General features: G+C 69.7%; 50 protein-coding genes. 33 read left to right on the top strand and 17 right to left on the bottom strand.

Annotated elements, in window-relative coordinates; translation table 11 throughout:
- Positions 1-5 precede the first annotated feature (5 nt).
- The gene (locus AC0685_RS25855) at positions 6-1,043 is read right to left on the bottom strand and encodes an LLM class flavin-dependent oxidoreductase (protein WP_478227870.1); all 1,038 of its coding nucleotides are present in this window, start codon (positions 1,041-1,043) and stop codon (positions 6-8) included.
- A 7-nt stretch (positions 1,044-1,050) separates the two neighbouring features.
- Complete coding sequence (locus AC0685_RS25850; protein WP_465452081.1) at positions 1,051-1,443, bottom strand: DUF6221 family protein; 393 nt, start codon at positions 1,441-1,443, stop codon at positions 1,051-1,053.
- Between the two features lie 242 nt (positions 1,444-1,685).
- On the opposite strand from AC0685_RS25850, the gene AC0685_RS25845 reads away from it, so the two are divergent.
- On the top strand, positions 1,686-2,108 hold the full coding sequence (locus tag AC0685_RS25845; RefSeq protein WP_478227869.1) for a hypothetical protein: 423 nt from the start codon (positions 1,686-1,688) through the stop codon (positions 2,106-2,108).
- Here the strand turns inward: AC0685_RS25845 and AC0685_RS25840 are convergent.
- Positions 2,105-3,124: a DNA polymerase domain-containing protein gene (locus tag AC0685_RS25840; RefSeq protein ID WP_478227868.1), complete on the bottom strand. Its 1,020-nt coding sequence runs from the start codon at positions 3,122-3,124 to the stop codon at positions 2,105-2,107. The two genes, AC0685_RS25845 and AC0685_RS25840, sit on opposite strands and share 4 nt — an antisense overlap.
- Before the next feature lie 19 nt (positions 3,125-3,143).
- Positions 3,144-3,701, bottom strand: a complete 558-nt coding sequence (locus AC0685_RS25835; RefSeq protein WP_478227867.1) for a GNAT family N-acetyltransferase — start codon at positions 3,699-3,701, stop codon at positions 3,144-3,146.
- Between the two features lie 24 nt (positions 3,702-3,725).
- Between AC0685_RS25835 and AC0685_RS25830 the strand changes: the two genes are divergently transcribed.
- The 9 genes from AC0685_RS25830 to AC0685_RS25790 all read left to right on the top strand — a co-directional run bounded on the left by AC0685_RS25830 (position 3,726) and on the right by AC0685_RS25790 (position 10,765).
- Positions 3,726-4,412, top strand: coding sequence for a TVP38/TMEM64 family protein (locus AC0685_RS25830; protein ID WP_478227866.1), 687 nt, complete (start codon positions 3,726-3,728; stop codon positions 4,410-4,412).
- Between the two features lie 166 nt (positions 4,413-4,578).
- Positions 4,579-6,186 (top strand): serine/threonine-protein kinase, encoded by a 1,608-nt coding sequence (locus AC0685_RS25825; protein ID WP_478227928.1) that lies wholly within the window; start codon positions 4,579-4,581, stop codon positions 6,184-6,186.
- A 77-nt stretch (positions 6,187-6,263) separates the two neighbouring features.
- Positions 6,264-6,569: a hypothetical protein gene (locus tag AC0685_RS25820; protein WP_410649339.1), complete on the top strand. Its 306-nt coding sequence runs from the start codon at positions 6,264-6,266 to the stop codon at positions 6,567-6,569.
- 19 nt (positions 6,570-6,588) lie between these two features.
- Positions 6,589-7,011 carry a peptide-methionine (R)-S-oxide reductase MsrB gene (gene msrB / locus AC0685_RS25815; RefSeq protein ID WP_007033524.1) on the top strand — a complete coding sequence of 141 codons (423 nt, stop codon included), beginning with the start codon at positions 6,589-6,591 and terminating at the stop codon, positions 7,009-7,011.
- 76 nt (positions 7,012-7,087) lie between these two features.
- On the top strand, positions 7,088-7,822 hold the full coding sequence (locus tag AC0685_RS25810; RefSeq protein ID WP_478227865.1) for a TIGR04222 domain-containing membrane protein: 735 nt from the start codon (positions 7,088-7,090) through the stop codon (positions 7,820-7,822).
- Positions 7,815-8,606, top strand: coding sequence for a TIGR04222 domain-containing membrane protein (locus AC0685_RS25805; protein WP_478227864.1), 792 nt, complete (start codon positions 7,815-7,817; stop codon positions 8,604-8,606). Before AC0685_RS25810 ends, AC0685_RS25805 begins: the two co-directional genes overlap by 8 nt.
- An 80-nt stretch (positions 8,607-8,686) precedes the next feature.
- Positions 8,687-9,613, top strand: a complete 927-nt coding sequence (locus AC0685_RS25800) for a TIGR04222 domain-containing membrane protein (RefSeq protein ID WP_478227863.1) — start codon at positions 8,687-8,689, stop codon at positions 9,611-9,613.
- Positions 9,603-10,418, top strand: coding sequence for an MbnB/TglH/ChrH family RiPP precursor modification enzyme (locus tag AC0685_RS25795; RefSeq protein ID WP_478227862.1), 816 nt, complete (start codon positions 9,603-9,605; stop codon positions 10,416-10,418). Before AC0685_RS25800 ends, AC0685_RS25795 begins: the two co-directional genes overlap by 11 nt.
- Positions 10,415-10,765: an SCO6045 C-terminal-like domain-containing protein gene (locus AC0685_RS25790; protein WP_478227861.1), complete on the top strand. Its 351-nt coding sequence runs from the start codon at positions 10,415-10,417 to the stop codon at positions 10,763-10,765. Before AC0685_RS25795 ends, AC0685_RS25790 begins: the two co-directional genes overlap by 4 nt.
- A 17-nt stretch (positions 10,766-10,782) precedes the next feature.
- On the opposite strand, the gene AC0685_RS25785 is transcribed toward AC0685_RS25790, so the two are convergent.
- The 4 genes from AC0685_RS25785 to hemE are packed head-to-tail and all read right to left on the bottom strand — an operon-like array spanning position 10,783 to position 15,293.
- Complete coding sequence (locus AC0685_RS25785) at positions 10,783-12,129, bottom strand: CoA transferase (RefSeq protein WP_478227860.1); 1,347 nt, start codon at positions 12,127-12,129, stop codon at positions 10,783-10,785.
- Complete coding sequence (gene hemQ / locus AC0685_RS25780) at positions 12,129-12,821, bottom strand: hydrogen peroxide-dependent heme synthase (RefSeq protein WP_016332997.1); 693 nt, start codon at positions 12,819-12,821, stop codon at positions 12,129-12,131. The genes AC0685_RS25785 and hemQ overlap by 1 nt, the downstream gene beginning before the upstream one ends.
- A 25-nt stretch (positions 12,822-12,846) precedes the next feature.
- Complete coding sequence (gene hemG, locus AC0685_RS25775) at positions 12,847-14,226, bottom strand: protoporphyrinogen oxidase (protein ID WP_478227859.1); 1,380 nt, start codon at positions 14,224-14,226, stop codon at positions 12,847-12,849.
- Complete coding sequence (gene hemE, locus AC0685_RS25770) at positions 14,223-15,293, bottom strand: uroporphyrinogen decarboxylase (RefSeq protein WP_478227858.1); 1,071 nt, start codon at positions 15,291-15,293, stop codon at positions 14,223-14,225. The genes hemG and hemE overlap by 4 nt, the downstream gene beginning before the upstream one ends.
- Before the next feature lie 88 nt (positions 15,294-15,381).
- Here hemE and AC0685_RS25765 point away from each other — a divergent pair, with 88 nt between their 5' ends.
- The 3 genes from AC0685_RS25765 (at position 15,382) to AC0685_RS25755 (ending at position 19,214) form a co-directional block, all read left to right on the top strand.
- Positions 15,382-15,945 carry a DUF3000 domain-containing protein gene (locus AC0685_RS25765; RefSeq protein ID WP_478227857.1) on the top strand — a complete coding sequence of 188 codons (564 nt, stop codon included), beginning with the start codon at positions 15,382-15,384 and terminating at the stop codon, positions 15,943-15,945.
- Between the two features lie 1,218 nt (positions 15,946-17,163).
- On the top strand, positions 17,164-17,880 hold the full coding sequence (locus AC0685_RS25760) for a response regulator transcription factor (RefSeq protein ID WP_034318331.1): 717 nt from the start codon (positions 17,164-17,166) through the stop codon (positions 17,878-17,880).
- A gap of 68 nt (positions 17,881-17,948) precedes the next feature.
- Entirely contained in the window at positions 17,949-19,214 is a 1,266-nt protein-coding gene (locus tag AC0685_RS25755) for an HRDC domain-containing protein (protein ID WP_478227856.1), read from the top strand.
- A gap of 7 nt (positions 19,215-19,221) precedes the next feature.
- Here the strand turns inward: AC0685_RS25755 and AC0685_RS25750 are convergent, their stop codons facing one another.
- Complete coding sequence (locus AC0685_RS25750; protein ID WP_478227855.1) at positions 19,222-19,878, bottom strand: TetR/AcrR family transcriptional regulator; 657 nt, start codon at positions 19,876-19,878, stop codon at positions 19,222-19,224.
- A 177-nt stretch (positions 19,879-20,055) separates the two neighbouring features.
- Here AC0685_RS25750 and AC0685_RS25745 point away from each other — a divergent pair, with 177 nt between their 5' ends.
- From AC0685_RS25745 to AC0685_RS25720, 6 genes are all read left to right on the top strand, one after another.
- Positions 20,056-21,522 (top strand): amino acid permease, encoded by a 1,467-nt coding sequence (locus AC0685_RS25745; RefSeq protein ID WP_478227854.1) that lies wholly within the window; start codon positions 20,056-20,058, stop codon positions 21,520-21,522.
- 11 nt (positions 21,523-21,533) lie between these two features.
- Positions 21,534-22,367 (top strand): urea amidolyase associated protein UAAP1, encoded by an 834-nt coding sequence (locus AC0685_RS25740; protein ID WP_478227853.1) that lies wholly within the window; start codon positions 21,534-21,536, stop codon positions 22,365-22,367.
- Complete coding sequence (locus tag AC0685_RS25735; RefSeq protein WP_478227852.1) at positions 22,364-22,975, top strand: urea amidolyase associated protein UAAP2; 612 nt, start codon at positions 22,364-22,366, stop codon at positions 22,973-22,975. The genes AC0685_RS25740 and AC0685_RS25735 overlap by 4 nt, the downstream gene beginning before the upstream one ends.
- Entirely contained in the window at positions 22,972-26,538 is a 3,567-nt protein-coding gene (gene uca, locus AC0685_RS25730; RefSeq protein ID WP_478227851.1) for an urea carboxylase, read from the top strand. The genes AC0685_RS25735 and uca overlap by 4 nt, the downstream gene beginning before the upstream one ends.
- Positions 26,535-28,148 (top strand): allophanate hydrolase, encoded by a 1,614-nt coding sequence (locus tag AC0685_RS25725; RefSeq protein WP_478227850.1) that lies wholly within the window; start codon positions 26,535-26,537, stop codon positions 28,146-28,148. The genes uca and AC0685_RS25725 overlap by 4 nt, the downstream gene beginning before the upstream one ends.
- A 172-nt stretch (positions 28,149-28,320) precedes the next feature.
- Entirely contained in the window at positions 28,321-28,908 is a 588-nt protein-coding gene (locus tag AC0685_RS25720) for a D-alanyl-D-alanine carboxypeptidase family protein (RefSeq protein WP_478227849.1), read from the top strand.
- Positions 28,909-29,008: 100 nt separating this feature from the next.
- On the opposite strand, the gene bla is transcribed toward AC0685_RS25720, so the two are convergent.
- Entirely contained in the window at positions 29,009-29,923 is a 915-nt protein-coding gene (bla, locus tag AC0685_RS25715; RefSeq protein WP_478227848.1) for a class A beta-lactamase, read from the bottom strand.
- Positions 29,924-30,108: 185 nt separating this feature from the next.
- On the opposite strand from bla, the gene AC0685_RS25710 reads away from it, so the two are divergent.
- Together AC0685_RS25710 and AC0685_RS25705 are read left to right on the top strand one after the other, a co-directional pair.
- Complete coding sequence (locus AC0685_RS25710) at positions 30,109-31,395, top strand: thiolase family protein (protein WP_478227847.1); 1,287 nt, start codon at positions 30,109-30,111, stop codon at positions 31,393-31,395.
- Positions 31,395-33,506 carry a 3-hydroxyacyl-CoA dehydrogenase NAD-binding domain-containing protein gene (locus tag AC0685_RS25705; RefSeq protein WP_478227846.1) on the top strand — a complete coding sequence of 704 codons (2,112 nt, stop codon included), beginning with the start codon at positions 31,395-31,397 and terminating at the stop codon, positions 33,504-33,506. Before AC0685_RS25710 ends, AC0685_RS25705 begins: the two co-directional genes overlap by 1 nt.
- A gap of 157 nt (positions 33,507-33,663) precedes the next feature.
- On the opposite strand, the gene AC0685_RS25700 is transcribed toward AC0685_RS25705, so the two are convergent.
- The gene (locus tag AC0685_RS25700) at positions 33,664-34,047 is read right to left on the bottom strand and encodes a hypothetical protein (protein WP_478227845.1); all 384 of its coding nucleotides are present in this window, start codon (positions 34,045-34,047) and stop codon (positions 33,664-33,666) included.
- A 78-nt stretch (positions 34,048-34,125) separates the two neighbouring features.
- Between AC0685_RS25700 and AC0685_RS25695 the strand changes: the two genes are divergently transcribed.
- Positions 34,126-35,733, top strand: coding sequence for a CehA/McbA family metallohydrolase domain-containing protein (locus tag AC0685_RS25695; RefSeq protein WP_478227844.1), 1,608 nt, complete (start codon positions 34,126-34,128; stop codon positions 35,731-35,733).
- A 255-nt stretch (positions 35,734-35,988) separates the two neighbouring features.
- Here AC0685_RS25695 and AC0685_RS25690 read toward each other — a convergent pair whose 3' ends face one another.
- From AC0685_RS25690 to AC0685_RS25675, 4 genes are all read right to left on the bottom strand, one after another.
- Positions 35,989-36,813, bottom strand: coding sequence for an aldo/keto reductase (locus AC0685_RS25690; protein WP_478227843.1), 825 nt, complete (start codon positions 36,811-36,813; stop codon positions 35,989-35,991).
- A gap of 26 nt (positions 36,814-36,839) precedes the next feature.
- Entirely contained in the window at positions 36,840-37,967 is a 1,128-nt protein-coding gene (locus tag AC0685_RS25685; protein ID WP_478227842.1) for a sensor histidine kinase, read from the bottom strand.
- Positions 37,964-38,641 (bottom strand): response regulator transcription factor, encoded by a 678-nt coding sequence (locus AC0685_RS25680; protein WP_007033550.1) that lies wholly within the window; start codon positions 38,639-38,641, stop codon positions 37,964-37,966. The genes AC0685_RS25685 and AC0685_RS25680 overlap by 4 nt, the downstream gene beginning before the upstream one ends.
- A gap of 109 nt (positions 38,642-38,750) precedes the next feature.
- The gene (locus AC0685_RS25675; RefSeq protein WP_478227841.1) at positions 38,751-40,232 is read right to left on the bottom strand and encodes a PucR family transcriptional regulator; all 1,482 of its coding nucleotides are present in this window, start codon (positions 40,230-40,232) and stop codon (positions 38,751-38,753) included.
- A gap of 111 nt (positions 40,233-40,343) precedes the next feature.
- Here AC0685_RS25675 and AC0685_RS25670 point away from each other — a divergent pair, with 111 nt between their 5' ends.
- The 5 genes from AC0685_RS25670 (at position 40,344) to AC0685_RS25650 (ending at position 47,348) form a co-directional block, all read left to right on the top strand.
- Positions 40,344-41,795, top strand: a complete 1,452-nt coding sequence (locus tag AC0685_RS25670; protein ID WP_478227840.1) for a sodium:solute symporter family protein — start codon at positions 40,344-40,346, stop codon at positions 41,793-41,795.
- A gap of 21 nt (positions 41,796-41,816) precedes the next feature.
- Positions 41,817-42,770, top strand: coding sequence for an agmatinase (speB, locus tag AC0685_RS25665; RefSeq protein ID WP_478227839.1), 954 nt, complete (start codon positions 41,817-41,819; stop codon positions 42,768-42,770).
- Positions 42,767-44,422, top strand: coding sequence for a thiamine pyrophosphate-binding protein (locus AC0685_RS25660; RefSeq protein ID WP_478227838.1), 1,656 nt, complete (start codon positions 42,767-42,769; stop codon positions 44,420-44,422). Before speB ends, AC0685_RS25660 begins: the two co-directional genes overlap by 4 nt.
- Positions 44,419-45,825, top strand: a complete 1,407-nt coding sequence (locus tag AC0685_RS25655) for an aminobutyraldehyde dehydrogenase (protein ID WP_478227837.1) — start codon at positions 44,419-44,421, stop codon at positions 45,823-45,825. The genes AC0685_RS25660 and AC0685_RS25655 overlap by 4 nt, the downstream gene beginning before the upstream one ends.
- Positions 45,826-45,905: 80 nt before the next feature.
- Positions 45,906-47,348, top strand: a complete 1,443-nt coding sequence (locus AC0685_RS25650) for a purine-cytosine permease family protein (protein ID WP_478227836.1) — start codon at positions 45,906-45,908, stop codon at positions 47,346-47,348.
- 140 nt (positions 47,349-47,488) lie between these two features.
- Here AC0685_RS25650 and AC0685_RS25645 read toward each other — a convergent pair whose 3' ends face one another.
- Positions 47,489-48,304 carry an oxidoreductase gene (locus AC0685_RS25645; protein WP_478227835.1) on the bottom strand — a complete coding sequence of 272 codons (816 nt, stop codon included), beginning with the start codon at positions 48,302-48,304 and terminating at the stop codon, positions 47,489-47,491.
- 91 nt (positions 48,305-48,395) lie between these two features.
- On the opposite strand from AC0685_RS25645, the gene AC0685_RS25640 reads away from it, so the two are divergent.
- Complete coding sequence (locus AC0685_RS25640) at positions 48,396-48,923, top strand: TetR/AcrR family transcriptional regulator (protein WP_478227834.1); 528 nt, start codon at positions 48,396-48,398, stop codon at positions 48,921-48,923.
- Positions 48,924-48,996: 73 nt separating this feature from the next.
- Complete coding sequence (locus tag AC0685_RS25635; protein WP_478227833.1) at positions 48,997-49,449, top strand: DJ-1/PfpI family protein; 453 nt, start codon at positions 48,997-48,999, stop codon at positions 49,447-49,449.
- A 464-nt stretch (positions 49,450-49,913) separates the two neighbouring features.
- Here the strand turns inward: AC0685_RS25635 and dxs are convergent, their stop codons facing one another.
- Positions 49,914-51,818, bottom strand: coding sequence for a 1-deoxy-D-xylulose-5-phosphate synthase (gene dxs / locus AC0685_RS25630; protein ID WP_478227832.1), 1,905 nt, complete (start codon positions 51,816-51,818; stop codon positions 49,914-49,916).
- 216 nt (positions 51,819-52,034) lie between these two features.
- Here dxs and AC0685_RS25625 point away from each other — a divergent pair, with 216 nt between their 5' ends.
- From AC0685_RS25625 to AC0685_RS25610, 4 genes are all read left to right on the top strand, one after another.
- On the top strand, positions 52,035-53,519 hold the full coding sequence (locus AC0685_RS25625) for an aldehyde dehydrogenase family protein (protein ID WP_478227831.1): 1,485 nt from the start codon (positions 52,035-52,037) through the stop codon (positions 53,517-53,519).
- Positions 53,520-53,536: 17 nt separating this feature from the next.
- Complete coding sequence (locus tag AC0685_RS25620; RefSeq protein ID WP_478227830.1) at positions 53,537-55,048, top strand: APC family permease; 1,512 nt, start codon at positions 53,537-53,539, stop codon at positions 55,046-55,048.
- Positions 55,045-56,598, top strand: a complete 1,554-nt coding sequence (locus AC0685_RS25615) for a GMC family oxidoreductase (protein WP_478227829.1) — start codon at positions 55,045-55,047, stop codon at positions 56,596-56,598. The genes AC0685_RS25620 and AC0685_RS25615 overlap by 4 nt, the downstream gene beginning before the upstream one ends.
- 230 nt (positions 56,599-56,828) lie before the next feature.
- Positions 56,829-57,371, top strand: a complete 543-nt coding sequence (locus tag AC0685_RS25610) for a DUF1062 domain-containing protein (RefSeq protein ID WP_478227828.1) — start codon at positions 56,829-56,831, stop codon at positions 57,369-57,371.
- Positions 57,372-57,671: the final 300 nt, after the last annotated feature.

Raw genomic sequence — 57,671 nt, 5'->3', positions numbered from 1 at the left:
AGTCTTTACACGGCGGTGAGGCTGCGAAGTCCGGCGACCTCGGCCAGCGCGCGATAGGAATCCAGCCGCTCCGTCTGGTCGAAAGTACTGGTGGTCACCAGGATCTCGTCGGCTCCGGTCTTGGCGACGAGGTCGGCCAGCCGGTCGCCCACCTCGTCCGGGGTGCCGGCGAGCTGACCGTCGAGCGCTCGGTCCAGCCGTTCCCGGTCGCGGTCCGGCAGCGGCCCGGAGAGGATCTCTTCCACCGGCGACAACGGCGGGAAGACGCCGTGCGTCCGCGAGTAGACCGTCGACCACGCTTCGGGGATCAGCAGCCGCCGGGCCCGTTCGGCCGTCTCGGCGACCGCGATGGCCGTCGACACCACGACGTACGGCCGCGACGCCTGTGCGGACGGGCGGAATCCGGAGCGATAGCCGTCGATGGCTTCGAGCAGCGGACCCTCGCCCCGGACCGGCGCGATCACCAGCGGCAGCCCCAGTTCCGCGGCCAGCCGCGCCCCGGCACCGGTGGCCAGCAGGAACGCGGGCACGCGCAGGCCTTCCGCGGGAATGGCGTGCACACCCGGATAGGTCGTCTGGTCACCCGCGAGGAAGCCCAGCAGCTCGCGAACCTGGTCACCGAAGCGATCGGCATCGTCCTTCTCGTGCCCGAGCGCCTGCCGCACCCCGCCGGTGAACCCGACGGAACGCCCCAGCCCCATGTCGATCCGGCCGGGGAAGAGCGATTCGAGCACGCCGAACTGTTCCGCGACCACGAGGGGCCGGTGGTTCGGCAGCATCACGCCGCCGGTGCCGACCCGGATCCGTTCGGTCGCCGAGGCGACGGCGGCCGCCAGCACCGTGGGCGCCGAACCCGCGACACCGGGCACGCTGTGATGTTCGGACACCCAGAACCGGTGGTAGCCGAGCGCTTCGATGTCCCGCGCGAAGGCGACCGTGTCCCGCAGGGCGCGGGGCGCGCCGCCGCCGCGGCGGGTCGGGGACCGGTCCAGTACCGAAAGCGTGATCACCTTCGGATCAACGCGTCCGGACCCGGCGGGCATTCCCCGTTCAGGGGCGCCAGCGCTCGCTGTAGTCCGGGTGGTCGGCGTGCGGAAGGGCCAGCAGCCGCAGGGTCAGGCACCAGTTCGTCCCGGCCTCGTCGGCGGGCACATGGCATGTCTCGCACCAGTACTCGTTGCCGTACAAGGGGAATCCGGGGACCTTCTCCGAGACCGTGGTGCGGTGTGCCTGCAGGAGCCGCCGGGTCGCTTCGATCTCGTTGATCATCTGATTGACCGTGTCGAGTTCGATGTCGTTGAGCGAACGGATCTTCTTTTCGATGACGACCTTGGTCTCACCACGATTGAGCGATTCGTTGATCTCGGTTTTCTTGACCGCCTGCATGATCAACGCCTGGCGTTGCCCCACACGCGCGGCGAGGAAGGCGATCAGGTCGTCCACGGGTACTCCTTCGTCTCCCCCAGCCTAGTGTTCGGAGGGAAATGTCGCTGGCAGGAAGCCCTGCGTTACGGCTGAGTCCCACGCGTCACACAGTCTCGTATCGGTCACGGTCGGAGCGGTAACAGGTTTCTAGATCGACACGAAAGCGCAATCACTCCGCGAGCAAAACGAAGAAGAGGCCGATGCCGGGCGCGAATTTGTCACTAGTACCGCACACCTCGTCACGAAATGCGTTCCCCGTCGTGGCGGGCCTCGCCGTCGCGCTCACTTTGGGCGCGGGCGTCGGCGTGGTGGCGGCCATCCGGCCGGGTGAGCCCGGCGTCGCACCCGCCGCCCCGGCGACGGTGACCGTCACGGCGGAGGCCGCACCCGCGCCGACCGTGACCGTCCCGGCACCGCCGGTCACCTCGGGGCGGACGGCCATCGCTTCCCTCGCGGACCGGTTCGCCGACGGGACCTATCTGGTCGGCACGGACATCCGAGCGGGCTCGTACCGCTCCCCCGGACCGGCGGCGGGCGGAAACGGGCACTGCTACTGGGCGCGGCTCCGGCCCGAAGGCGCGTCGAAGATCGTGGCCGACCAACTGACCACGGGCGCCGCCCGGTTCACCGCCCGCAAAGGCGAGTACGTCCAGGTCGCCGGGTGTGAGTTCACCCTGTCCTAAGTGTCGTCGCGCGCCTTGCTCGGCTGGACGCGCTTCGGCTCACCGGGCATTTTCGGGTAATCCGGCGGATACGGCATCTCGCCGACGCCGTGGTCGCGTTCGTCCCGCGCGTACCAGTCCAGCAGCGTCTCGATGCCGAACGCCTGCTCGTCCATCGGCGCGTGCAGGTCGCCGCGCTCGTTGTAGAAGGCGCCCGCCGTGAGGACGTCGAAGTCGTCCGGGTCGACCTCGGTCAGCAAATCCCAGGTCAGCGGCGTCGACACCGTCGCACGAGGGGTGCCGCGGACCGACCACGACGACGCCACCGTGCGGTCGCGGGCCGCTTGGTTGTAGTCGATGAAGACCCGGCCACCACGCTCTTCCTTCCACCACGCGATGGTCGCCTTGTCCGGGATCCGGCGTTCGACCTCGCGGCCCAGCGCGATCACCGCGTGCCGGACGTCGATGAAGTCCCACTCCGGCCGGATCCGCACCAGGACGTGCACGCCGCGGCCGCCCGAGGTCTTCGGGTAACCGACCAGGCCCGCCGAGTCGAGGACCTCGTGCACCACGCCCGCGACCTCGACCGCGTCGGCGAAGCCCGCCTCGTCCGGCGGGTCCACGTCGATGCGGAGTTCGTCGGGATGGTCGACGTCGGGCCGCCGCACCGGCCACGGGTGGAAGTCGAAGGTGCCCAGGTTCGCCGCCCAGGCGAACACGGCGGGCTCGGTCGGGCAGACCTCCTCGGCCGTCCGGCCGGACGGGAAGGTGATCTTCGCGGTCTCCACCCACTCCGGGGCGCCCTTCGGCACGCGCTTGGCGTAGAACCACTCGCCCTCGACGCCGTCGACGTACCGCTTCAGCGTCGTCGGCCGCTCCCCGATCGCGCGCAGCAACGGCTCCCCGACCGCGACGTAATGCTCCACGACCTGGCGCTTCGTGATCCCCCGGGCCGGGAAGTACACCTTGTCCGGGCTGGACACCCGGACCTTGCGCTCGCCTGCCTCGACCTCGATCGGCTCACCGTTCTTGGGCATGCGCACACCGTATCGCCGATCAGGGCCGGGGATCGGTCTTCAGGATTGCCATCGTGACGACGTCGTACCACTCGCCGTCCCACCGCAGCGCTTCCCGCTGGAGCCCCTCACGGACGAACCCTGCCTTCTCGTAGACGCGCTGGGCCCGCGGGTTGTGGTCGAAGACCTCCAGCGAGACACGATGCAGGCCGACGACGTCGAACGCGTAGCCCAGCAGCAGCTCGGTCGCTTCGGTGCCATAGCCCTTGCCGAAGAACTCCGGGCCGTTCAGCGCGATGCGGAACGACGCGGAACGGTTGTCCTTGTCGACGTCGGTGAGCGCGAGGTCGCCGACGTGCGCGCGATCCTCCTTGCGGACGATCGCGTAGTCCGCGCGGTCGTCGAGCCCCGTCCGCCCGGCCAGCCAGGTCCGGATCTGCCCGGGGGTGAATCGGGTGTGCGTACCGGTCAGCCTCGTGGTTTCGGGCTCCTGCAAGGCCTTCCACGCGGTCTCGAAGTAGGTCTCGTCGAGCTGGGTGAGCACGACGTTCTCGCCGGTGAGTTCGGGCTGGACGCGCAGCGCCTCGGTGTCGATCACAGCGGACACGGTACGGTTGACGTGGTGTCCGGCCGTACCAAATTAATCCTCGCGCTCACCGTGTTCGCCGTGTTCGTGGCGGCGGCGGTGCTGTTGCCGATCCCGAGTCCGGCCGGGCTGCGGGCTTGGGCGGCCGAGACCGGTCCGGCCACCCCGTTGGTGTTCTTCCTGGCTTATTCGGTGCTGACCGTGGCGCCGATCCCGCGCACCGTGTTCAACCTGGCGGGCGGGCTGCTGCTCGGCGCCACGACGGGCATCCTCGTCGGCATCCTGGCGACCACGGTCGCGTCCGCGCTCTCGTTCGCTCTTTCGAGGGCACTCGGCCGCGATCTCGTCACCCGGCACCTGCACCGGGCGAAGGTCCGCGCGGTCAACGAGCGGCTTTCGGACGGCGGGGTCCTGGCGATCACCTCCTTACGGCTGATCCCGATGGTGCCGTTCGCTCCGTTCAGTTACCTGTGCGGAGTGTCATCGGTCCGTTTCGCCCCGTATCTGATCGGGACCGCGCTCGGCAGCCTGCCGGGGACGGTCGCGGTCGTCGTCCTCGGCGACGCGCTGACCGGGGAAACACCACCCGCCCTGCTGATCTGTTACGCCGTGTTCGCCGCGGCGGGGGCCATCGGGCTCGTCAAGGTCTTCCGGCGCGAAGCCCGGCCGGTGCCCGATCCGAGCGAGGAAGAAGAATTGCCCGCCTCCGCACCGGCGAGCTGACGGGGAGCCGAAACCGCCGCCCGCTACACTCGATCGAGTGCGCGGGACCTGTCAGGCCGCGTAGCGCCACCATCACCCGGAGAACGTGTCAGGAGCAGTCGCCATCGACACCGGTCAGCTGATCGCTGGGCACTATCGCCTGGTCGAGCAAATTGGTAGCGGTGCCATGGGGGTGGTCTGGCGTGCCATCGATGTCCGCCTCGAGCGCTCGGTGGCGGTCAAGCAGATCCTCCCGCAGCCGGGTGTCTCCGAGGCCGAACGCGACAACATGCGCCAGCGCGCCATGCGCGAGGCGAAGAACGCGGCCCGCTTCCAGCACCCGAACGCGATCGTGGTGTTCGACATCGCCGAGCACGGCGGCGATCCCTGCCTGGTGATGGAGTACCTGAACGGCCCGAGCCTCTCGGCGATCATCTCCGAGGAAGGCACGCTGCCGCTCGGGCGCGTCGCGAAGATCGGCGAGCAGGTCGCGTCGGCGCTGGTCGCCGCGCACCGCGCCGGGATCGTGCACCGCGACGTCAAACCCGGGAACATCCTGATCGACGAGTCCGGTACCGCGAAGATCACCGACTTCGGCATCTCCCGTGCCGCCGGCGACATGACGCTCACCCAGACCGGCCTGATCGGCGGCACCCCGGCGTATCTCGCGCCCGAGCTGGCGCGCGGCTCGGACCCGGTGCCCAGCTCCGACGTCTTCGCGCTCGGCGCGACGCTGTACCAGGCGATCGAGGGCCAGACCCCGTACGGGAACAGCTCGAACCAGCTGGCGCTGCTGTACGCGGCCGCGAACGGCCAGATCAACCCGCCGCAGCAGGCGGGTCCCGCGACGGCGCTGCTGATGAGCCTCCTGCGCACCGAGCCGACCGAGCGCCCGACCATGGCCGAGGCCCGTGAGCGCCTCGCCGCGCTGGCGGCGAACGAATCCGACGCGGGCACGGCGGCGTCGCCCCGGCTCTTCGGAGCGGGCGGCGGCAGACAGCCGGCCGTGCCCGACACCCCGGGACACGGCCTTCCGGGCGGAGACCGGCCGCCGTGGCAGCGGACCGACAAACCGGCCCAGTCCACCGCGGCGGCTCCGCCGCAGCCCACCAAGACCCACCCGCCGACGGCCGCCTTCATCCCGATGCGCTCGCCGTCCGCACCGCCGAACACGCCGCCGCGCCCGGTCGCCGCGATGAGCCCGCCGCCGTCCGCGGCCGCCCCGATGCGGCCGTCGCCGGCCAAGCAGCCCGACGCCAAACGCAAGGCCGTCCTGTTCGCGGGCGCCGGTGCCGCCGTCGTGGTGATCGCCGTGATCGTGTTCCTGATCCTGAACTCGAGCAACGGGGGCGATACCCCGGGTGGGAACAACGCCGGGGCGAACCCGCAGCCCGGCACCTCGGCGCCCAAGTCGAGCGGCTCCAAGAGCAGCGCACCCTCGTCTTCCGCGTCGTCGAGCGGCGGCAAGATCGAGTACCGGCCTGCGGGGGAACGCGTTGTTGACTTTTACAGCAAGGCAGGCACGCCGGAAGGCTGGGCGATGCTCACTCCGGACGCCCAGGCCGTCTATGGCGACCAGGGGAAGTACCAGGAGTACTGGGCGACGAAGCAGCTGAGCAGCTACAAGGGTGCCAATGCCAACAAAGGCAACAACGCCGACGGCTCGGTCGACATCACCATCAACCTCACGTTCAAATCCGGCGGCTCCGAGGCGAAGACCGTCCGCGTCATCGACGATGGTGGCGGTCAGCTGCTGATCGCCGGGGATACCCGCAGCGCGCAGGGCAACTACTAGCAATCGGTGCGTGGCGGTGGTGAGACCCGCCTCGCTGGTGGTAGGCCAATCGCCGCTCGTGGCTTACTGTTGCCGGTATGGCCGATAGCGGACCTTTCGGGCCTGGCCAGAATCCTCGCTTCCAGGAGGATCTGGTAGGCCTCGACCCGTACGATCCCGAAGCCCGTGCCTTCGCCGAGCATCTGGACCGCATCGAACGCTGCGGCCCGAACTTCACCGTGGAAGCCTGCCTCGACGGCGTCTCCGACTTCGCCGACTCCAGCAACCGGCTCGGCGGTCTGCGCTGGTGGATTTCGGCGCTGGTCGTGATCCTCATCGTGCTCGGCGTGATGGTCACCGCATGGGACATCATCGGCCGGGCCATCGCGTGGCTCGCGGGGTAACGTGGAACCGGTGAAAGGCATGAAACCCGTTGTCGGAGCCACGCCGCGCGTGGTCAAGTCCGAGCAGGAATGGCGGGAGCAGCTCAGCCCCGACGAGTACGCCGTGCTCCGCCAGGCGGGCACCGAGCGCCCCTTCACCGGGGAGTACACCGACACCAAGACCACCGGTGTCTACCAGTGCCGAGCCTGTGGTGCCGAACTGTTCCGCAGCGACACGAAATTCGAAAGCCATTGCGGCTGGCCGTCCTTCTACGACCCGGCCGACACCGACGCCGTCCTCCTCCGTGAGGACACCACGATGGGGATGCGCCGGATCGAGGTGCTGTGCAAGTCGTGTCACAGCCACCTCGGGCACGTCTTCGAAGGCGAGGGCTACGCCACCCCGACGGATCAGCGGTACTGCATCAACTCGATCTCGTTGAAGCTCGTTCCCGAGTCGTAACCGACCGAAGCGAACCACCGCCCTCTTCGACGCGTTCACGAGGAACAGGAACAGCGTCGGGGAAGGCGGTGTTTTCATGAACGAACCCTGGGGAATCTCCGGACCGGCTTCCGCGTGGCTCTACGGAGTCTGTGCCGTACTGCCGGTCGTGCTCGCCGTGGCGCACGAACGGTGGCTGCGTCGTGACACCGGGGCCAGGGCGGTGCCCGGCCTCTATCCGCTGGCCGCGCTGGCGGACGGCGCGGATCGGGTCACCGACCCCGCCGTCGCCAGGATGGCCCGGCACGAGGCCGTCCGGGAACTGCGTGCCGATCTGGAGCGGCGGGGCCTGCTCGTTCCCGAAACCCGTCGCCGGAGGGGCTGGCAGTACGCGATCGCCGCGTACGTGGCCGTCTTCGCGCTGGGGATCGCGAGGCCGGCGAACGCCGTACCGCCGAAGCGGCCGGCCGGCGCCCTCGTCGTCCTGGTCATCGTCGTGGCAGGTGCGATCGGCCTGGTCGTGTGGCGGCAACGGCCGGACCGCACGGGCCGGGCGACGGCCGAGGGTGGCCTGGCACTCCACCACGGCGACTGGGACCGCGGCCTGGGGCGCACCACGGCCGGGCAGGTGGCCCTCCACGGGTTGCGGGCCTTCCCCGACCAGGTCGTCGCGGCCACGTTGACCAAGACCGGCGGCACGAAGGCCGGCGTGTTCGCCCGCACGGCGAGCACCTGCGGCGGTGGCGCACCGTACGCCGTAGGTTCGTCGTGCGGCGGTGGAGCGTCGTCCTGCTGCGGAGGTTCTTCCTGTGGTGGTGGTTGCGGTGGCTGAACAGATCGTGGTCGTGCTCGGGGTGCTTCCACTCCTCGTGGCGCTGGCGGGTACCCGATGGCTGCGGAATCGACCTCACGGCGGGGAACCGTTACGGACGATCCATCAGGTCGCCTACCTCGCCGGCGGCCCCGACCGGGTCACGGACACGGCCGTCGCGGCCGCTCTCGAACGGCAGGTGGTCCGCCTCGACAAGGCCGGCGTCCTGCGCCGGTCTTCCGCCCGGCCCGCCGATCCGTTCGCGTTCGCGGTGTCCGAGGCGCTGCCGAAGGCGGGGATCGGGAGGGTGCGCGGTCCGCTGCGCGCGTCGGAACCGATGCGCTCGCTGCGGGCGGAACTGCTCGCCGACGGACTGGCCTTGCCGGAAGGCCGCCTGCACCTCGTCTGGCGTGCGGCCCTTCTCACGCAACTCGTGCTCGTCGTGCTGGGAATGGCGATGCTTCTCCGGGCCGTCGTGGTCACCGGGCAGGCCGCGCTGCTCGCCGGGATCTCGCTGATCGTCGCGACGACGGCTTTCGCCGTCACCCTCCGCCTCGGTCGGGCACACCGCGAGACGTGGACGACGAAAGCGGGCGAGCTGGCGCTTTCCCTGGCGCGCGAGGACCCAGGGCTCGTCACCGGAGTGACGGGCGCGGTGGCGCTGGGCGGCCTCGCCGCGCATCCGGATCGACGGCTCACGCGGAACCTGCTCCTTACGCCATCTCGCGCCCGCGACCGAACCGCGGTCACCGCCTGCGGCTCCTCTGACGGTCCAACAACCGTCGTGGACGATTCGCCCGGCTGATCGACTGGTTCGCGGAACCACGACCGAACGGAAAAGCGTCCGACTACGGTAAGCCCACCTGCTCGTGAAAGGCCCGTGCGATGGAAGACACCTGGGGTATCCCCGGACCCACGTTCCTGGCGATCTATGGCGCCCTGCTGGTGTTCCCGCTGGCCGTCGGTCTCGTGTGGACGATCGCGGTCAAACTCGGTGCCAAGGCACCGCGCGCCACCGTGACCGGACCTGAGCCGACGGTGTACGAACTCGCCTATCTCGCCGGCGGCCCGGACCGGGTGGTCGACACGGCCATCGCGACGCTGGTCGACCGCGGGACCTTGCGGGTCAGCAGTTCGAAGCAGCTCCAGCTCACCGGTCCCGAGCCCGCCGACCCGATCGAAAAGGCCGTCGCCAAGGGCGCGCGGCCGGGTCACAACGCCACGACCCGCGGCATCCGTGACCGGTTGCGGCTGTCGGGTCCGATGCAGGCGCTCGCCAAGGGGCTGGAGGAGCGAGGACTGGTGGTCGTGGACCGGTCGCCCCGGATCCGCCAGGTCGTGTTCTTCCTGTACCTCGCCGTCCTGGTCCTCGGCGTGGTGCGCCTGATCGCCGGGATCGCCGGCGACCGCCCGGTCGGATTCCTGATCCCGCTGCTGATCTCGGCAGTGTTCGCGACGGTGATCTCCCGTGCGCTCAAGAACAAGCGGCCGGGCCCGCGTCCGACCAGCGAGGGCGCCCGGGTCCTCCACAAGGCCAGGTCCGCTCACGGACGGGAGCGCAAACGCGGCATCCCGAACGGACCGGGATACGTCGGCGGCGCGGTGCTGGGCGGCGCCGCGGCGGCGGTCGCGTTCGGTGGTCTCGCCTCCTACCCCGACGAGGAGCTGAGCGCGGCCCTGATCCCGCCGCCGGTCTCCGGTGGTTTCGGCGGCGGTTCGTCCGGCGGCGGCTCCTCGTGCAGCAGCAGTGGCGGAAGCTCGTGCAGCGGCGGCGGCAGTTCCTGCGGAGGAGGCGGCGGCTGTGGTGGTTGACGGGCCGGGCAAGCTCGGGATCGGCATCGGCTGGCGGCACGAGCTCGACCTTTCGATCGCGCGGCTGCCCGGCGTCGACTGGGTCGAGGTCGTCGCCGAGAACCTGCACCCCGGGCATCTGCCGGAGACCCTGGTCGCTTTGCGCGACAAGGGAATGCCGGTTCTGCCGCACGCGGTGTCGCTGTCGCTGGGCGGGGCCGAGCCGCTGGACACCGCGCGCGTCGAGCATCTCGCGGAGGTCACTCGCGAGCTCGGCGCGCCGATGGCCAGCGACCACGTGTGCTTCGTGCGCGCGGGCGGCCTCGACTCGGGCCATCTGATGCCGCTTCCCCGCACCCGGGAAGCGCTCGACGTGCTGGTGGACAACGTCAAACTCGCCCAGTCCATCGTGGAGGCCCCGTTCGCGCTGGAGAACATCGCGGCGGTGCTGGAATGGCCGGACGCGGAGTTCACCGAGTCGGAGTTCCTGCGGGAGCTCACCGACCGGACCGGCTGCCTGCTGATCATCGACGTCGCCAACCTGTACGCCAACGCCCGCAACCTCGGCACCGATCCCGAGCGGTTCCTCGACGAGATCCCGTGGGAGCGGCTGGCGTACACGCATATGGCGGGCGGTGTCGAACGCGACGGCGTCTACCACGACACGCACGCTCATCCGGTGGTCCCGGAGGTGCTGGATCTGCTGCGCGAACTGCGGCGCCGCACCGAGCCGCCGGGTGTCCTGCTGGAGCGCGACGACGACTACCCGTCCGACACGGAACTGGCGGCCGAGCTGGCCGCGCTGCGGGAAGCGGTCTCGCCGTGACGTCGCCCCGGGAGCGGCTCGCCTCCCAGCAGGCCGAGCTGCTCAAGGCGCTCCTCGCGGGAGGCGACGCACCGGCGGGCTTCGACGCGGACAGGCTCCGTATCGAGGCGAACGTCTTGCGGAACAAGCAGAGCAGGCTGGTCACCTACTTGCGCCCGGATCTCGCCGAGGCCCTCGGCGACCGGTTCGCCGCGCTGTTCCGCGAGTACGTGACGAGCCATCCGAAGACCGACGCGATCCGCGCGCGGGCCTACGCGGACGCTTTCGGCGCTTGGCTCGTTGACCGCGGCGAGGTACCCAAGCCCCGGGGCCGGTTCACGAGCTGGCTACGCCTACGCCGCGTTTAGTCCTCTGAATGCGGTTTTCACCAGACCGGGCGGTCGCTTCCGGGCGCGTGCGTCGCTTCCGTCCACTGTGGATTCGAGCCCGGCAGCGTGCCCGCCATCTTGACCCTGGTGACCCGGCCGAGCTGGCTGTCGACCTCTTCGAGCCATTCGCCGCCGTCGAAGCCGGTGGGCCCGGATTCCTTGCGCCCCAAAGAGTTCAGCCACTCCCCGGTCCCGGCGAGCGAGGTCCGGACATGCCGGCTGCCGCCCTCGGTGGCCGCACGGCGGACGGCGGTCATGATCGCCGCCGCGGTGAGCCAGCCGGTCGCGTGGTCGAGCGCCTGCACCGGAAGCGGTCCCGGGCCGTCGAGCCCGGCCGTCTTGCCGCCCTCGTCGGCGATCCCCGACGCCATCTGCACCAGGCTGTCGAACCCGCGCCTGCGCGCCCAAGGCCCTTCCCAGCCGTAGGCCGACAGGTCCGCGACGACGATGCCCGGCCGGAGCTCGGCGATCGCTTCCGGCGAGAAACCCTTGGCCACCAGCGATCCCGGTCGGAAACCCTGCAGAACGACGTCCGCGCGGGCGATCAGCTTGCGCAGCCGCGAGCGCCCGGCTTCGGTCTCCAGGTCGACGTACGCCGAGAGCTTGCCCATCCCGGTGTCGACGGCCAGCGGCGGCACGGTCGGCAGCTGGGCCGACCCGATGTGCATGACGGTGGCGCCGTGCGCGGCGAGCACGCGGCCCGCGACCGGTCCGGCGATGACGTGGGTCAGGTCCAGGATCCGCACCCCGCCCAGCGGCCGGTCGGACTCGAACAGCCGCACCGGTTCCGACGGTCCGAGCGGCCGGATCTCGGCGACCGGCAACGCCGACGCCGCCTGCCCTTGCTTGTGCGCCAGCCACTCGTCGCGAGAGCGCAGCACAGCGGCCGCGCCGCCGGCGCCGATCACCGCCGACTCGACCTCGTACTTCGACTTGGCCGCGACGACCTTCTCGAACGCCGCCCGGGTCGCGGGCACGCCCAGGCCCCAGCACACGGCGGAGACGTGACGCGGGTAGTTGCAGTGCAGCCGCACCCAGCCGTCGTTCGCCCGGTAGTCGCCGGACAGCGGCGCGCTGAACGGCACCGGTTCCCCGTCGACGCGGATGTACTGCTCGCTGTGGAACGACGCGGCGGCGTGCCGGGTGTCGACCGAGACCTTGCCCGGCTCGATTCCCCGCAGCCGCAACAGTTCCCCGGCGGCCAGCGTCGCCGCGGCGATACTCGTCGCCGCCGCCTCCTCGACCCGGAAGGTGCCGGGCAGCACCGACTCGGGGCCGGTGATCTCGACGGCGTCTTCGGCGAGGGTGTCGCCGGTGAGCGTGGTCCAGACGCGGGTGTCCACTAGGGCAGCAGGGCGATCAGCTCGGCGGGGGCCACCTTCGTCCCGGTGTAGAACGGGATCTCCTCGCGCACGTGGAGCCGCGCCTCGGTGCCGCGCAGATGCCGCATCAGGTCGACGATGCGGTGCAGCTCGTCGGCCTCGAAGGCCAGGATCCACTCGTAGTCGCCCAGTGCGAACGACGCGACCGTGTTGGCGCGGACGTCCGGGTAGTCGCGGGCCTCCTTGCCGTGGTCGGCGAGCATCTTGCGGCGCTCGTCGTCCGGCAGCAGGTACCACTCGTAGGAGCGCACGAACGGGTAGACGCAGATGAACTTGCGGGCCTCTTCGCCGGCGAGGAACGCCGGGATGTGGCTCTTGTTGAACTCCGCCGGGCGGTGCAGCGCGACCTGGCTCCACACCGGCGCCGACGCGCGGCCGAGCGGCGTGTGCCGGAAGCCGCTGTACGCCGCCTGGACCTGCTCGATCTCCTCGGCGTGCCACCAGATCATGTAGTCGGCGTCGGCGCGCAGCCCCGAAAGGTCGTAGACACCGCGGACGACGACGCCCTTCGCCTCCAGCGCGTCGAGGTACTCGGTGGTCTCCGCGGTCGCCTTCGCGCGGTCTTCGCCGAGCTTGCCCTGCTCGGCCCGGAAGACCGACCAGGCGGTGTAGCGGATGGTGTCATTGAGCTCGTTGTAGTTCAGCCGCGCCATACCGCCATCTTGGCACTGCCGGTGCTCAAGAGCCCTCGTGGGTCGGTGTGATCCCGGCGATGCGGCGGGCGGCCGCGTCGGCGGTGGCGATGCAGGCCGGGATCCCGACGCCGTGCAGCGTCGCGCCCGCCACGGCGAGGCCAGGGACGCCGGCGACGGCACGTTCGATCCGCTCGACGCGTACGAGGTGCCCGGTGCCGTACTGCGGGAGCCCGCCGCCCCATCGGGTCACGAGGGTGTCGATCGGCTCGGCGGTGACACCGGTCAGCCGGGCCAGGTCATCGCGGACCACGCGCACGAGTTCGTCGTCGTCGGCGTGCAGCGCGCCCGGTTCGCCGAAGCGGCCGACCGAGCCACGCACCAGCACCGGGCCTTCGCCGTACTGCGCCCACTTGCGGGAGGAGAAGGTGAACGCCTTGGCGGCGAACGGCTTCCCGGCAGCGTCCCGCTCCCCGGCGCCGATCAGGACCCCGGACGACTCCGGCAGCGCGGTCCCCGGCGGGAGCGCGAGCGCGACCACCGCCATCGACGCGAGTTCGACCTTGGCGAACACCGACGAGGCCACTCCTGCGACACCGTCGAGCAGCCGTCGTGCCGAAGGCGCCGGGACGGCGAGAAGGACGGCGTCGGCGTCGAGGTCGTCGACCCTCCAGCCGTCGGCGGTGCGCTCGAGCGCCGTCACGGTGGTTCCGGTGCGGACCTCGGCGCGGGCCAGCTCCGCGAGCCGCACGATCAGCGTTCCGAGGCCGCCCAGCAGGGTGCCGAAGACCGGCGCCGTACTCGGTGAGGCGGGCATGAGCGAGGCGGCGCCTTCGGTGAGCGAGCGCGCGCCACGATCGATCGCGGACGCGAGACCGGGCATGGTCGCGCGCAGGCCGAGCCCGTCCGCTCCCCCGGCGTAGACACCGCCGAGCAGCGGGTCGACGAGCCGGTCCACGAGTTCGTCGCCGAACCGCTCGCGCAGCAACGGGCCGAGCGGCACGTCACCGGCGGGCAGTTCCAGCGGAGACAGCGACGCCTCGGCCTCGACCAGGGCGCGTCCCTTCTCCGACAGCACCCCCGCGACCGCGTCGGCCGTGACCGGAACACCCATGACCGTGCCCGGCGGCAGACCGAGCACGGAGCCGCCGGCGTGGATCTTCGCGCGGGCCGTGGTGGGATGGACCAGGCGCTCGCCCAGCCCCACCTCTCGGACCAGGGCGAGCGCCTCGGGACGGCGAGCGAGGAAGGCCTCCGCGCCGACGTCGTAACGCTCACCGGCGAGTTCCACCGTGCGGAGCTTCCCGCCGAGCGACTCCGTCGCCTCGAAGACGACGATCCGGGCGTCTTCACCGAGCAGCGTCCGCAGCCGGTACGCCGCGGTCAGTCCCGAGATACCGCCACCGACGACGGCGATGGTGCTCATTGAAGCTCGTGCACCAGCCCGACCACGCGCGTCAGCACGTCCGGGTCGACGCCGGGCAGCACGCCGTGGCCGAGGTTGAAGATGTGGCCATCGGCCGCGCGGCCCTCGGCGTGGATGCGCCGGACCTCGGCTTCGAGCACCGGCCACGACGCGTGCAGCAGCGCCGGGTCGAGGTTGCCCTGGACCACACCGCCGCCGAGCCGCCGGACCGCTTCGTCGAGCGGGATCCGCCAGTCGACGCCGACCACGTCGGCACCCGCGTCGCGCATGGCCACCAGCAGCTCGCCGGTGCCGACGCCGAAGTGGATCCGGGGCACGCCGTAGCCCGCGACCGCGGACAGGACCTTCGCCGAATGCGGCAGGACGAACTCGCGGTAGTCCCGCTCCGAGAGCGCGCCCGCCCACGAGTCGAACAGCTGGATCGCGTCGGCCCCGGCGTCGAGCTGCGCGGAGAGGAAGGTGATCGCCATGTCCGCGAGACGCCCGGCCAGCTCGTGCCACAGCTCCGGCTCGGAGTGCATGAGTGCCTTGGTGTGCTCGTGGTTGCGGCTCGGCCCGCCCTCGATGAGGTACGAGGCCAGGGTGAACGGCGCGCCCGCGAACCCGATCAGCGGCGTCTCGCCCAGCGACCCGACCAGCAGCCGGACCCCTTCGGCGACCCGCTCCACCTGCTCCGGTTCCAGCACCGGCAGCGCCCGCACGCCCGCGGCGTAGCGGATCGGCTCGGCGACGACCGGGCCGGTGCCCGCGACGATGTCGATGTCGAGGCCCGCCGCCTTGAGCGGGACGACGATGTCGCTGAAGAGGATGGCCGCGTCGACGCCGTGGCGGCGGATCGGCTGGAGCGTGATCTCGGCGAGCATCTCGGGGTCGAAGCAGGCGTCGAACATCGAGGTGCCCTCACGCAGCGCCCGGTACTCGGGCAGCGACCGGCCTGCCTGGCGCATGAACCACACGGGGGTATGGGCCGGGCGTTCGCCGCGCGCGGCGGCCAGGAACGGCGCACCGGGCAGGGCGCGACGGGCCACTGGGACGGTCTGCGCGGGAGAAGCGACTGAAGGAGACATCACGGTTCATGGTGCCATGGGCGCTCGGAGGCCTTACTCTCGGCGCGCCTGCGCCCCGAACCGGACGATCGCGTCTTACAGTCGGTTGGTGACCGCGATGACGTCAGCACCCGATCTCTTCCGTGAAGCCGTCGCGGCGTTGCAATCGGTCCGGCCCCGCCCCGAAGTGCAGCTGGAGACGATGCGCCCGCCGCAGCGGCTGGCGCCGTGGTCCTACGCGGTGAGCTGCGAAGTGGAAGGGCCGGCGGACGTGCTGGCGTCGGGACGGCTGGTGCTGCTGCACGATCCGGAGGGCCAGGAAGGCTGGGACGGGGTCCTGCGGCTGGTCATGTACGTGCGCGCGGAACTCGACCGGGAACTGGCGACCGATCCCTTCCTGCCCGCGGTGGGCTGGTCGTGGCTGACCGACGCGCTGGAGACCTCCGGCGCGGAGTGGACGGCGCTGGGCGGCACCGTCACCGAGACGTCGTCGGCCCGCTTCGGCGACATTTCCGGGCCCGCGCGCACCGACGATCTGGAACTCCGGGCGTCCTGGACGCCGACGGACGCGGCACTGCGGCCGCACGGGCAGGCGTTCTGCCAGGTGATGGCGAGCGTCGTGGGGCTGCCGCCGGTCGGCGTGACCCTCTTCGAGCAGCGTCAGTCCTCCTGAGCCGCTTCGCGCGGGCGCCGCGCTCGGATCGTTAGAGGCCGGGGCTTAGTAGCACCACCAGCCACAACGACAGCGCGTGAAGGCCCCCTTCCCTCGGCTCAGCCGAGGAAACTCGGCCTTCACCCCTTCCTCAGTACTAGACGGACCTCTTCCTTGCGCCTAAGTACAGGAAGGGGCCTTCATGCACTGGGACCTCCTGATATCAGGCAAGACACGCCGCAGGTCACGCAGTACCCGCGAGAGGGCTCTCCAGAACGCCCCGGATCACCCAGGAGCCCCCGTCGCGCCGGTGCTCCCGAACCCGGCGGCAAGTCCGTGAAGGCCTCCTTGAGGGATCCAGAGTCCCTCAAGGAGGCCTTCACGGACTTGCGACACCCCTCGGCACCGGTCCCGACACGCCGGATCCCAGCAATCGAGACATAGCATTTGGGTTATTTTGCAATTTCCGGCCACCTAGCGGCGCTAGGAAAGCTAGCGGTACTAAAGGTCCCTTGCTTCCACCCGCGGATCCGTGAAGGCCTCCTTCCCTACCCTCAAGGTAGGCAAGGAGGCCTTCACGGACAGCCGCGACGCCCGCCGAGCCGCACGAAGCGCCCGAGGACACCTCGACTGCTCCACCTGCGGACCCCTCAGAGCGTCTGTACGCCACTAAGCCGCGCTTCGGGGCCATCCGGACCGGACCAGCTCCGACCAGCGCGGAGCCGGTCGCTCAGAGGTCTAGACCACCCCGTTCGTGCTAACCCGGCCGTCACCGTCCGCAACAAGATCAAAACCGATCGCGAGCACCCCGAGACGCTTCCGGAGCGTTACCATCATCGTCACCGAGCGAAGCGATCATGGCGCTCCGCGAAGTTGATCAAGCCCCATGCCGGAGGCGGTTTCCGGCCCCCGCCGCACCGCCCGCCGAGGCGCCCTGGCAGAGGCACCGGCAAGTGCACGGCCCATCTGCACAGTCGGTCGAGCCCCGGTAACTCAAGTCCATCGTGTTCTTTCGGCGATGTGTTAGCCACCGGCTGTGTACTAGCCCGATCGTGTTACGACGAACTCCCTGAGTGACTACTCGTTTGAGATAGATACCCATTCGATCCCCCCGCGAAGGCCTCAGGGCGGCTACAGTGCCATCGACGACACCACTTTCGGTCTAAAGCTGGCGCGGCTAAACGGCCGAAAGTCCCGGTGCCGGTCGGGGGGCACGACCGACTCCAGGGAGGTAGTGACGTGGCTACCGTCGGCATTTCTCAGGCCGTCCGATCCACGCCAGCCGGTTCATTGCCGGCGAGCATGGTTCCGCACCCGCGGGAAGAGCTTTTTTCCGTGTTGGTGGTCGATGACCACCCGCTGTTGAGGGAGGCAATCTCAGCAAGACTCGCACAGATGGGTGCGGGCACCGTCCACGAGGCCGCCACGGTGGCCGAGGCGAGGGCGCGAGCACAGGCCACCGGGCCTTGTGACCTGGCGATCCTCGATCTCGGACTGCCGGATGGCAGCGGCATCGAGCTGGTTACGGAACTCCGTAGCCACGGCTGGCCTCGAGTAGTGGTGCTCGCTTCATCAGACGACCCGTACGCGGTCAGGTCGGCGTTCCAGGCCGGCGCCCAGGCATACCTGCTCAAGTCGGCATCGCCGGTCGTAGTGACCGACGGCGTCCGCAGGGTGCTCGAGGGCGGCGTCTACGCGGACCCGAGCGTCGCACCGGTCCTGGCCACCGGCACCCGGGTCGCCGGCACCGACAACACCCCGCGCGAGCTTTCGGCGCGCGAGGTCGAGGTGCTGCAGCTCGTGGCCGACGGCCAGAGCAACAAGGAGATCGGCGAGGAACTCAGCCTCTCCGCTCTCACGGTGAAGTCTCACCTCTCCCGCATCGGGCGCAAGCTCGGCACGGGTGACCGGGCTCAGATGGTGGCGCTGGCCATGCGTGCCGGCGTGATCCGCTGACAAAGGCGAACAGCCCTGCGGGGCGGGCGGACCAGGCGCGGCCCGCTCGTCCCGTAGGGTCTTCACCTATGGAAGGCGACCGACCCGGAGAACCGCAGACGGACCCGAAGACCGGCACCGACGACACCGGTGGACCGGTCCTCCTGCGCGAGCCCGCCGAGGGCACTCCACCGGTGATCGCCGACGCGACCGCCCTCGCCGAAGCCTGCGCGAAGATCGCGGGCGGCAGCGGGGCCATCGCCGTGGACACCGAACGCGCGTCCGGCTACCGATACTGGCCGAAGGCCTACCTCGTGCAGCTGCGCCGCGAAGGTGCCGGTTCCTTCCTCATCGACCCCATTCCGCTCGAAGGGCAGCTCGGACCCCTCGCGGAAGTGCTCAACAACGCCGAATGGGTGCTGCACGCGGCCTCTCAGGACCTGCCGTGCCTCGCCGAACTCGACCTGCACCCGAAGAGCCTCTTCGACACCGAACTCGCCGGACGGCTCGCCGGGTACGAACGCGTCGCCCTCGGCACCCTCGTCGAACTCCTCCTCGGCTACCAGCTGGAGAAGGGCCACAGCGCCGCCGACTGGTCGAAGCGCCCGCTTCCCGTCGATTGGCTGAACTACGCCGCACTCGACGTCGAGCTGCTCCTCGAGCTGAGAGAGAAGCTCGAAGCCGACTTGGCCGACCAGGGCAAGCTCGAATGGGCCCAGCAGGAATTCGAGGCCGTCCGCACCGCGCCGCCGCCGGCCCCTCGGGCCGAGCCGTGGCGCCGGACGTCCGGCGTGCACAAGATCCGCAACGCCCGCGGTCTCGCCGCCGTGCGCGAACTGTGGCAGGCGCGGGACGAACTCGCCCGCAAACGCGACCGCGCGCCGAGCCGGATCCTGCCCGACAGCGCGATCATCAACGCCGTCACAGCGGACCCGAAGACCGTCGACCAGCTGCAGGCGCTGCCGGTGTTCAGCGGCCGGGTCCAGCGCAAGTACACCGCGAGCTGGCTGCGGCATCTGCAGGCCGCCCGCGCGCTCCCCGCCGACGAGCTGCCGACCCCCGCGCAGCAGACCGACGGACCGCCGCCGGTGAACCGGTGGTCGGACAAGGATCCCGACGCCGCCGCCCGGCTTTCGGCGGCCCGCGCGGCGCTGTCCGCGATCGCGGAGGACCGGCGGCTCCCGGTGGAGAACCTGCTGCTGCCGGAGCTGGTGCGGCGCACCTGCTGGCGTCCGCCCGCGGACCTGAGCGAGGACTCGGTCGCCCAGGTCCTCCGCGACGGCGGTGCCCGGCCTTGGCAGGTCGAGCTGACGGTGGCGGTGCTGAGCAAGGCGCTCCACGCCACCCCCGCCTGACCCGGCTTCAGCCCTCCAGCAGCGCCCGCGCGGCTCCGCGCAGCGCGGCGTCCGGTTCCCCGAGACCGGCGAGCCTCAGCACGCCGTCGGCCCCTTCGACGGCGTGCGCCTCGACGTCCACGTCCGGCTGGTCACGCCGGACGATCGCGATGCTCTCGACGAGCCCGAACACGAGATCGGTCCGGATGCCGCGAAGGTCTCCGGCGACGCCGGCCGCCGCGACGAGCGAGCCGTAAACGCGTTTGAGCTCCGCCCGCTCGGCCCGGAATCGCGCCAGCCGCGGCGACGAGATCTCCGGCAGCAAGTACAGGGCGCCCAGGTTGTGCCGCGCGCTGCCGAGCAAGTGGATGTCCGCGTAGGCCAGCGCCCACAGCCGCGCGCCGATCGGCGCGAGCTTGGCCGAAAGACCGCCCGCGACGTCCAGTGACGGCCGGACGGTGTCCTCCAGCAGCGCCGCGAGAATGTCCTCTTTGGACGGAAAGTGGTAGTAGAGCGACGCCTGGCGCAGTCCGGCGCGTTCGGCGATGGCCCGCGTGGTCGTCGCCGCGTACCCGGCGCCGGTGAACAGCTCTCCCGCCGCGTCCAAGACGGCGAACCGCGCCTCCCGTTTGCTCGCGGCGGCGCCGCTGGCTCTCGGCCTGCCCACCCCGGTCGTTTTCGTCATCTATCCGATCCTGCCATTTCTCCGCGAAGATCTTTGTTACGTCCGGCGGTCGGCCCAGGTTACCGAATCCGGTATCTGTTAACACCGCGCTTACCCGGCGGAGATCGGAAGGATCCCGCACGCGCTTAATTTCGGTCAGCCGATCGAAATCCGGCCCTTGAGACAGGAGCCTCCGCAATGCCTTCCGAGGACCTTTCCGCCTTCGGGTACCGCCAAGAACTTCGCCGGACACTGGGCGGTTTCTCCGCCTTCGCCGCGGGTTTCTCCTTCGTTTCCATCCTGACCACGGTGTTCCAGCTGTTCGCCTTCGGTTATTCCTTCGGCGACACGCTCTTCTTCTGGACATGGCCGCTGGTGATCGCCGGGCAATTGCTCGTCGCGCTCAACTTCGCCGAACTCGCCGCCCGATTTCCGCTGGCCGGATCGGTTTACCAGTGGGCGAAACACCTCTCCCCCGGATTCGCGGGGTGGCTCGCCGGCTGGATGATGCTGGTGGGCTGCGTCGTGGCCCTCGCCGGCGCCGCGATCGCGCTGCAGGTCGTCCTCCCGTCGGTCTGGAGCGGGTTCCAGCTCGTCGGCGGGGACCCGGCGATCACCTCCCCGACCGGCGCCAGCAACGCGGTCCTGCTCGGCACCCTGCTGATCGTCCTCACCACCGCGATCAACGCGGGCGGCGTGCGGCTGATGGCGCGGATCAACGACATCGGGGTCGGGGCCGAACTCGTCGGGGTCCTCGTGCTGATCATCGGTCTCGCGCTGTTCGCCGTCCGCGGCCCGCAGGTCGTGCTCCAGCCTGCCGGCGAAAGCCCGGGAGCAGGTGGCGTTCTCGCTTCGGCACTGATGGCCGCGTACGTTCTGTACGGTTTCGACACCGCCGCCTCCGTCGCCGAAGAGACCAAGGACGCCCGCCACATCGCCCCGCGCGCCGTACTTCGCGCACTGTTGATCTCCGGGGTCGGTGGCCTCGCCGTCGTCGTCACCGCGCTGATGGCGGCACCGAGCCTGACCGACGGGCAGCTGGCCGGGAAAGGCCTGCCGTACGTGATCACGGCCGTCTTCGGCGACACACTCGGCCGGGTCTTCCTCGCCGACGTCGCGATCGCGGTCGTCGTCTGCACCCTGACCATCCAGACCGGCACCGTCAGGCTGATCTACTCGATGGCCCGCGACGGCGCGCTCCCCGGTGCCAGGAGGCTTTCCGCGGTCAACGCCCGCACCGGTACGCCGATCGCGCCCGCCGTGCTGTCCGGGGTGCTCGCCATCGGGCTTCTGCTGCTGAACCTGGGGAATCCGACCATCTTCAGCACCATCACCGGCACTTCGGTGGTCGTCGTCTACCTGGCCTATCTCCTGGTGACCGGACCGCTGCTGATCCGGCGCCGTCAAGGGCGTTTCACCGCCGAACCCGGCCATTTCTCCCTGGGACGATGGGCTATTCCGGTCAACATCGCGGCAGTAGGGTACGGCGCGATGATGATCGTCAACATCGCTTGGCCACGAGCCGAGATCTACGACCTGGCGGGCACCGGTTCCGTCTGGGTCCTGTTGTTCCCGATCGAGTTCGTCGGCGCCGCGCTGCTCACCGGCTACCTCTGCTGGCGCCGCCGCTCCGCGCTCACCACGGTTCCCGTCCCCGCGACCTGAAGGAAGGTTCCATGAGCACGACATCGACCACGTACGGCGCTCGCGACCACGCCCGCGCCCAAGCGGGCACGGTGGCCGAAGCGATGCCCGCCATCCCCGCGTCCACCTGGCCGGATCCGCCGCCCGGGATCGACCCGGCGAAGCTGGTCTGGGCCGAGACAGTCGCCGGCGGCGGCTACACCCACAAGGTCCTCGCCCGCGGCACCGAGCTGCGGCTGACCGACGTCGAGGGCGACGCCTGCGCGCATCTGCTGTTGTTCAACGCGGACCAGCCTTGGGAGCGGCTGAACGTCGCGGACACGGTGAAGGTCCAGTGGAACGCCTATCTCGGCGAGGCGATCGCCCTGCTGTCGGACCAGGCTCGGGTGCTCGCGACCGTCGTCACCGACGAGAGCGGCAAGCACGACGCCCTCTGCGGCACATCCACTGTGGACGGCAACGCCGAGCGCTACGGGGACGGGAGCCCGCAGGGCGATTCGCCGTCGGGGAACGCGCTGTTCACCCTCGCCGCCGCCAAACACGGCCTCACTCCGCGCGATCTGCCGCCGAGCCTCTCCTTCTTCCAAGGCGTGCGCGTGGAGGCCGACGGAGGGCTGACCTTCACCGGTTCGGCGGGCGCCGGCAAATCCGTGGTCCTGCGCACGGAACTCCCGGTGGTCGTCCTGATCGCCAACGTGCCGCATCCGCTCGACCCGCGCCCGGACTACACGGTCACCCCGCTGCGCGTCCTCGCCCAGCGCTCGGCGCCGTCCACTCCGGACAGTCCTGAATGGACGGCGTCACCCGAGGCACAGCGCGCCTTCGAGAACACCGCCGACTACCTCACCGCAAGGGGCCTGGCATGACGATCATCTCCGACACCGAGGTCGCCGCGCGGGCGCCGTACTCCACCGTGCTCCGCGAGGGCGAGACGCTCGCGATCATCGATCTCGGCGGTAACCAGGCCGTCGACTTCCTCTGCTACGACGCCGCCGACACGGCGAAGAGATACAGCGCGGCCACCACGATCGCCGCGCAGCGCAACATCTTCCTCACCACCGGCAGCGTGCTGCGCACCGGTGAGGGCGCGCCGCTGCTCACCGTCGTCGAGGACACTTGCGGACGGCACGACACGATCGGCGGCGCCTGCAGCAAGGAATCGAACAGCCTCCGCTACGGCCAGCACACGCGGTACCAGCACGCCTGCGTCGAGAACTTCCTGACCGAAGGCGCCAAATGGGGTCTCGGCAAACGCGATCTGGTCAGCAACGTCAACTGGTACATGAACGTGCCGGTGGAACAGGACGGCACGCTCGGCATCGTCGACGGCATCTCCGCGCCGGGTCTCGAAGTCAAGCTGCGCGCCGAAACCGACGTCCTGGTGCTGGTGTCGAACTGCCCGCAGATCAACAACCCGTGCAACGGCTTCGATCCGACGCCGGTCCGGATGATCGTCACCGGCGGTGGCGTGTGAAACTGCTCGTCGCCAACCGGGGGGAAATCGCGGTCCGGATCATCCGGACCGCCAGGGAGATGGGCATTCCGACGGTCGCCGTCTACTCCGACGCCGACCGCACGGCCGCGCACGTACGGCTTTCCGACGAAGCCGTCCGGCTCGGCCCGGCGCCGGCGAGGGAGAGTTACCTCCTCGGCGACGCCATCATCGAAGCCGCGCTGAAGACCGGGGCGGACACTATCCATCCCGGCTACGGCTTCCTGTCCGAGGACGCCGCTTTCGCCAGGGCGGTGGAAGCGGCCGGGATGCGGTTCGCCGGTCCTACCGCGGACCATCTCGAGATCTTCGGCAGCAAGCACACCGCGCGGGCGAAGGCCGCCGAGGCCGGTGTCCCGATGCTGCCCGGCACCGGGTTGCTGGACACCCTGGCCGACGCCGAAGCCGCGGCGGCCGAGGTCGGCTATCCGGTGATGCTCAAGGCCACCGGCGGGGGCGGCGGGATCGGCATGCGTGCCTGCGCGTCCGCCGTCGAACTGCGGGACGCCTGGGAAGCGGTACGGAGCATCGCGGCCAAGAGCTTTTCGACCCCGGGAGTGTTCCTCGAACGGCTCGTGACGCACGCGCGGCACGTCGAGGTCCAGGTGTTCGGCGACGGCGCGGGCACGGTGCTGGCGCTCGGCACGCGGGACTGCACCTTGCAGCGGCGCAACCAGAAGGTGCTCGAAGAGTGCCCCGCGCCGGGCTTGCCCGATGCGGTGCGGGAGAAACTGGTCTCGACGGCCGTCGCCCTCTGCGCTTCAGTGCGCTACCGGTCGGCCGGGACGGTGGAGTTCATCTACGACCCGGACCGCGAAGAGGCCGCGTTCCTCGAAGTCAACACGAGGCTGCAGGTCGAGCATCCGGTCACCGAGGCGGTGTACGGGATCGACCTCGTCGAGTGGATGCTCCGGCTCGCCGACGGCGACACCGGGATGTTCACCACCACGCCAGCGCCCCGCGGGCACGCCGTCGAAGCGCGGCTCTACGCCGAGGATCCGGCCGCCGGGCACCGGCCGAGCGCGGGCCTGCTGACCCGCGCCGACTTCCCCGAAGGCGTCCGGGTCGACACCTGGGTCGAGGCCGGGGCGAACGTGACGACGCATTACGACCCGTTGCTCGCCAAGGTGATCACCGTCGGCGCGGACCGGGCCGAGGCGCTGTCCGCGCTGGGCGAGGCGCTCGGCGAAAGCCGGGTGGACGGCGTCCGCACGAACCTCGGCCAACTGCGCGCGGTCGCCGCTGATCAGCGGCTGCGCGACGTCACCCACGACACCGCGACGCTGGACACGATCGCCGACCCCGAGCCGCGGATCGAGGTCCTGCGGGGCGGCACGATGACCACCGTCCAGGACTGGCCGGGACGGCTGGGCTTCTGGCACGTGGGTGTCCCGCCGAACGGGCCGATGGACGATTTGTCCCTGCGCCTGGGCAACCGCGCGCTGGGCAATCCCGAAGGCGCGGCGGGCCTGGAGTGCACTGTGGACGGTGTCTCCCTGCGGTTCACCGAAGACGCAATCGTTTGCGTCACCGGATCGCCGTCACCGGTGACCCTCGACGGCACCGCTGTTCCACAGTGGACGCCCGTCGAGGTCCCCGCCGGCGGCGTGCTCGACGTCGGCACGGGGACAGCCGGGCTCCGCGCGTACGTCCTCGTCCGCGGCGGGATCGACGTGCCGGACTTCCTGGGCAGTGCGGCGACGTTCACCCTCGGCGGCTTCGGCGGACATGGCGGGCGCGCGCTGGCGACCGGTGACGTCCTCTCCCCCGGTCCGGAACCGGAGAACGCCGTCACCGGAACGGTTCCCGAGGCCGAGCGGCCGATTTTCGCGACGCACTGGGAGATCGGTGCCTCGGAGGGGCCGCACGCGGCGCCGGAGTTCTTCACCCGGGACGACGTCGAGACGTTCTACGCCACGGACTGGGAAGTGCACTTCAACTCCGCGCGGACCGGCGTCCGGCTCGTCGGGCCCCGGCCCCGCTGGGCGCGGGAAGACGGCGGCGAGGCGGGCCTGCACCCGTCGAACATCCACGACACGCCGTACGCGATCGGCGCCGTCGACTACACCGGCGACCTGCCGATCCTGCTGGGCCCGGACGGGCCGAGCCTCGGCGGTTTCGTCTGCCCGGCGACCGTGGTGACCGGGCAGCGCTGGAAACTCGGCCAGCTGCGGCCAGGCGACACCGTGCGGTTCGTGCCGATCACCATCGAGCACGCGGGCGCGTTGCGCGACGAACCGGCCAAGGCGGTCAAGGCGAGCCGGCAGCCGATCGACGACGGCGGCATCCTCGGCCGTCTGTCCACATCGGACGAGAACCCCGAGGTCACCTACCGGCGCAGCGGCGACGACAACCTGCTGATCGAGTACGGGCCGATGAAACTCGACCTGGCCCTGCGGATGCGGGTCCACGCGCTGGCCGATCGGCTGGCCACGGAAGGGCTCGACGGTGTCGTGGACCTGACCCCGGGCATCCGCTCGCTGCAGGTGCACGTCGATCCGGACGTGCTGCCGGTGCCGAAACTGCTCGGCCTCGTGCAGGAGGTGGAGCACGATCTGCCGCGCACCGCCGATCTCGTGGTACCGAGCCGCACCGTGCGGCTGCCGTTGTCGTGGGACGACCCGGCGACGCGCGAGGCGATCGAGCGGTACATGGCCGGCGTACGCGACGACGCGCCGTGGTGCCCGTGGAACATCGAGTTCATCCGGCGGGTCAACGGTCTGTCCAGTGTGGACGATGTCTATCGCACGGTGTTCGACGCGGAATACCTGGTGCTCGGCCTCGGTGACGTCTATCTCGGTGCGCCTGTGGCCACTCCGCTGGACCCGCGGCACCGGCTGGTCACCACGAAGTACAACCCGGCGCGGACCTGGACCGCGGAGAACTCGGTCGGCATCGGCGGCTCGTACCTGTGCATCTACGGGATGGAAGGCCCCGGCGGGTACCAGTTCGTCGGGCGGACCGTGCAGGTGTGGAGCGGCTGGCGGCAACGCGGGTCGTTCGAGCCGGGTTCGCCGTGGCTGCTGCGCTTCTTCGACCGGATCTCGTGGTATCCGGTGACCGCCGAGGAACTGATGGATCTGCGGGCTCGGAGTTCGGCGGGGGAACTGGAACTCGACATCACCGACGGCGAGTTCGCGCTGGCGGACCACGAGCGGTTCCTCGCCGACAACGCCGATGACATCGCCTCGTTCCGGGCGAAGCAGAGCGCGGCGTTCGAGGCGGAACGGCAGGCCTGGGCGGCGGCGGGCGAATTCGACCCGCGACCGGAACCCGTCGGAGCCAAGGTCCCGACCACGAAGGTCGAGGCCCCGCCCGGTGGGTACGTCGTCGAAGCACCGTTCGCCGCGACCGTCTGGCGGGTGGACGTCGAGCCCGGCAAGGAGGTCGGCCCGGCGGAGACGCTGGTGATCCTCGAGGCGATGAAGACCGAGGCGCGGATCCCCGCGCCCGCCGCCGGGGAGGTCGTCGAGGTGCTCGTCTCCCCCGGCGATCAGGTCGCCCCCGGCACCCCGCTGGTGGTACTGGGAAGGAGCGCGGGATGAGCGTGCTGGAGCGGGTGCGCGCCGCGTACCACCGGATCGCGCGAGTCGACCGGCCCGAGATCTGGATCGACCTGCGTCCCGAGGAGGACGTCCTCGCCGACGCGGAGACGCTGGAAGCCCGTCGTGCGGCGGGGGAATCCTTGCCGCTGTACGGGAAACTCGCCGCGGTCAAGGGCAACATCGCCGTCGCCGGGCTGCCGACGACGGCGGCGTGCCCCGAGTACGCCTATCAGCCGGACGAGGACGCGCCGGTGGTGGCGAGGCTGCGCGAGGCCGGGGCCCTGATCCTGGGCACCACCAATCTGGACCAGTTCGCGACCGGGCTGGTCGGCACGCGCAGCCCGCACGGCGCGGTCCGGAACGCGATCGATCCGGCGTACGTTTCGGGCGGGTCGAGTTCGGGGTCGGCGGTCGCGGTGGCGCTCGGGATCGCGGATCTCGCGCTGGGCACGGATACCGCCGGATCGGGCCGGGTCCCGGCGGCGTTCAACGGGATCGTCGGGCTGAAGCCGACGCGGGGGCTGCTGCCGACGACCGGTGTCGTGCCCGCGTGCGCGAGCATCGACTGCGTGACCGTGTTCGCGCGGACGGTCGATGAGGCTTCCGCGGCGTTCGCCTGCCTGAGCGAGCCTCGGGAGCTTCCGGTCGTCAACCGTCCTTTCCGGATCGGTGTGCCGTCCGAGGTGGGGCCGCTCCAGGACGGGTGGGCCGAAGCGTTCTCCGCGGCGGCTCACGAGTTGCGCGACGCGGGCGCCGAACTGGTCACTGTCGACATATCGGCGTTCCTGGCCGCGGCGCGTCTGCTGTACGAGGGCGCCTTCGTGGCCGAGCGGTACTCGGCGGTGGGCGAGTTCATCGACGCCCACCCGGACGCCGTCGATCCGGCCGTGCGGCGGATCATCGGCGCGGCGAAGGACATCCCGGCGCATCGGTTGTTCTCCGACCTCGCGACGCTCGGGGATCTGGAGCGTGAGGCGTCGGCTGTTTTGTCCACTGTGGACTGCGTCCTGCTGCCCACGACGACGGAACACCCGACGATCGCCGACGTCGAGGCAGATCCGCTGGGGGTGAACGCCCGGCTGGGCCGGTTCACGAACTCGACGAACCTGCTGGGCCTGTCGTCGCTCGCCGTTCCCGCCGGAACGGTCGGCGGGCTGCCGTTCGGGGTGATGCTGGTCGGCGCCGCGTACGCCGACCGGATCCTCGCCGACGTCGCCCGCTCGGTGCCGCGGCGGACGCGGATCGCCGTCGTCGGCGCCCATCTGCGCGGGCAGCCGCTGAACCATGAACTGACCTCGCGGGGTGGCCGGTTCGTTTCCGCGGGACCGACGGCGGCCGAGTACCGGCTCCACGCGCTGGACACCGTCCCGCCCAAACCCGGTCTCGTCCGGGTCGCTTCGGGCGGCGCGGCGATCGAGGCCGAGGTGTGGGACCTGCCACTCGCGGGCTTCGGGGAGTTCGTCGCCGGTGTCCCGGCGCCGCTGGCGATCGGGAAGGTGCGGCTGGCCGATGGGAGCGAGGTGTCCGGGTTCGTCTGCGAGCCTGGCGCGGTGGTGGGCGCCGAAGACATCACGGGGTACGGCGGGTGGCTCGGCTACCTGAGCCGCTGAGTCACGTCGTGAGTGGCGATTCGGGTTAGAACCCGAATCGCCACTCACGACCCCCTGCGGTACTGGCCTACCGGGACTCACCAGGGCTTTTCCGATTTGGTTGGCCTTCCGGGCGGTTCTGGGAACAACCTCACAAACCCTGGCGCCCCGCCGGACGCTGGGTAGCTTCGGGGTGGTGCCGACCACCTCCACCTCCCACCGCCGGACCGCGATCAGCGTGTTCGTGGCACTGGGTCTCGTCGGGGCCGCGATGGTGACGCTGGGAGCCACCGGCGTGGCCGTCAAGGCAGTGAACGGGCAGGCGCTCGCGGTCCTCGAAGAGGTCCCCGGACCCGAATCCGGCCCGACGTGCGCTGTCGACAAGCGTTATGTCGACGAAGAGACCTTCGGCATGCGCCCGGACGTGATCGAAGCGTGGAACGCCCTGCGCGCCAAGGCCAAAGCACAGAACATCACGCTTTGCGTGAACGACGGCAAGCGTAGCCGGAGCCAGCAGCAGCGCGAGTTCGACAAGGCCGTCGAGCGGTTCGGCTCCGTGGAGCAAGCCAAGAAGTGGGCACTGCAGCCGGAGACGTCCATGCACGTCAAGGGAATCGCCGTCGACATCCAGCCGCTGAACTCGGCCGCGTGGGTGGACAAGAACGGCGGCGCGCTCGGCTGGTGCCGCCGCTACGACAACGAGAAATGGCACTTCGAGTACGACCCGGCCTACAAGACCAGCGGCTGCCCGGCCCTGCTTCCCAGTGCCACCGGCAACTAGGCCGGGACTCGCGTGCTTGGACGCGGAACTCGCGTGATCGAAGGCGGAACTCCTCCGAACACGCGAGTTCCGCCTTCGATCACGCGAGTCCCGGATTCCCTCACGTGAGGGTTTCGGCCACGTACTTCGCGGCCTCGGCGAGGAGCGCCTGGTCGTACGGAGCGTCCTTGGTCGCCTTGCTGGACATGATCGCGACGACGAGCGGCGCCCTGTCCGGCGGCCATACGACGGCGATGTCGTTCAACGTGCCGTAGTCGCCGGTCCCGGTCTTGTCGGCGACGGTCCAGCCGGACGGCAGGCCCGCCCGGATCCGCTGGGCGCCGGTGGTGTTGCGCCGGAAGAGGTCGCGCAGGAAGTCCCGTTTGTCGGCCGTCAGCGTGTCGCCCAGCACGATCTCCCGGTAGTCGGCGGCGAAAGCGCGCGGAGTCGTGGTGTCACGAAGATCGCCCGGGGTGGCCTCGGTGATGGCCGGCTCGACCCGGTCCATCCGCGTGACGGTGTCGCCGATGCTGCGCGTGAACGCCGTCAGCGCGGCGGGGCCGCCGAGGTCCCGCAGCAGCAGATTGCCCGCGGTGCCGTCGCTGAACCGGATGGCGGCGTCGCACAGCTGGCGGATGGTCATCCCGGTGGCCACGTGCTGCCCGGTGACCGGAGCGTGTTTCATCAGGTCGTCGCGCGAGTATTCGACCCGGGTTTCCAGATGCGACAACGGATTGCGCTGCAGGACCGCGGCCGCCGCCACCCCTTTGAACGTCGAGCAGAACGCGAAGCGCTCGTCGGCGCGGTGCTCGACCGTGGCGCCGCCTCCGGTGTCGACCGCGTACACGCCGAGCCTGGCGTCGAACTTCTTTTCCAGCTCCATCAACCGGTCGTGGAACTGCCGGGAAGGAGAAGGCGGAGGCGGAGGAGACGAAGGGCTCGGAGGCGGGGTCCCGCGGGTGCAGGCGGCCAGCGACGCGAGGACCGCCATCCCCAGCAGCGCACGACGGGTGACGGCCGGCCCCGGCGAGTTCATCGTGATCCCTCCCCCTGATCACGTCGAACATAGCAACTTCCCCACCACCCCCGGATCGGCCAAGCGGCCGAGGCGGGTGACCCCGGGAGTGTGCCTTCCCCCACTCGACCGGGCCACCATCCTGGTTACCGACGGGTAACCGGGGCTAGGGTGCGGTCAGGACTACCTCAACTTCAGGAGCATTCGTGGCCGCAGGAGCAACACCGCTCGCGCCGAACGCGCGGTCGGTACGCAATGTCGCCTTCGTCGAAGGGGTGCGAACGCCCTTCGGCAAGGCAGGCGAAAAGGGTATGTACGCCGGCACTCGTGCCGACGATCTCGTCGTCAACGCCATCCGTGAACTGCTGCGGCGGCATCCCGAGCTGCCGCCCGAGCGCGTCGACGAGGTGGCGATCGCCGCCACCACCCAGATCGGGGACCAGGGCCTGACCATCGGCCGCACCGCCGCGCTGCTGGCCGGCCTGCCGAAGTCGGTGCCCGGCTTCGCGCTGGACCGGATGTGCGCGGGCGCGATGACCGCGGTCACCACGACCGCGAGCGGGATCGGCTTCGGCGCGTACGACATCGCCATCGCCGGCGGCGTCGAGCACATGGGCCGCCACCCGATGGGCGAGGGCGTCGACCCGAATCCGCGCATCATCGCCGACAAGCTGGTCGACCCGACGGCGCTCGTGATGGGCCAGACCGCGGAGAACCTGCACGACCGGTTCCCGGCCATCACCAAGCAGCGCACCGACGCCTTCGCCGCGCGCAGCCAGGAGAAGTACGCCGAGGCCGTGAAAACCGGCAAGATCGGCCCCGAGCTGGTCCCGGTCGCCACCCGGTCAAAAGTTCAATCAGCGGAGCGAAGCTCCTCCGCTGAGGGCGGCGGCGGGGGCATGGATGGACTGGGCTGGGGCCTCGCGACCGAGGACGAGCCGCCGCGTCCCGGTACCACCGTCGAGCAGCTCGCCGGGCTGAAGACGCCGTTCCGCCCGCACGGCCGGATCACCGCGGGCAACGCGGCCGGCCTCAACGACGGCGCCACCGCGGCGCTGCTCGCCGACGAGGACACCGCCCGCGAACTCGGCCTGCCGATCGGCATGCGCCTGGTGGGCTACTCCTTCGCCGGTGTCGAGCCGGAGGTCATGGGTATCGGCCCGGTGCCCGCCACCGAGAAGCTGTTCAAGCGCACCGGTCTGTCGATCGACGACATCGGCCTGTTCGAGATCAACGAGGCGTTCGCCGTCCAGGTGCTCGCGTTCCTCGACCACTTCGGCATCGCCGACGACGACCCCCGCGTCAACCAGTGGGGTGGCGCGATCGCCTGCGGTCACCCGCTCGCCTCGTCCGGTGTCCGGCTGATGACGCAGCTCTCGCGTCAGTTCGCCGAGCGCCCCGACGTGCGCTACGGCCTGACCACCATGTGCATCGGTATCGGCATGGGCGGCACTGTGATCTGGGAAAACCCGGCCTTCGAGGGGGCGAAGTAATGACTTTCACCGCTGAGCAGGCGAAAGCCGCCTTCCCCGACGAGGTCGTCACGAACGCGGTCACGCGGCTGGTGAAGGTGCCCGGGCTCGACAAGCCGGTCGCGCTGATCACCCTGGACAACGGCCACGACCACACCCGGCCGAACACCTTCGGCCCGCAGGGCCTGGTGAGCCTCGACGCCGCGATCGACGCCGCCTTCGCCGCGGAACCCGCCGCGATCGCGGTCACCGGCAAGCCGTTCATCTTCGCCGTCGGCGCCGACCTTTCCGGTGTCGAAGCGGTCGCGGATCCGGCGCTGGCGCGGGAGATCGCGCAGACCGGGCACGACGTGTTCCGGCGCCTCACCGAATCCGAGATCCCGACGTTCGGGTTCATCAACGGCGCGGTGATGGGCGGCGGGCTCGAACTCGCGCTCTCCTGCCACTACCGCACGCTTTCGGAGAACACCGCCGCGATCGCGTTCCCCGAGGTCTTCCTCGGCCTGTTCCCCGGCTGGGGCGGCACGCAGCTGCTGCCGAACCTGATCGGGCCGGACGCCGCGGTCACCGTGATCATCGAGAACGCCCTGGCGCAGAACAAGATGCTCAAGGTCGCGCAGGCGGCCGAGCTCGGCATCGTCGACGAGGTCTTCGGTTCGGCCGACTACCTGGAGCAGTCCCTGCTGTGGCTGGCGAAGGTCGTCAACGGCGAGATCACCCCCGCCCGCCGCGAGATCGACCGCGGCGCGGGCTGGGACGCCGCGATCGCCCGCGCCAAGGCCATTGTGGACGGACGAACCAAGGGCGCCTCCCCCGGTGCGACCAAGGCCGTCGAGCTGCTGGAGCTGGCCCGCGAGAACGATCTGGACCGCGGCTACGCGGCCGAGACCGACGGGCTCGCCGAACTGCTGATGGACGACACCCTGCGTGCCGGGCTGTACTCGTTCAACCTGGTCAACAAGCGCGCCAAGCGGCCGGCGGGCGCGCCGGACAAGTCGCTGGCGCGCAAGGTGAACAAGGTCGGCATCGTCGGCGCGGGCCTGATGGCCAGCCAGATGGCGCTGCTGTTCGTCCGTCGTCTCAAGGTGCCGGTGGTGCTCACCGACGTCGACCAGGAACGCGTTGACAAGGGCGTGTCCTATGTGCACGGTGAGATCGACAAGCTACTGGCCAAGAAGCGGGTTTCGCCGGACGGCGCGAACCGGCTGAAGGCGCTCGTCACCGGCTCGCTCGACAAGTCCGCCTTCGCCGACGCCGACTTCGTGATCGAAGCGGTTTTCGAGGAGCTGGGCGTCAAGCAGAAGGTCTTCGCCGACCTGGAGCAGTACGTCTCGCCCGAGGCGATCCTGGCGACGAACACCTCGTCACTGTCGATCACCGCGATGGCGTCGCAGCTCAAACATCCGGAGCGCGTGGTCGGGTTCCACTTCTTCAACCCGGTCGCGGTGATGCCGCTGCTCGAGATCGTCCGCGCGGAGAAGACCGACGACGCCACGCTGGCGACGGCGTTCGCGCTCGGCAAGCAGCTCAAGAAGTCGAGCGTGCTGGTCAAGGACGCGTCCGCGTTCGTGGTCAACCGGCTGCTGCTGCGGTTCCTCGGCGAGGTGCTGGTGACCGTGGACGAGGGCACGCCGTTCGACGTCGCCGACAAGGCGCTCGAGCCGCTGGGCCTGCCGATGACGCCGCTGACGCTGATGCAGCTCGTCGGCCCGGCGATCGCCCTGCACGTCGGGGAGACCCTGCACGAGGCGTTCCCGGACCGGTTCACCGTCAGCGAGAACCTCGACCGGTTCGTCAAGGCGGGCAAGAAGGGCGTCTGGCAGTGGGACGACAAGGGCAACGCCACCGTCGACCCCGAGGTGGCCGAACTCTGGCAGCAGGGCGACGCGCCGTCGACCTCCGAGCAGGTGCGTGACCGCGCGCTGGCGGCGATCGCCGAAGAGATCCGGATCATGCTCGACGAGGGCGTGGTCGCGGAGGCGCAGGACATCGACCTGTGCCTGATCCTCGGCGCGGGCTGGCCGTTCTGGCTCGGCGGCATCACGCCGTACCTGGACCGGGCGGGTGTGTCCGAGAAGGTCAACGGCAAGCCGTTCCTGGCCCCGGGCTTGGCGAGCGTGCCGCTCTCCTGAGGCCGCGACGAAAGGCCACCGTCGGCGATCCCTTGATCGCAGGCGGTGGCCTTTCACGTTTTTCGTGGATTTCATGGCGGAAGACTGCGTTTTCGTGAAACCTTGTCTCCGAGCCGGAAGGTTCGTCTCCCCGGCCATCCCCCGGGGAGACGGGCTGTCAGCGTTCTCCTGAAGGCGGGCAGGGCGGCGGCGTGGTCGTCATCCGAGCGGCGATCCGCGCGGGATCGAGTAGGTCGACCTTCTCCGCCTCGGGGAACCGCTGCCGCAACTCGTTCGCCCACGCTTCGACGTCGGTTCCGGCCACGGGTACGAGAGGGACGGCCGCGGGGAGCACGTCCGGCGTCGCCGGCTCCAGCATTTCCGGCCGGTCCGCGAAGATCTTCTTGAAGCGCTCGGACGCCACTGTCTTGGTTTCGGTGAGCACCCGGCGGGCTTTCGGATCGTCCCGGGGCGCCTGGGCGACGACGGTCATGTCCGCGTCGGTACCGACCACCCACAGCAACCGCCGCGGCGCCTTGGGTGTCCGTTCCGGTTCCTCCACAGGGACGATCATCACACGGCGCGGTTCATTCGCCGTCCGGACACCGCCCGTTCAGCGAGGCTCTTTAGCGTGCCGCCGGTGAACAGCGAAAAACCCGGCGTCGACCGCCGCGGATTCCTCAAGCGCGCCGGCCTCGTGTCCGCGGCGGCCGCGGGCGCCCCGCTCGCCGCCACCGCCCCGGCGGAAGCCCTCGACCTCGGCCTCGATCTCGACATCGATGTCAACCTGCTCTTCGGCCGGGACCGCTACCGGTGGCTGGTGGGCGATCACCACATCCACACGCAGTACTCCTACGACGCGATGTACACAGTGGACGGAATCGCCGACGGCGCCCGCCGTCACGGGGCGGACTGGGCGGTGATCACCGATCACGGCCACGCCGCGCACGAGAAGTCGTCGGTGGAGCGCACGGACGCCGCGATCCGGGCGGCGCAGCGCGAGCACCCCGATCTCCTGCTGTGGCAGGGCATGGAGTGGAACGTGCCGGGCGCCGAGCACGCGACGCTGTTCTTCCAGGCGGGTGCGAACCAGGCCGCGAAACTGCGTGAGTTCGAGCGCGCCTTCGACTGGCGGCTGACCGGGACCGAGCCGGGCACTCCGGACAACGAGGCGCTGGCCGTCGCGGCGATCCGCTGGCTCGCCGCCGAAGAGCGGGCCCGCCGGATCCACGCGCCGGTGGTGGTGATCAACCATCCGCTGCGCAACGGCCGGATCGCCCCGCACGAGCTCCGCGCGCTGCGCGACGCCGCGCCCGGGATCGTCATCGGCATGGAAGGCGCGCCGGGCGCCCAGGCCGACGGCTTTCCGAAACCGCTCGGGAGCGGTGGTGGCGCGCGCGGCGGTTACGGCAACTCTCCCGGTTCGAACTCGTGGCCGGGCTTCCCGGAGTCGGCCTACCGCACCTACGGCGGCTTCGACTGGAGCACCGCGACCGTCGGCGGCCTGTGGGATTCGCTCCTGGCCGAAGGAAAGCCGTGGTGGATCACCAGCAACTCCGACTCGCACTACAACCGCGGCGACACCCACGTCCGGCCCGGCGTCCCGGACGGGTACTACGACGAGCACGGCGCCTACCCGGACCCGATCGACACCGGCGTCCCGCAGACTCTGCCTCCGTACGCGGACTTCGCGCCCGCTGAGTTCAGCCGAACCGTCGTCGGCGTGTCACGCCGAAGCCACGAAGGCGTGTTGGAGGGCCTGCGCGCGGGACGCGTCTGGGTGGTGCACGGCGGGCTCGCGCAGGAACTGGAGTTCGGCGCGTACAGCGGCTGGAGCTCGGCGACGATGGGCGGCAGGCTGCGGGTCCGGCGCGGATCCGACGTCACGGTCGTCGTCTCGGCGAAGCTGGCCGCCCGGCCGAACGGCGGCGGCACGATCCCCCGGCTCGCGCGGCTCGACCTCGTTTCGGGACCGGTGACCGGCCCGGCCGCCGACCGGGACACCCAGACCGCCCCGGGAACGCGGGTCGTGCGGTCCTTCGAACCGCGTTGGGCACCGGGGCGCCGGGTGGCCTTCCGGCACACCTTCCGCAACGTGCGTGAGCCGTTCTTCGTACGCCCGCGCGGCACCGACGGCAAGAAGCACGTGCCCGGCGGGATCGAGCCGAGCGCCGACGTGATCGGGCAGTCGAACCCGTTCGAAGACCTGTGGCTGTACGGGAACCCGATCTTCGTGGACGTGCGGTAAGCACACGGTCCCGCGAACCAGCAGACCCGAGGATGAAGGGGACTTTCCCCTCATGGCATGCCCGGAATATCCCCTTCACCTCGCTGTCCGATTAATGCCTATATGCACGGTTTCTTCTGGGGTCGTGAGTGGCAATGAGGGTTAGAACCCTCATTGCCACTCACGACCTACGCGCGAAGCTACGCGAAATACCCAAAACGGGCACTTCAATCCCAGAAATCGTCCTTTATGGACAGTCCAGAACGCGCCGAAACCCTAGGCGCCCAGCTTGTCCGGGTCCGGCCCCAGCCGCTTCCCCTGCTCCAGCGTCGCGATCGCGGCGCCGTCGTGGGCGTCGAGCGCGAAGTCGAAGACGTCCATGTTCTCCTTGATCCGTTCCGGCGTGACCGACTTCGGGATCACCAGGTGGTTCATCTCGACGTGCCAGCGGAGCACGATCTGCGCCGGAGTCTTGCCGTGCTTCTCCGCGATCGTGGTGATCTTCTCGTCGGCGAGCAGGTCCCCGCCGCGCGCCAGCGGACCCCAGGCCTCGGTGACGATCTCGTGCTTCTCGTGGAAGTCCCGCAGCAACGGCTGCTGCAGCCACGGGTGGCATTCGATCTGGTTCACCGCCGGGACGATCCCGGTCTCTTCGATCAGCCGCTCCAGATGCGGGATCTGGAAGTTCGAGACGCCGATCGCCTTCGCCCGGCCGTCGGAGGCGATCTTTTCCAGCGCCCGCCACGTTTCCACGTACTTGTCCTGCGCGGGCAGCGGCCAGTGGATCAGGTACAGATCGACATACTCGAGACCGAGTTCGCTCAGACTCGTGTCGAAGGCACGCAACGCCGAGTCGTAGCCGTGCTCGGTGTTCCACAGTTTCGTGGTGACGAACAGTTCCTCGCGGGGCAGCCCGCTGGTGCGAACGGCCTCGCCGACTCCGCGTTCGTTGGCGTACAGGGTCGCCGTGTCGATGGCCCGGTAACCCGCCCCGATGGCGGTACGGACCGCGTCCACGACCTCGTCGTCGCCGATCTTGTACACCCCGAACCCGAGTTGCGGGAGGGACGTTCCGTTGTTCAGCCGAATGCTGGGGACCATGCTTGAACCGTAACCCCAGCCGGGGGTCAAGGCAGAGCGGGCAGGTGCACGGTCACCGAAAGACCGCCGCCCACAACGGGTTCCGCGGACACCGTGCCGCCGTGCGCCTGGACCGCGGCCCGCACGATCGAAAGCCCCAGCCCGGCACCGGTGCGGGCGGTCCTGGCGACGCCGGCGCGGCGGAACGGTTCGAACAGTTCGGGGACCGCGGCCGGGTCGAGCAAACCGCCGGACGACCGCACCCGCAGCACTGACCACTGTGGACCCGCCTGCGTGACGACGTCCAGCCAGCCGCCGTCGATGTTGTGCCTTACGGCGTTCTCCAGCAGGTTTCCCGCGATCCGCTCCAGCAGCGCGGGATCGCCGAACGTCGGCGCTCCCTGGGTCGCGAATTCGGTACGGATGCCGCGCTTTTCGGCTTCGGTGCGCACCGCGCGCCACGCGCTCGCGACGATCACCGCCAGATCGACCGGCTCCCTGGCCACCAGTCCCGCGCCGTCGGTGCGCGCGAGCAGCAGCAGCGAACCGACCAGCCGCTCGGCCCGCTCGGTCGCGTCGCGGACCACACCCGCCATCCGGCGTAATTCGGCTTCGTCCGCGTGCTCGTCGGCCAGGGTGACGTCGAGTTCGGTGCGGATGACCGCGAGCGGTGTCCGCAGTTCGTGGCTGGCGTTGGCGACGAAATGCCGTTGCGCGTCGAACGCGGCCTGCAGCCGGTCGAGCATGTCGTCGAAGGTCTCGGCCAGTTCGGCGAGTTCGTCCTTCGTGCGGACCTCACCGATCCGCTCCCCCATCGATTCGATCGACAGGCGCCGCGCGGTACCGGTGATCTCGCGCAGCGGTCGCAGGACCCGCGCGGTGAACGTCCACGCGAGGATCCCCGCCGCCAGCACGACGAAACAGAACGCGACCGCGCCGAAGAGCAGCACCCGGTTCCTGGCGTACGCCCGCAGATGCTCGGTGACCGCGGAAGCGTCGACGTCGACGCCGTCGACCCGCACCGTGGTGCCCGGCGGCAGCTGCGGGACGGCGGAAACCGCGTCGCCGACCAGGTTCCAGGTCAGCCAGAGCAACAGGAGGCTGACCAGTGCCACCAGCCCGGTCGCGAGCAGCGTGACCCGCGCGCGCAGGCTGCGGGCACCGGACAGGTTCACCCGCGTGCGGTCCCCTGCTCCGGCACCCGGTAGCCGGAGCCGACGACGGTCTCGATGATGCCCGGCTCGCCGAGCTTCTTGCGCAGTGTCATCACGGTGACCCGGACGGTGGTGGTGAACGGGTCTGCGTTCTCGTCCCACACGCGTTCGAGCAGTTCTTCGCTGCTGACCACCGAACCGGCGGCCGACAGCAGCACCTCCAGGACGCCGAACTCCTTGCGGGTCAGCTCGACCGGACCGCTCGCGCGGCGGACGGTCCGCCTCGCCGGGTCCAGTTCGACGTCGCCCGAAGTCAGCAGCGGCGGCGCGGCCGGGGTCGCGCGGCGGCCGAGCGCCCGCACGCGCGCGACGAGTTCGGGGAAGGCGAACGGCTTGGCGAGATAGTCGTCGGCGCCGAGGGAAAGCCCGTCGACGCGGTCCGAAACGGAACTGCTCGCGGTGAGCATCAGGACACGGGTCAGCTCGCCGGACGCGACGATCTCGCGGCACAGGTCGTCACCGGACATCCCGGGCAGGTCGCGGTCGAGCAGCACGACGTCGTACCGGGTGACGGCGGCCTTCTCGTGCCCGTCGTCCCCGGTGAGCGCGATGTCCACCGCCATGCCCTCGCGCCGCAGGCCGCGTGCGATCGCGTCGGCGAGGGGTTCTTCGTCTTCGACTACCAGAATTCGCACGACCCTACGTTGCCACACATTCCTGAGAGTGACCTTATTGGACTCGTGAGTGGTAAGGACGGTTCTAACCGTCCTTACCACTCACGAACCCCATGACCACCCGCCCCCTTCACATCCACCTCAGCGCGAACCACAGCCGCATCCGGATCTCCGGATCCGCCAGGTCCACCCCCAGCGCCCGTTCGATCTGACCGATCCGGTGCCGGACGCTGTTGCGGTGCACGCCGAGTTCGGCGGCCGTCCGGTCCCAGCCGCCGTGGTGCGCGAGCCAGCTTCGCAGCGTCCCGACCAGTTCGCGGCCCCCCTTCCGGTCGAGTTCGCGCAGCGGCGCCAGCGTCTGGGCGGCGAACCCGGCCGCGGCGCCCGGATCGATCAGGGCGTCCAGCCCCGCAGTACCTTCCGCCACGATGGGCCGTTCCAGCGCGGCTGCCCGCGTCAGCAGTAACTCGATTTCGCCCGCCGCTTCGGGAAGCCGTCCGGGCGGGACGGGCGAGCCCACGACCGCGAGCCAGCCGTCGGCGCGGAGCCGGTCGAGGTCGCCGATTTCAGGCGCCTCGCGGACGATCGCGGTGAACCGCGGCCCCGGCCGCAACCGGACGAGCGGGGTGTCGAGCCGGGCGCGCAGCCAGTCGTAGCGGGCGGCGACCTCGTTCGGCCCGCGGCGGTAAGCGATCCCCGCGACCAGACGGCGTTCGTCCCCGCCGATCACGTCGGTCTCGCCCAGCAGCAACGCCGTGGCGGTGGCGCCCAGACCGGCCGCGTCCGAACCCGCGCGGCCCACCAGCCCGAGCAGCGCCGCCCCGACCGACAGGATCGAGCGGTCCGCCCCGTCGAACCGCGCGACGCGGCCGACCACGACCAGATGCGACGCCGTCGCCTGCGGGTACACCGGCTGCGCGACGACGTGGGTGCCGTCGGCCAGTTCCGTGGTCGCGCTGCGGATCCCCCGGCCCGTCCGGAGCGTGGCGAGGAGCTCCCGGACTTCCGCGGGCAGCGGCGACGGTGCCCCGTGGTCCGCGGCCAGGACGTCGCCGACGCCGACCAGCGCCACCCAGGCCCCGAGCCGTCCGGCCAGCGCGCCGGCCAGTTCACCGAGTCCGTCACCGGCCGCCCTGGTCAGCGCCTCGCGCGCGACCGCGATCCGCCGCTGTTCCCGCTGCCCCGCCTCCGCCAGCGCGACCGACACCGCCCGGCTGATCGCGAGGAACGGTGTCCGCGGCTGGACGACCAGCAGCGGGAGCCCGTGCCGGGCACACGCCGTCCGCAGTGGCGGCGGCAGCGTCTCGTAGGCGCCCGGAGTGAGCCCGAACCCCAGCGCGGAGATCCCGCTTTCGGCGAGCCGCCGGACGTAGCGGTCGATCTCGGCCGGTTCCACCGGCAGGTTCACCCCGGCGGTGAGCAGGAGTTCCGCCCCGAGCAGGTACGGCGCGGGATCCAGCAGCTCGCTGACGTGCGCCCAGCGCACCGGGGCGTCGAGCGCACCCGGCCGCAGGGTCTCCAAGACCGGGTCGACCGCCAGTTCCGGGTTGCCGACCACGGCCCGTAACGGGACATTCACATCCGAGTCGAACGGATCGCGGCCTTGGGTCATTTCATCCTCGCTCACACCGGAGTTCGGATGGATCATCCCATGTCGTTCAAGCCGCTAACGAACCTACGGTGACCCGAACGAAGCGAACAGCCCCAAGTCAAGGAGGACACCGTGGCCGGTGACTACGCGGTGATCGCGCTCTACATAGCGGGCATGATCGGGGTCGGCTGGTTCGGGCTGCGGCTCGCCAAGACCAAATCCGACTACCTCGTCGCGGGCCGCCGTCTCGGCTGGTTCATGTACTCGGGCACGATGTCCGCGGTCGTCCTCGGCGGCGCTTCGACGGTCGGCGGGGTGAAGCTCGGCTACACCTACGGCATCTCCGGCGCCTGGCTCGTGATCGCGATCGGCGTCGGCATCCTGGTCCTCCACACCCTGTTCGCGCGGCGGCTGGTGAAACTGCGGGTCTACACCGTCGGCGAAATGCTCGACCTGCGCTACGGCGGCTCCACCAGCACCATCTCCGGTGTCGTCATGTGGGGCTACACGCTGATGCTGACCGTCACCTCGACGCTGGCGTTCGCCACCATCTTCAAGGTCCTCTTCAACGTGCCGAGCTGGGCGGGTATCGCCATCGGCGGCTCGATCGTGGTGCTCTACTCGGTGCTGGGCGGCATGTGGTCGATCACGCTGACCGACATCGTCCAGTTCGTCATCAAGACCATCGGCATCCTGCTGATCCTGCTGCCGGTCTCGATCGTCTCGGCGGGCGGTTTCGACGGGATGGCCGCGCGGCTGGACGAGAGCTACTTCGAACTGACCGCCATCGGCGGCGACACGATCTTCACCTACTTCCTCATCTACAGCTTCGGGCTGCTGATCGGACAGGACATCTGGCAGCGCGTGTTCACCGCGCGGACGCCGGGCATCGCGACCGGCGGCGGCGTCATCTCCGGCGTCTACTGCCTGGTCTACGGTCTCGCCGGCGCGCTGATCGGCACCGCGGCCAAGACGCTGTACCCGAACCTCACCAGCGCGCAGGACGCGTTCGCGACCATCGTCGAGGACCAGCTGCCCGCCGGGGTCCGCGGGCTGGTGCTCGCCGCGGCGCTCTCGGCGATGATGTCGACCGCGAGCGGCGCGCTCATCGCGTGCTCGACGGTCAGCACCTCGGACCTGCTTTCCAAACTGGGCCTCAAAAAGGCCGTCAACGAGGTCACCAGGAACCGGGTCACCACCCTGGTCCTCGGCATCGCCGCGATCGGCATCGCGATGATCGTGGACGACGTCGTCAACGCGCTGACCATCGCCTACGACATCCTCGTCGGCGGCCTGCTGGTCGCGATCATCGGCGGACTGGCCTGGAAACGCGGTACCCGTCAGGGCGCGCTCGCGTCGATGGTCGTCGGCACCGTCGTCGTCATCACGTTCATGTTCGTCGACGGCGTCGAGGCCAACAGCCCGATCTACTGGGGCCTCGGGTCCAGCCTCGCGGTGTACCTGCTGGTCAGCTTCCTCACCCCGCGTACCTCGGACGAGATCCTCACCGTGTGGACCCGCCGCCTGAACGGCAGCGCGGCCGCCGAAGAAGAAGAGGCGGAACTCGCCGCTTCGCAGTCCTGAAAACCATTCGAAGGAGACACAGTGCCTGAGCAGACCCCGATCGGACCCGTCGACTCTTCGAGGGTGCCCCGGTTCGCCGGTTTCGCGACCTTCGCGAGGCTGCCGCGGATCGATCAGGTCGAGCATGCCGACGTCGCCGTCGTCGGGGTGCCGTTCGACGCCGGGGTGTCCTACCGTCCCGGCGCGCGGTTCGGCCCCGCGGCGCTCCGTGAGGCCAGCCGGCTCCTTCGCCCGTACCACCCGGAACTCGACGTTTCCCCGTTCGCCGCGACCCAGGTGGTCGACGCCGGCGACATCGCGCTCAACCCGTTCGACATCGGCGAGGCGATCGAGACGCTGCAGAGCGAGGCCGAGGCGCTGACCGCGGACGGGACGCGGCTGGTGACCGTCGGCGGCGACCACACGATCGCGCTGCCGCTGCTGCGGGCGGCGGCGAAGAAGCACGGACCGGTGGCGCTGCTGCACTTCGACGCGCACCTCGACACCTGGGACACCTACTTCGGCGAGCCGTACACCCACGGCACCCCGTTCCGGCGGGCGTCCGAGGAAGGCCTCCTCGACACCGAAGCGCTGTCCCACGTCGGCACGCGCGGCCCGCTGTACGGCAAGCGGGATCTGGAAGAGGACCGCCGCCTCGGATTCGGCATCGTCACCTCCGGCGACGTCATGCGCCGCGGGGTCGCCGAGACCGTCGACGCGCTGCGCCAGCGCATCGGTGGCCGCCCGCTCTACATCTCGGTCGACATCGACGTGCTCGACCCGGCGCACGCGCCGGGCACCGGGACCCCCGAAGCGGGCGGCATGACCAGCCGCGAACTGCTGGAGATCCTGCGCGGGCTACGGGACTGCAACCTCATCGGAGCCGATGTGGTGGAGCTGGCCCCGGCTTACGATCATGCCGAGATCACCGCCATCGCGGCTTCCCACGTCGCCTACGACCTGGTGAGCCTGCTCAGTTTGGGGAAGGGCGCATGACCAGCACTGAACGGATAGGCGGCGACGTAGTCGTCGAAATCCTGCACGCGCTCGGCGCGGACACCGTCTTCGGCCTGCCGGGCCAGCACGCGCTCGGGCTGTTCGAAGCGTTGCGGCGCACCGAGGACCTGCGCGTCATCAGCTCACGGGTGGAGAACAACCTGGCGTTCGCGGCCGACGGGTACGCCCGTGCCCGGCTCGCGGCGGATCCCGAAGGCCCGGTCCCGGTGACCCCGATGATCGTGTCGACCGGCCCCGGCGCGTTGCTGACTTTGGCTTCCCTGCAGGAATCCCGCGCGGCGTCGGTCCCGGTGCTCGGGATCTCCAGCCAGATCCCGGTGGCCGGGCTCGGCGGCGGGCGGCACGGGTATCTGCACGAACTGCCCGACCAGCAGGCCAGTTTCCGCGACGTGGTGAAGTCGGTGCACGTGGTGCGCACCGTCAGCCAGATCCCGACGGCGTTGCGCGAAGCATGGGAATCGGCGGCGACCGCGCCGTACGGCCCGGTGTGGGTCGAGATCCCGCAGGATATCCTGCTGGCACCGGCGGACCTGCCGCGGATCACGTCGGTGACGGCACGGCCCGCACCGCTCGAACCGTTGCCGGAGCTCGTCACCGAAGCCGCGAATCTCCTTGGCGCGGCGAAGAATCCGGTGATCCTCGCCGGTGGCGGCGCCCTGCGCTCGGGCGCGCAGGCCGAGCTGAAGGCGCTCGCCGAGGCACTGCGCGCGCCGGTGCTGTCGACGTTCGGCGGCAAGGGCGTCTTCGGCTGGGACCATGAACTGTCCGGCCAGTCGTGGCTCGAAGACTGGCACAGCACGGAGTTCCTCTCGGCCGCGGATGTGCTGCTGGTACTGGGTTCCGGGCTCGGCGAGCTGTCCAGCAATTACCGCGAATTCGCCCCGCGCGGCCGGGTGATCCAGATCGAGGCCGATCTCGGGAAGCTGGAGTCGAACTACCCGGCGCTGGGCGTCCACGCCGACGTCCGCCTCGCCCTGCAAGGACTTCTGGAGCAGGTGCCCTTCCGCCAGAGTGACGGCGTCGCCGAGAAGGCGGTCGCGGATCTGCTGGCCAAGGTGCGCGAACGCCTCGACGGCCAGCCCCTCGAAACCGAGCGCAAGCTGATCGACGACATCCGTGCCGCGGTCCCCGAAGGCACACAGACGTTCTGGGACATGACGATCGCGGCCTACTGGGCCTGGTCGGCGTGGAATCCCGAGGGCGCGCCGATCCACACCGCGCAGGGCGCGGGCGGGCTCGGCTACGGCCTGCCCGGCGCGCTCGGCGGCGCGGCGGCGACCGGCGGCCCGGCGCTCGCGGTCTCCGGTGACGGTGGCGCGATGTACGGCGTCGCGGAACTGGCCACGGCGGTCCAGCACGGGTTGGCCGTCACGTGGCTCGTCATCGACGACGGCGGCTACGGCATCCTGCGCGAGTACCTGACCGGCGCGTTCGGCCAGTCCACGGCCACCGAGCTCGCGCGGCCCGATTTCGCCGCGCTGGCACAGTCCTTCGGCGTCCCGGCCACTGTGTCCTCTTTGGACACCATCGGGAAGGACCTGGCCGACGCGCTGGGCACGCCCGGTCCGTCGATGGTCGTCCTCCCCGCCCTCCTGAAGATGTTCGAGCCGACCCACCTGGAGAAGAAATGACTCAGGTCCTGAATTTCGTCGACGGCGCCGAGGTACCGGCTTCGGGCTCGCGGACGCTCGACCTGGTCGACCCCGCCACCGGCGAGGTCTTCGGCACCAGCGTCCTCTCCGAACAGTCCGATGTGGACGCCGCGCTGGCCGCCGCGGAACGGGCGTTCAAGGTGTGGCGCAAGAGCACCCCCGCTCAGCGCCAGCTCGCACTGCTGAAGATCGCCGACGCGGTGGAGGCCCGCGCCGAGGAGTTCGCCGACCTCGAAATCCGCGAGACCGGCAAGATCCGGTCCGTCGTGCTGGACGAGGAGATTCCGGAGTGCGTCAGCGCGCTGCGGTTCTTCGCGGGTGCGGCGCGGCAGCTCGAAGGCACCGCGTCCGGTGAGTACCTGCCAGGGCACACGTCCGCGATCCGTCGCGAGCCGGTCGGCGTCTGCGCGCAGATCGCGCCCTGGAACTACCCGCTGATGATGGGTGTCTGGAAGATCGCCCCGGCGCTGGCCGCGGGCAACACCGTCGTGCTGAAGCCCGCGGAGACCACGCCGTCGACGGCCGTGCTGCTGGCGAAGGTCGCGGCGGAGTTCCTGCCGCAGGGCGCTTTCAACGTGCTGTGCGGCGACCGCGACACCGGCCGCGCACTGGTGAAGCATCCGATCACCGAGCTCGTGTCGATCACCGGGTCGACCCGCGCCGGTATCGACGTCGCGACCGTCGCGGCGGCCGACCTCAAGCGCACGCACCTCGAACTCGGCGGCAACGCGCCGCTATTGGTCTTCGGCGACGTGAACCTCGCCGAAGCGGCCGAGGGCATCGTCGGCGCGGCGTTCTACAACGCCGGGCAGGACTGCACGGCGGGCAGCCGGGTGCTGGTGGACGCGGCGATCCACGACGAGTTCGTCGCGGAGCTGACCAAGGCCGCCGCCGCGCAGACGCCCGGTGAGGAGTTCGGCCCGCTCAACAGCGAGGCGCAGTTCGGGCGGGTCCGCGGGCTCGTCGAGCGGCTGCCGTCGCACGCTCGCGTGGAGACCGGCGGAGTGCCCGCCGGCGACCGCGGTTTCTTCTTCTCCCCCACCGTGATCTCGGGCCTGAAACAGGACGACGAGATCGTGCGGGAGGAGATCTTCGGCCCCGTGATCACCGTCCAGTCCTTTGTGGACGAGGACGAGGCGGTGCGCCTGGCCAACGGCGTCCCGTACGGGCTTGCGTCGTCGATCTGGACCAACGACCTGGCACGCGCGACCCGCGTTTCGGGCGAACTCGACTTCGGCTGCGTCTGGGTCAACACCCACGGGCCGCTGGTCTCGGAAATGCCCCATGGCGGCTTCGGGCACTCGGGCCACGGGAAGGACCTCTCGTCCTACTCCTTCGCCGAGTACACCCGCGTCAAGCACGTCATGACCCGCTTCGCCTGACCGCGTTTCGTCCTCTGAATGCGGTAGTTGCGTGTGCAAGGACCGCATTCAGAGGACGAAACGCGTATTTGGAGGTCCCCATGGGTGACAAGGTCACCGAAGTCGAGCAGCATGGCATCGCGCCGATCCCGACGGAGGAACAGACGTCGCGTCCGCGCGACCTGTTCCGGATGGCGTTCGGCGGTGCGAACACCTTCGCCACCATCATCCTCGGGACCCTCCCGATCGCCTTCGGCCTGAGCTTCTGGGCGGCGGTGGCGGCCACCGTCGCGGGCGTGGTCGTCGGCGCGCTCGTGCTCTCGCCGATGTCGTTGTTCGGCCCGCTCACCCGGACCAACAACGCCGTCTCCTCCGGCGCGCACTTCGGCGTCGTCGGCCGCTGTGTCGGCTCCTTCCTCTCCCTGCTGACGGCGATCACGTTCTTCGCCATCTCGGTCTGGGTGAGCGGCGACGCCGTCGCCGGTGCGGCACAACGGCTTTTCGGCTTCGACGGCGGCGAAGTGCTTCGCGGTGTCGCGTACGGCGTCATCGCGATCGCCACGCTGGTGGTGTGCATCTACGGCTACCGGTTCATGCTGCTGGTGAACCGGGTCGCCGTGGTGCTGGGCACGGCGATCATGCTGCTCGGGATCGTGGCCTACGGCGGCACGTTCGACCCCGGGTTCGCCGGCACCGGCACCTACGCGCTCGGGGACTTCTGGCCGACCTGGATCCTCGCCGCGCTCACCACGATGGCGAACCCGATCTCGTTCGGCGCCTTCCTCGGCGACTGGACGCGCTACATCCCCGCGCGCCACAGCCGCCGTTCCCTGCTGGCCGCGCCGTTCCTGGCTCAGGTGGCGACCCTGCTGCCGTTCGGGTTCGGCATCGCCACCGCGACCCTCGTCGCCGATCCGGCCGACTACATCACCGGCCTGACCGCGATCTCCCCGCTCTGGTACGCGATCCCGCTGATCGTGGTCGCGCTGATCGGCGGCCTGTCCACCGGCACGACGTCGCTCTACGGGACCGGGCTGGACTTCAGCTCGATCTTCGTGAAGCTGAGCCGGGTACAGGCGACGCTGCTGATCGGCTCGCTCAGTGTGGTGTTCATCTTCGTCGGCAATTTCGTGCTGGACATGGTCTCCAGCATCAACGCCTTCGCCACGCTGATCGTGCTGTGCACGTCGCCGTGGATGGTGATCATGATGATCGGTTTCGTGCTGCGGCGCGGGTTCTACGACCCGGACGATCTCCAGGTGTTCAACCAGGGCCGCAAGGGCGGCCGCTACTGGTTCACCCGCGGGGTGAACTGGCGCGCGATGGCCGCGTGGATCCCGGCGACGACGCTGGGCCTGCTGACCGCCAACACCCCGATGATCGCCGGGCCGTTCAAGGACATCGCGGGCGGCGTCGACATCAGCATGGTGGTGACGCTGTGCACGGCGGCGATCGCGTACCCCGTGCTGGTGAAGATCTTCCCCGAACCGCGGGAGGTCTACTCGTACGCGGAGCCCGTCGCGGAACCGGCCGTCGCGGTCTAGGACGGGTCGCCCGAACCGCCAGGTAGGCACGTCGGGCGAGGGCACGCGCCCTCGTTTTTTCGGCCGGAGGCCTCGGATTTGCGGAGGCGGGCCGGAGGTTCGGCTACGCAAATCCGAAAGCGCGCTTTGAATGGCACCGTCTAAGCGAAGCGGCGCAGCGCCCCGAGGAACAGCGCGTCGAAGGCACGGTCCGGGAGCACCCGGCGCACGAACAGGATCGGCTTCGCCCCGAATCCGGCGGCGTAGCGGGTCTTCGGGCGCCGGGCCCGGACGGCCTTCAGGATGACGTCGGCGATCACCTTGGGGTGGGAACCGCGCGCGGCCTGATCGAAGAACTTCGCCAGCGCCTTGGCCTGTGGCGCGTACGCGGTGTCGCCCGAGGTCTTCATCAGGTTCTCGATGGCGATGCCGCCCCATTCGGTTTTGATGGCGCCGGGTTCGACCACCACGACGTCGATGCCGAACGGCTTCAGTTCCAGCCGCAGTGAGTCGCTGAGACCTTCGACCGCGAACTTGGTCGAGTGGTACCAGCCGCCGAGCGGTTCGTAGATCTTGCCGCCGATCGACGAGACGTTCACGATCTTGCCGGACCCCTGGGCACGCATATGCGGCGTGGCCAGCTGGACGAGCCGCGCGAGCCCGAACAGGTTGACCTCGAACTGGTACTTCCCTTCCGAGAGCGGGACATCCTCGAAGGCGCCGTAGGAGCCGTAGCCCGCGTTGTTGACCAAGACGTCGATGCGGCCGGACTCCTCGATGATCCGCTCGATCCCCGCGACCATCGACGCGTCGTCGGTGACGTCCATTTCGAGGATCTTGATACCGCGTTCGGCCAGCCCCGCCATCCGCTCGACGCGCCTCGCGGCGCCGTAGACCGTGTAGCCCGCTTCGTGCAGTGCGAGCGCCGTGGCTTCGCCGATGCCCGCGGAAGCGCCCGTGACCAGTGCGACCTTCATATCCCTCTCCTAACTAACCGGTTGGTTGCCAACTCAGGCTGCCACGAGTCCGGGCTAGCTGTCAACCAACCAGTTAGTTAGAGTGGGTCACATGGTCAGGGACAAGGAAGCGACCAAGCGGAAACTGCTGGACGCGGCGACGACGGAGTTCGCAACGTACGGCATCGCCGGTGCCAGGGTGGATCGCATCGCGAAGAACGCGGGCGCGAACAAGGCGCTGATCTACGCCTACTTCTGCAGCAAGGAAGAGCTTTTCGAGAAGGTCGTGCAGGAGCAGGTGGACCTCGCCATCCGGACCCTCACGATCACCCCCGAGGACCTGCCCGGCTACGCGGGAAAGCTGTTCGACCGCTACCTCGAACGTCCCCAGCTCCTCCGGCTCATGGGCTGGCTTCGCCTGGAGAACGGCTTCGACGCGATGCCGGAAGCCGAGGTCAGGGCGCACGCGGACAAGGTCGCCGCGATCCGGGAGGCGCAACGTTCGGGCACCGTGCCGGACCACTTCGACGCCGAGGAACTACTGAGCCTCGTCGTGCACCTGTCGATCCTCGGGTTCTCCTCCCCCACCGCGACCCGCGACCTCGTCGTCCGCGCGGTCAGCCGGATCGTGGGAACCTGAGCCGCTTTTCGCGCGACCACTGGGTATGCAGCGCCGAACTTTCCTGCGTGCTTCAGCCTTGTCCGCCGGTCTGGTGGGCGTTACCGCCCCCGACGCGTCCGCCGCTGCCCCGTTACGGGTGCAGATCCTGCTGTTCGACGGCGTGGAGGAACAGGATTTCATCGCGCCCGTCGAAGTTCTGGGCCTGGCTGGGAAGCTCACCGGTGGCGCTGTCGTCACCTCGCTCGTGAGCGCGGGACGGCCCGGATCCGCGAAATGCACCTATGGCACTGTCGTCGAGGTGCCGCGCGGATGGTCGCCTGGTGAGGCCGACGTCCTCGTGGTGCCCGGCGGCGGCTACACCGACCGGAACGGGCCTGGAGTGCACCGGCTCAACGCCGATCAGGGCTTCCTGCGGCGCCTCACCGCGTCGCGGGCGCTACCCGTCGGGATCTGTACCGGCACGATGGTGCTTTCCGCCGCCGGCCTGACGAAGGGCCGCAACGCGACGACACACAACGGCGCGAAGGCGGACCTGGCCGCGTGAGTGAGGGTGTGTGGAAATAGGGACGTTGAGTGTCCCTGTTTCCACACACCCCTCCAGATCTGGTCGTCACCAGGACCGTCTCGCTGCACTGTGTGGATTTTTGGTCATCTAACGACCCAAAATCCACACGGTCATCGGCCGTACCCGCGAAACGACCCGAATCACTCACGAGCCCGGTCGCCACCCCGTGCTCGCGCGATGACGCGGCTCACGGTCGCCTGGTTCACCAGGGCGTACTTGGCGATCTCACGCTGGGGCATCCCTGCAACGAAAAGCTCGCACATCAAGTCATTTCGCTGACGTGTCCGAGTTGCGATCTCATCCGCCGCCAGCTGAAGCCGTCGAATCGTGTCCTTCATTCGAACATGATGCATCAAGCATCAACAGGCACTGGCCTGACACGCGTGCCATGAAAGGTCCTTTCCTTGCAAATTTTGCAAGGAAAGGACCTTTCATAGCGCTTGTCAGCGGCGAGTGTCCTCCGGCGCCGGCGTCCGGCTCGCCAGCTTCGCCGACCACTCGGTCACCCGCCGCGCCACATCCTGCGCGGTGAGCCCGACGCGGGCCAGCACCTCCTCACGCGAACCGTGGTCATGGAACACCTGCGGCACCGCGAGATCGCGCAGCGGCACATCGCATTCGGCGTCGCGGAACAGCGCGGCCAGCGCGGAGCCGAAGCCACCGTGCCGCCCGCTGTCCTCGACGGTCACGACGAGCTTGTGCTGCTCGGCCAGCGCCACCAGTTCGGCCGGGGCCGGGACGACCCAACGCGGGTCCACCACGGTCACGCCGATGCCCTGGTCGGCCAGCCGGTCCGCGGCGGCGAGCCCGAGCATCGCGAACGCGCCCACCGCGACGAGCAGGACGTCCGCTTCACCGGCGGGCTTGCGCAGCACGTCCACGGTGCCGACGCGCTCGACGGCGGGCACCGAGTCGATCACGCCGCCCTTGGAGAACCGCAGCGCCGTCGGCCCGTCCTCGACCGCGACGGCCTCCCGCAGTTCCTCGCGCAGCGTTCCGGCGTCACGCGGCGCGGCGACCCGCATCCCGGGCACCATGCCCAGCAGCGAAAGGTCCCACATGCCGTGGTGGCTGGGGCCGTCCGGACCGGTGATGCCCGCGCGGTCCAGCACCAGCGTCACCGGCTGGCGGTGCAGCGCGACGTCCATCAGGACCTGGTCGAACGCCCGGTTCAGGAAGGTCGAGTACACGGCGACCACGGGGTGCTTGCCACCCATCGCGAGACCGGCGGCCGAGGTCACCGCGTGCTGCTCGGCGATCCCGACGTCGTACCAGCGGTCGGGGTACGCCTCGGCGAACTTGTGCAGCCCGGTCGAGCGCAGCATGGCCGCGGTGATCGCGACGACGTCTTCACGGTCGGCGCCGATCTTCACCAGTTCGTCGGCGAAGACCCCGGTCCAGCTCGGGCCCTTGACCGGCGGCAGGCCGGTTTCCGGGTCGATCGGATCGGTCTGGTGCATCTGGTCGGCCTGGTTGGTCACGGCGGGCTCGTAGCCGTGCCCCTTCTCGGTGACCACGTGGACGATGACCGCGCCGCCGAAGTCGCGGGCGCTCTGGAACGCCTTCTCCAGCGCGACGAGGTCGTGCCCGTCGACCGGGCCGAGGTACTTGAGGCCGAGGTCGGAGAACATCATCTGCGGGCTCAGCGCGTCCTTCAGTCCCGCCTTCGCCGCGTGCAGCGCCGCGTAGATCGGCTTGCCGACGACGGGCGTATGCCGCAGCAGTTCCTTGCCGCGGTCCAGGACGCGCTCGTAGCCCGGCTTGAGCCGCAGCGACGCGAGGTGGTCCGCGACGCCGCCGATGGTCGGCGAGTACGAGCGGCCGTTGTCGTTGATGACGATGACGACCGGGCGGCGCGGGTTCGCGGCGATGTTGTTGAGCGCCTCCCAGCACATGCCGCCGGTCAGCGCGCCGTCGCCGACGACGGCGATCGCGTGCCTGCCGCCCCCGCCGAGTTCGAACGCCTTCGCCAGACCGTCCACATAGGACAACGCGGTCGACGCGTGGCTGTTCTCGACGAGGTCGTGCTCGCTCTCGCAGCGCGCCGGGTAGCCGGTGAGGCCGCCGAGCTGGCGCAGCTTGCCGAAGCCGTCATGACGACCGGTGACGATCTTGTGCACGTACGCCTGATGACCGACGTCCCACACGATGGCGTCGTCCGGCGAGTCGAAGACCCGGTGCAGCGCCATGGTCAGCTCGACCACACCCAGGTTCGGGCCGAGGTGACCACCGGCGAGCCGCACCTTTTCGACGAGGAAGTCCCGGATCTCCGCGGCCAGCTCACCGAGCTGATCCTGGTTCATCCGCTTCAAGTCGGCCGGTCCGTGCACGGACTCGAGCAACGTCACTCTCCCACCTCGCCTGGTTCCTCTTCCGCCGTTCCGACCAGTCTACGGAGGGCGCCTGAGAGTCTTCCGTCCGCCGCGTCACGGGTCACATGTCAGAAAATCACCACTCGACACCCGACGGTGTGAACATGGTCTCTTTTGCCAAGTAGCGGTCACGTCGGGTGGCCGCGATAATCGCTGATCGACGGTTGAGCAGGAGCCGGTTCGGAGGGCTTGATGGCGGACTTTTTCATCGGTGGCGAGTGGGTCGACGCGGTCGGCGGTGGTCGCCGGGAAATCCGCTGCCCCGCGGACGGGTCGCTGGTCGCGGAAGTCGCCGAAGGCACCCGTGAAGACACCGAAGCGGCCATCGCCGCCGCGAGGAAGGCGTTCGACACCGGCCCGTGGCCGCAGACGCCCGCCCCACAGCGCGGTGACCTGCTGTTGAAGGCCGCCGACCTGCTCGACCGGGACGCCGCGGCCTTCGCCCGCGCCGAATCGCTCGACACCGGGAAACGGCTGGTCGAGAGCGAATACGACATGGCCGACATCGCCGCGTGCCTGCGCTACTTCGGCAAGCTCGCCGCGAACGACGCGGGCCGCGTTGTCGACACCGGCAACCCCGACGCGTTCAGCCGGATCGTGCACGAGCCGGTCGGCGTCTGCGGGCTGATCACGCCGTGGAACTACCCGCTCCTGCAGACCATCTGGAAGGTCGCCCCCGCGCTCGCGGCGGGCAACACGTTCGTCCTCAAGCCCAGCGAGCTGACCCCGCACACCTCGATCATGCTGATGAAGCTGCTGACCGAGGCCGGACTCCCCGGCGGCGTCGCGAACCTGGTGCTCGGCGCCGGCGCGCAGGCCGGGGCACCGCTGTCCGAGCATCCGGACGTCGACCTCGTGTCGTTCACCGGCGGCCTCGCGACCGGCAAGATCATCGCCGCCTCCGCGGCCGCGACCGTCAAGAAGGTCGCGCTGGAGCTGGGCGGCAAGAACCCGAACGTCGTGTTCGCCGACTCGGACTTCGAGACCGCCGTCGATTACGCGCTGACCGCGGTGTTCCTGCACTCCGGGCAGGTCTGCTCGGCGGGCGCGCGGCTGATCGTCCAAGAGGAATGGCATGACCGGTTCGTCGACGAACTCGTCCGCCGCGCCGAACTGATCCGACTGGGTGGACCTTTCGACCCGAAGGCTGAAACCGGTCCGCTGATCTCGGCCGCCCATCTGGAAAAGATCGAACGCTACGTCGCCGCGGCACTGGAAGAGGGCGCCGTCCTGCGCACCGGCGGCAAACGCCCCGACGATCGCAAGCTCGCGAAGGGGCATTACTACCTGCCGACCATCCTCGACAACGTGAAGCAGGGCAGCAGCGCCGTCGTCGACGAATCGTTCGGCCCGGTGCTCACCGTCGAGACCTTCACCGACGAGGACGACGCCGTCCGCATCGCCAACGACACCCACTACGGCCTCGCCGGCGCGGTGTTCACCTCGGACGCCTCCCGCGCGCAGCGGGTCGCGAACCGGCTGCGGCACGGCACGATCTGGATCAACGACTTCCACCCCTATCTGCCGCAGGCGGAGTGGGGCGGCTACAAGCAGTCCGGTTTCGGGCGCGAACTCGGCCCGACCGGACTCGCCGAGTACACGGAGGCGAAGCACATCTATCAGAACCTCCGGCCTGCTCCACAGCGCTGGTTCTCCGGGGAGCCCGCGTCCAACTAAAGAGGGGAAAATTGCCGATGAGCACTCCTTCCGATGACGGCCTGGCCGGTTTCGGCTACAAACAGGAACTCGAAAGAACCCTCGGCAACTTCCACACCTTCGCCGCCGGGATCAGCTACATCTCGATCCTGACGGGCACCTTCCAGCTGTTCTACTTCGGTTTCAGTTTCGGCGGCCCCGCGTACTGGTGGTCGTGGCCGATGGTGTTCGTCGGCCAGCTGATGGTCGCGCTGTCGTTCGCCGAACTGGCCGCGCACTATCCGGTCGCCGGCTCGATCTACAACTGGTCGAAACGGCTCGGCAGCCCGCACGTCGCGTGGCTGGCCGGGTGGATGATGCTGACCGCGTCGATCGTCACCATCGCCGCGGTCGCGCTGGCCTATCAGATCACGCTCCCCCAGATCTCGTCGTTCTTCTCGTTCTCCGGCGACAGCGCGGTGAACGCGGTCATCCTCGGCACGGTCCTGATCCTGTTCACCACGCTGGTGAACGCATGGGGCGTCAAGCTGATGGCGCGGATCAACAGCGCCGGCGTGTTCATCGAACTGGTCGCCGCGGTCCTGCTGATCGTGGCGCTCGCGGTGAACATCACGCGGGGCCCCGAGGTCGTCATGCAGACCAACAACACCGGCGCCGACCAGCCGTGGGGCTACTTCGGCGCCTTCCTGGTCGCCTCGCTCGCGTCGACCTACGTCATGTACGGCTTCGACACCGCCAGCTCGCTCGGCGAGGAAAGCCACGACCCGCGCAAGAACGCGCCCAAGGCGATCCTGCGCGCGCTGATCGCGTCGTTCGTCATCGGCGGGCTCATCCTGATCCTCGCGCTGATGGCCGTCGGCGACATCAACAACCCGGAGATCGCCACCGGCGGCCTTCAGTTCATCGTGCTCGACGTGCTGGGCAGCACCATCGGCACGATCTTCCTGCTGGCGGTGGTCATCGCGATCACCGTGTGCAACCTGGCCGTGCAGTCGGCGTCGATCCGGATGATGTTCGCGATGGGCCGCGACAACAACCTGCCCGCCGGGAAGCATCTGGCGCGGGTGTCGCCGAAGACGAAGACGCCGGTGATCCCCGCGATCGTCTCCGGGGTCATCGCGGTCTTCATCCTGGTGGTGAACGTCGGCCAGCCGCAGATCTTCACGGTGATCACCAGTATCGGCATCATCATGATCTACCTGGCGTACCTGCTGGTCACCGTTCCGATGCTGGTCAAACGCCTGCGCGGGCAGTGGCCGCCGCCGAAGGTGGCGGGCGCCAAGTACTTCTCGCTCGGCAAACTGGGGCTGCCGGTCAACATCCTCGGTGTGCTGTGGGGCGGCGCGATCGTGGTGAACCTGGCGTGGCCGCGACGCGAGGTCTACAACGCGACCGAGCCGTATCACTGGTACCTCGAATGGGGGGCCGTGCTGTTCGTCGGCGCGGTGGCGGTCGTCGGTTTCGCGTATTACTGGTTCGTCCTGCGGCACAAGAGCGGCGTCCTGGCCGATCACGCCGCGGAAGCACTTCCCGAGGAGGCAGCACAGTGACCGGAGAGTTCGACTACATCGTCGTCGGCGGCGGGACGGCGGGTTCGGTGGTCGCGGCGAGACTCTCGGAAGACCCGGACGTCACCGTGGCGCTCCTGGAAGCCGGACCGTCCGATGTGGACGATCCGGCGGTACTGGAACTGACGAAGTGGATGGCACTGCTGGAATCCGGCTACGACTGGGACTACCTGGTCGAACCGCAGGAGTCCGGCAACTCCTTCCTGCGCCACGCCCGCGCGCGGGTGCTCGGCGGCTGCTCATCGCACAACTCGTGCATCGCCTTCTGGGCGCCGGCCGAAGACCTCGACGACTGGGCGTCGCTCGGCCTGCCCGGGTGGTCTTCGAAGGACATTTTCCCCCTGTACAAGCGTCTTGAGACCAACGACGGACCCGGCGACCACCACGGCCGCTCCGGTCCGGTGACCATCCGCTCGGTGCCGCCGAACGACCCGACCGGCGTCGCGCTGCTGCAGGCCTGTGAGCAGGCGGGTATCCCGAGGACGGAGTTCAACTCGGGCAAGACCGTGACGCACGGGGCGAACTGGTTCCAGATCAACGCGCGTGAGGACGGCACACGCTCGTCGGCGTCGGTGTCGTATCTGCACCCGATCATCGGCAAGCGGCCGAACCTGGAGGTCATCACCGGCGCCCGCGTCCGGCGGCTGCTGTTCGACGGCAAACGCTGCACCGGCGCGGAATACCTGGCCGACGACCTGATCCACGGCGTTCCGCTGCGGGCACGGCGGGAGGTCATCCTGTCCTCCGGCGCGATCGACACCCCGAAACTCCTGATGCTGTCGGGGATCGGCCCCGCCGAGCACCTGCGCGAGGTCGGGTTGGAGGTTCTGGTGGACTCCCCCGGCGTCGGCGAGAACCTGCAGGATCACCCCGAAGGCGTCATCCAGTGGGACGCGCTGCAGCCGATGACGACCGAGTCCACGCAATGGTGGGAGATCGGCATCTTCACCACCACCGAGGAAGGTCTCGACCGGCCGGACCTGATGTTCCACTACGGCTCGGTGCCGTTCGACATGAACACCCTCCGGCAGGGATATCCCACCACGGAGAACGGCTTCTGCCTGACCCCGAACGTCACCCGCTCACGGTCGACCGGGACGGTGCGGCTTCGCAGCCGCGACTACCGGGACAAGCCGAAGGTGGACCCGCGGTACTTCACCGACGAGCACGACATGCGCGTGATGACCTACGGCATCAAACTGGCCCGCAAGATCGCCGAGCAGCCCGCGCTGGACGAATGGGCGGGCACGGAACTGGCGCCCGGCAAGGATGTCAAGACCGACGACGAGATCGCGGACTACCTGCGCAAGACGCACAACACGGTCTATCACCCCTCGTGCACCGCGAAAATGGGCGGCGACGACGACCCGATGGCCGTGCTGGACGCGCGTCTGCGAGTGCGGGGTGTCGAAGGCCTGCGGGTCGCCGACGGTTCGGCGATGCCGTTCCTGGTCGCGGTGAACCCGTGCATCACGACGATGGCGATCGGTGAGCGGTGCGCGGACATGCTGAAGGAGGACACGCGCTCCTAGCTTCACGCTGAAGGCCCCCTCCGTGCTGGAGGGGGCCTTTGTCGTGCCCGGAAAACCGGTGGAGCGGCCTCTCCCGGGCCATTACCGTGCTGCCGGACCACGTCGTCGAGCCGAGGGCCTGCCGTTGTACACCCTGTGAGACCTCCCGAGCGCTGATTTCGTCGCGCGTCGCGCTTTGGCGCCGCGCTTCCTTTTGCTGCGGATTTCTCACTGGAACGGGTGTACTTCCCATGCTCGAAAACTGGGTGGTCGTTCCCACCTGCCTGCCTGTCGTCCTCCGCCGTTGCCGCTCTTGCCCGTCCGGACGCTTCCGGGCGAACGGCAAATTCCGCGTCAACGCCCACCACAAACTCCTCGACGTCTGGCTTCTCGTGCTCTGCGCCGGATGCGGGGACACCGCGAAGCTCACGATCCTGGAGCGCGTGAACGTGCGTTCCGTGCGGCCTGACCTGCTGGACCGGCTACACGAGAACGACCTCGTCCTGGCGGCGGAACTGCTCCAGGATCCCGCTGTGCGGCGCCGGAACCGCATCGCCCTCGATTGGGAGGGCGCCTGGCGCCTCGACACCGACCCCTCGGGTGTGCCGGACTTTCGCGACGTCTCGGTTCGCTTCGCGGCCCGGATCCCGGTCCGGCCGGTGCGGCTGATCGCCGAAGGGTGCGGTCTTTCGCGGGGCGAGGTCGAGAGGCTGATCGATGAGGGGCAGGTGGTTTCGGGGGTGCGGTTGACCGGGAAAGTGTCCGGGGACTTCACTTTTACACTGAAGCGCTGACCACTCACGAGCACCTGCGCCAAACTGGCGGTTTCGCGTGACTGGACGGACGACAACCGTGATTGGATGGCGAACTCGCGTGATTGTCGTCCGTCCAGTCACGCGCTCGGCCGCCCTGGCCGACAGGAGCCGGCCGCGCCCCTGAGTGTCCACCAAGAACACTTTTCGCTGACTCAATGTCCGAGTGATGCCGGAGGGGCGATTTCGCGAGGGGGTCGTGGGGGGGGGGGTGGGGGGGGGGGGGGGGGGAGAAACCCACCACCCCCCCCCCCCCCCCCCACCACACCAGGCGCCCCCCCC

It is taken from the genome of Amycolatopsis sp. NPDC043889 (assembly GCF_056435645.1).
This window is presented reverse-complemented; position numbering and strand designations above follow the sequence as displayed.

Coding starts and splice junctions, on each gene's coding strand:
- AC0685_RS25855 (WP_478227870.1), bottom strand. CDS start 1,043: ATGCCCGCCGGGTCCGGACGCGTTGATCCGAAGGTGATCACGCTTTCG.
- AC0685_RS25840 (WP_478227868.1), bottom strand. CDS start 3,124: ATGCCCAAGAACGGTGAGCCGATCGAGGTCGAGGCAGGCGAGCGCAAG.
- AC0685_RS25825 (WP_478227928.1), top strand. CDS start 4,579: ATGGGGGTGGTCTGGCGTGCCATCGATGTCCGCCTCGAGCGCTCGGTG.
- AC0685_RS25820 (WP_410649339.1), top strand. CDS start 6,264: ATGGCCGATAGCGGACCTTTCGGGCCTGGCCAGAATCCTCGCTTCCAG.
- msrB (WP_007033524.1), top strand. CDS start 6,589: ATGAAACCCGTTGTCGGAGCCACGCCGCGCGTGGTCAAGTCCGAGCAG.
- AC0685_RS25810 (WP_478227865.1), top strand. CDS start 7,088: ATGAACGAACCCTGGGGAATCTCCGGACCGGCTTCCGCGTGGCTCTAC.
- AC0685_RS25800 (WP_478227863.1), top strand. CDS start 8,687: ATGGAAGACACCTGGGGTATCCCCGGACCCACGTTCCTGGCGATCTAT.
- hemQ (WP_016332997.1), bottom strand. CDS start 12,821: ATGGCGCGGCTGAACTACAACGAGCTCAATGACACCATCCGCTACACC.
- hemG (WP_478227859.1), bottom strand. CDS start 14,226: ATGAGCACCATCGCCGTCGTCGGTGGCGGTATCTCGGGACTGACCGCG.
- hemE (WP_478227858.1), bottom strand. CDS start 15,293: ATGTCTCCTTCAGTCGCTTCTCCCGCGCAGACCGTCCCAGTGGCCCGT.
- AC0685_RS25755 (WP_478227856.1), top strand. CDS start 17,949: ATGGAAGGCGACCGACCCGGAGAACCGCAGACGGACCCGAAGACCGGC.
- AC0685_RS25750 (WP_478227855.1), bottom strand. CDS start 19,878: ATGACGAAAACGACCGGGGTGGGCAGGCCGAGAGCCAGCGGCGCCGCC.
- AC0685_RS25745 (WP_478227854.1), top strand. CDS start 20,056: ATGCCTTCCGAGGACCTTTCCGCCTTCGGGTACCGCCAAGAACTTCGC.
- AC0685_RS25740 (WP_478227853.1), top strand. CDS start 21,534: ATGAGCACGACATCGACCACGTACGGCGCTCGCGACCACGCCCGCGCC.
- AC0685_RS25735 (WP_478227852.1), top strand. CDS start 22,364: ATGACGATCATCTCCGACACCGAGGTCGCCGCGCGGGCGCCGTACTCC.
- AC0685_RS25725 (WP_478227850.1), top strand. CDS start 26,535: ATGAGCGTGCTGGAGCGGGTGCGCGCCGCGTACCACCGGATCGCGCGA.
- bla (WP_478227848.1), bottom strand. CDS start 29,923: ATGAACTCGCCGGGGCCGGCCGTCACCCGTCGTGCGCTGCTGGGGATG.
- AC0685_RS25705 (WP_478227846.1), top strand. CDS start 31,395: ATGACTTTCACCGCTGAGCAGGCGAAAGCCGCCTTCCCCGACGAGGTC.
- AC0685_RS25690 (WP_478227843.1), bottom strand. CDS start 36,813: ATGGTCCCCAGCATTCGGCTGAACAACGGAACGTCCCTCCCGCAACTC.
- AC0685_RS25675 (WP_478227841.1), bottom strand. CDS start 40,232: ATGACCCAAGGCCGCGATCCGTTCGACTCGGATGTGAATGTCCCGTTA.
- AC0685_RS25660 (WP_478227838.1), top strand. CDS start 42,767: ATGACCAGCACTGAACGGATAGGCGGCGACGTAGTCGTCGAAATCCTG.
- AC0685_RS25655 (WP_478227837.1), top strand. CDS start 44,419: ATGACTCAGGTCCTGAATTTCGTCGACGGCGCCGAGGTACCGGCTTCG.
- AC0685_RS25650 (WP_478227836.1), top strand. CDS start 45,906: ATGGGTGACAAGGTCACCGAAGTCGAGCAGCATGGCATCGCGCCGATC.
- AC0685_RS25645 (WP_478227835.1), bottom strand. CDS start 48,304: ATGAAGGTCGCACTGGTCACGGGCGCTTCCGCGGGCATCGGCGAAGCC.
- AC0685_RS25640 (WP_478227834.1), top strand. CDS start 48,396: ATGGTCAGGGACAAGGAAGCGACCAAGCGGAAACTGCTGGACGCGGCG.
- AC0685_RS25625 (WP_478227831.1), top strand. CDS start 52,035: ATGGCGGACTTTTTCATCGGTGGCGAGTGGGTCGACGCGGTCGGCGGT.
- AC0685_RS25620 (WP_478227830.1), top strand. CDS start 53,537: ATGAGCACTCCTTCCGATGACGGCCTGGCCGGTTTCGGCTACAAACAG.
- AC0685_RS25610 (WP_478227828.1), top strand. CDS start 56,829: ATGCTCGAAAACTGGGTGGTCGTTCCCACCTGCCTGCCTGTCGTCCTC.